Origin of the sequence: Hamadaea flava (assembly GCF_024172085.1) — a bacterium.
In the GTDB taxonomy this organism is placed as follows: domain Bacteria; phylum Actinomycetota; class Actinomycetes; order Mycobacteriales; family Micromonosporaceae; genus Hamadaea; species Hamadaea flava.
On record NZ_JAMZDZ010000001.1, the window covers coordinates 2,737,523 to 2,794,461 of the forward strand.

Here is a 56,939-nt window from a genome sequence, read left to right on the forward strand (position 1 = left end):
CGGCGATCCCGGCGGCCGACCTGAACCCGGCGAGCCGCAGCGTGGCGTTCAACGCGATGGACCGGGTGGTCCACCGCCGTCCCGGGTACGCCTTCGCGCTGGCCCGCAGCTCGGCCCGCATCTCGGCGTACGAGTACATGAGCGGCGAGAACCTGATGCCGTGGTTCCAGGGCGCCGGAGCGCATTACCTGTACCTGGCGGGGCAGGACCACACCCAGGCGTTCGGGGTGGACTACTACACGACGGTGTCGCCGTACCGCCTCGCCGGGATCACCGCGCCGGAGGAGGTCCGGCGGACCGTCCCCGAGCTGTACGGCACGCTCTGGTACGACAAGCCCGAGCTGGGCTTCACCTCGTCCTCCGAGTCGCAGAACACCTACGTCTACTTCCCGGTCTGCACCAACGAGTACTCCGGCGGCGCGGTGCTGGGCGCGTACGGTGCGGCCGGGCTGATGCTCGGCGACGACGCCGCGTACGCCGCGCAGCAGGCCGGTCAGTTGCCCGCCGACTTCGTGGCGTACCGCAACGCCGAGGCGACCAAGTCGTGGTTCCTGCTCGACGACGAGATCGTCGTGCTCGCGGCGGGCGTACGCGACGGGGCCGGGCGCGCCGTGACGACGACGTTCGACAGCCGCATCGCCGGTGCGTCCGATGTGGTCACTCTGACCGAGGGCGACCGCTGGCTCCGGTACGCCAACGAGACGCAGCAGAACGCGGTCGGCTACCGCTTCCTCGCCGGTACGCGGCCGACCGGCGCGACCGCGTCGGTGACCGCCAGCCGGCGCGTGGTGCGTACCACCAACCCTGACACGAAGGTGACCAAGCAGGTGTTCACGCTGGGCGTCACCGAGCCCGCCGGCGCCGTTGCGGCCGCCTACGCGTACGCGATCGTCCCGAACGCGTCGGCCACCGACCTGGCCGCGTACGAGGACTGCCGGCTGACGATCCTGGCGAACACCCCGAAGGCACAGGCGGTCAAGCACACAGGGCTGGGCCTGGTCGCGGTCAACACCTTCACCCCCGGCGACCATCACGCCGAACGGCTGGTCGTCGACGGCCCGGCGTCGGTCCTCGCGCAGACCACCCGCCGGGGTGACGTGACCATCGCAGTCGCCGACCCGACGACCCACCGGGACACGGTGACCGTGACGATCCACGGTCGCACGCTCCGGGCGGTCGAATCCGACGAGGGGGTGCGGATCCGCCCGGTCGCCGGCGGAACTCGGATCGAGGTCGCCACGCGGCACGCGTACGGCCGTAGCTTCACGGCCGTGCTGCGCGCGGACCGGTAGCGACTGTGGCCGATCTGTAGGGCCCCTGTAGACGATTGCCCACACTCTCCATTAAGGCCGCATTCCGGCCGTGACTGATGGAGGTAAGCATGACCCTTACCCGACGCTGGATCCTCTCCCGCGGCGCGGCCACCGCCGTCGCGGCGGTGGCCGGCTCGACCGTCCTGGCCGACCAGGCGTTCGCCCTGCCCGCCGTCGACATGGAGCTGGTGCTCCTGGCGGCCGAACTCGACCCGCCCAAGCCCGACGAGGGCCTGACCCCGAACGCGTACGCGAGCGTGCTAGAGGTGGAGAAGGCGCTGAGCGCCAAGGGGTTCCTGTCGTCCAGCCTGGTCGACGGCCACTACGGCACCTCGACGGTCTCCGCGTACGCCGCCTACCAGCGGTCGCTCGGCTACACCGGAATCGACGCCAACGGCATCCCGGGCCCGACGTCGCTGACGTCGCTCGGCTCGGGCCGGTTCACGGTCAGCCGGTCGGTGTCGACCGGTTCGACCACCGACAGCTACGGCGGCCAGCGGGTGAACACCCGGACGAAGAACATGCTGGCCAAGGCGGACTCGCTGGTCGCCACGTCGATCGTCCTGTCGCAAGGCTCCTACACCTCGTCCAACCCGTCGTCGGCCGGTACGCACGACGGCGGCGGCGTGGTCGACATCTCGGTCAGCGCCCTGACCACGACCCAGCGGTGGCAGACCGTGAAGGCGCTGCGGACGGTCGGCTTCGCGGCCTGGCTGCGCAACCCGTCCCAGGGCGACTGGCCGTACCACATCCACGCGGCCGCGGTGCTCGACCCGGACATGGCCGAGACGGCCCGCGACCAGATCTACGACTACTACATCGGCAAGAACGGGCTCGCCAGCCACGCGGCCGACGACACCCCGACGGCGTACCGCATGCCGTTCACCTGGTGGGAGCAGTACAAGCGGTCGCTGTAAGCCGTCCGCTGCAGCGCTGGATCAGGGTCCGGGTCGAATCTTGGGTCAAGATTCGACCGAGAACCCTGATCCAGCGCCAAACCGGGGTGCGAGCGCCGGGCGGGCGGCGGCCAGGAGGGCGAGGCGGGGCGGGGCGGGGCGAGGCGGGCAAGAAGACGCCAAGGTCGCCCCGGTTAGCGTCCTGGCATGAAGCGCCGGGTACTGACCGCGGCTTTCGCGGTGGCGACGATCGCCGCGATCGTGTGGATGCTGCGGGGGCAGGACTGGTCAGTGCTGCGTACGACGCTCGACGGGCGACCGGCCGGCTTCGTCGTGACGATGGGCGTCCTGGCGGTGCTGGCGAACGCCGTCGCGCTGCTCACCGCGATGGCCTCGTGGCGGCATACGCTGCGCGCCGCCGGGCATGAGCTGACCACGGTGGAGGCGATCCGGCTCTACTTCGCCGGCCAGTTCGCGAAGTACCTGCCCGGCAAGGTCTTCAGCCTCGTGGTGAACGTCCGGATGGGTCGCACTCTCGGCGTGCCCGCCGCGCGGATGGCCTCGGCCTGGGTGCTGACCCTGGTGATCGGGGTGCTCACCGGGGCAACCACCGGCCTGCTGGCCGGACCCGAGTTGCTGGGCGCGTCGGCGGGCTGGCTGATCCTGGCTGCGCTGCCGATCGTGGCCGCGCTGATCCGGCCGAGCCTGCTGTCCAGTGCGGCGACTCTGGCCGCGCGGGTGTTGCGGCGGCCCGCCCCGGAGGTCGACCCCGACGGCGTACGCCCGGCGCTGGTGACCCAGCTAGTGTCGTGGCTCGCTGCCGGGTTGCAGCTCTGGTTGCTGGCCGTGGCGGTCGGCGCCGACCCGGCCGGATCGCTGCTGCTCTGCGTGGGCGCGTTCGGCTTGGCGACCGTCGCCGGAATGTTCGCCGTCTTCGCCCCCGAAGGCATCGGCGTACGCGAGGTGCTGCTGCTGGCCGCGCTGGGGGTGAGCCTGCCGCTGCCGGTGGCCAGCGTGGTGGCCCTGTCGAGCCGGTTGATCGTCATCGTCAGCGAGCTGCTCACGGCGGCCATCGCCCTGGCCGCCGCGACGCTGGCCCGCCGCGCCCGCCTCAGTCATAGCGAGGATCAGAGCCAAGATTCGAGCAAGGCCCTACCGGTACGTTCCTAGGGATGACGACGCCGCTGGTCTCGGTGATCATCCCCAACTACAACTACGGCCGTACGCTCGGCGAGTGCATCGCGGCCACGCAGCGGCAGACGTATCCGAACATCGAGGTCATCGTGGCCGACGACGCCAGCACCGACGACTCGGTGGCGATCGCGAGCCGCCTCGGTGTGACCGTGCTGGAGACGGACGTCAACGCCGGGGTCTCGACCGCCCGCAATCGCGGCGCCGAGCGGGCCCAGGGTGAGGTGCTGTTCTTCGTCGACTCCGACGTGGCTCTCGCACCGGACGCGGTGGCCGAAGCGGTCGAGCAGTTGCTGGCCGACGAGCGGCTGGGCGCGGTCTGCGGCATGTATCAGGCCGAGCCGATGTTCCCCGACAGCCTGGTCAAGCGCTACCGGGCGATCCAGCAGTTCGTCTGGTTCACCGAGATCGACGGGCCGATCCCGGGCCTGCACTCGGCCCTGTTCGCCATCCGCACGGCGGTGTTCCGCGAGATCGGGCCGTTCAACGACCGGCTGCGCTGGACCGAGGAGCAGGACTACGGTTTCCGGCTCAACGCCAAGTACGTCGTGCTCGCAACCTCGACGGTCACCGGCCGGCACGACCATGACGGCACGTTGCGGGTGATGCTGACGAAGGTCTTCCAGCGTACGCGGCTGGGCGCGCCGAACTGGGTGCGGTTGCGCGCGCTGCCCGGCGGAGCGGGTTCGGGGCACCGGGCGTTGGGCAGCGCGTTCCTGCTGGCCGCTGTCGCCGCGCTGCTCCTGCCGATCGTGTTCGGCCCGCCGGCCCTGCTCGCCTGCCCCGTGCTCGCCGGGATCTCGGTCGCGCTCGACGGCCGCACCTACGCGTACGCGTACCGCCACCACGGCGTCCTGTTCGGACTCCAGTTCACCGTCCTGCATATGCTGGTGACATTGACCTCCGCCGTCGCCGCCGGAGTCGGAATTCTGCAGGGCCTGCTCTTCCCGCGCATGACGCGGCGGCTCTACCGCGTCGGAACCCCCGCCTGACGCGGCGGCTCTACCGCGTCGGAACCCCCGCCTGACCGAAAGGTTCGCCATGACGTTCACCATCGACAGCACCGCGACCGACGTTCTCGCCGGCATCGATCTGACCGGGCGGCTCGCCGTGGTCACCGGCGGCTACTCCGGGCTTGGGCTGGCCGCGACCCGGGCGCTCGCCGCGGCCGGGGCCACCGTCGTCGTGCCCGCGAAGCGGCCCGCGGCGGCGGCCGAGGCGCTGGACGGCGTACCCGGGATCGAGGTCGACGAGCTGGATCTGGCCGACCTGGACAGCGTCGAGGCGTTCGCCGACCGGTTCGCCAAGTCCGGTCGCGGCATCGATGTGCTCCTCGCGAACGCCGGGGTCATGGCGCTGGCGGAAACGCGCGTCGGACCCGGCTGGGAGGGCCACTTCGCGATCAACCACCTGGGCCACTACGCCCTGGTCAACCGGCTCTTCCCGGCGCTGACGGCCGACGGCGGCGCACGGGTGGTGGTCACCTCCTCTGGCGTCAGCCCGGACGCCACGCTGAACTGGGACGACGTCCAGTTCACCGAGGGCTACGACCGCTGGGCGGCGTACGCCCAGTCGAAGTTCGCCAACGCCTTGTTCGCCGCGCAGCTCGACGAGCTCGGTCAGGCAGCGGGCGTACGGGCCTTCTCGGTCAACCCCGGCTACATCCTGACGCCGTTGCAGCGACACCTGACCACGCAGGAGATGGTGGACGCGGGCTGGATCGACGCCGACGGCAACGCGCTGCTGCCCGAGTTCCGCTCGACCGAGCAGGGCGCGGCGACGCTGGTGTGGGCGGCCGCCTCACCGGAGCCGGCCGGCGACGGCGGCGCGTACCTCAAGGCCTGCGAGGTGGTCCGGCGCTTCGACACCGAGCAGGACCGCGATCAGGCCGTCCGTCTGTGGGCGCTGTCGGCCGACCTGACCGGCGTCGACGGGCTCGCCTCGTAGCGAGCGGCGATGCGGTCGCCGAGGGCGTACCCCTCGATGATCCGCTCGACCAGCCGGGCGTGCCGCTGCGCGACGGTCGCATCGTCCACAGCGGACAGCGCGGCGGCGGTGCGCCACCAGCGTGCGGCCGGTCCGGGTGGCAGGACGTGCACCGCCTGACGGCCGTCCTCCCGGGCCTCGTCGCAGGCCTTGCTCCACAGGGCCAGCTCCTCCGCGAGGTCGGGCTGGCCCTCGTCGCGCAGCCGGTCCGCGGCGCTGCGCCCGGCCGCCGACAGCCGCGCCGGCCCACCCAGATAGTGGGTCAGGGCCCGGCTGTCGTCGTCCAGGATCATCGCGTAGACGCAGGCCATCATCGTCTCCAGCCGGCCCGCCAGCAGCACGAGCTGCCCCAGGTCGCGCAACTCGGCGTCGTCATAGAAGAGCTGGCGGTACGCCGGGAGCCGTACCGGAGCCGTGACCTCGCCGCGCAGTACCGCCACATGCAGGTCGCGTAGCTCCGCGCCGGGTTCGACGCCGAGCTGCTCGGCGATCTGCGTACGCACGACGGCGTAGCACTGCAACGCCTCGGAGGTCCGGCCGAGCGCGCACAACGCCCACATGTGCTGGGCGACGACGGGCTCGGCCAGCGGATGGGACTCGACGATCGGGGCGAGCCGGTCGGCGACCGTCTCGGCGTTGCCGCGCCGCAGCTCTTCGGCGGCCCAGGCGCTGGCCACCCCGACGAGCTGGGATTCGACGCCGCGGCGTACCTTGGCCGCCCAGAACCCGGTCAGCTGGGCCAGCGGCCGTCCGCGCCACAGGTCCATCGCCTCCCGCAGGTCGGCGACGCGCCCCGGATCACCCCGGTACGCCTCCAGCAGCCGCCCGATCCGGTGGACGTCGACGCGTTCCCGGTCGAGGTTGAGCACATAGCCGTCGACCTGCTTGATCAGGCGTACGCCGTGCCCGGCGAAGAGCCGGCGGAGCCGGGCGATGTGCGCGTAGAGGGCGCTGCGGGGGGCCTCCGGTGGATCGGCGCCCCAGACGCGTTCCACGAGCGCGTCGAGCCCGACCGGGCTGCCGGCGTCCATCGCCAGCGCCGCGAGCACGGCCCGGCGCTGCAACGGCCCGGCGTCCAGGGTGCGGCCGCCCGCCTCCACCTCGATCGAACCCAGCAGCCTGATCCGCATGCGCTCCCCCCAGAGACACCTAGATCCCGGCGGCCCCCGCCGTTGGGAGCGTTCCCATGACCATCCGACTCTATCCGTCTGCCCCATGTGGACGGAAGCCTTGTCACTACATCGATACAGTCCTGTATCGGCGGCGAAAACCCGGATCGACGGCGTACCGGAGAGCGCCGGTCAGACCGCCCAGGCCGACCGCGAAGCCATAGAGGAACGTGAGGCCCGCCGCTGCCGCCGCGGTCGGCCAGCCGGCGGACCGCCGGACGAAGCCGAGCATGCCGCGGACGGTCCACAGGAACGCCCCGAACGCCGCCACCGCCAGTACGCCGAGCGCTGGCGAGACGAGGGCGAGCAGCAGTCCGAACCCGGTCAGCCCGATCGCGGCCAGCTCGGCCGGCCGGTGCAACGCCTCCCGCTCCGGTTTCAGGTCCCGCTGCTTGAGCACAAGCGGGATCAGCGACACCGCCCGGCCGAAGCGCTTGCGTACCACCGACGTGACACGATCGTCGTCGTCGTGGAAGCCGACCACACGTACCGCTCGGCCGACCGGGAAGTTCTCGGCGATCCGCAGCCCGAACTCGTGGTCCTCGTTCGTCCACTGGCCGACCAGGCGCTCGTCGAAGCCGCCGATCCGATCGACGACCACCCGCCGCAGCGCGCCGACCGCGAAGTGCCCGGTGTGCACGACGTCGAGCTCCGACTGTCGATAGTGTCCGGTCAGCACCTGTACGCGCTCGACGATCCCGTCGTCAACCAGCGGCCGGTCGCCGTAGACCCCCCAGACGGCGGCGTACTCGGGATGGTCGTCGAACATCCGCATCGCCTGCTCGACGGCGTCCGGGGCCAGCGCCACGTCGGAGTCGACGAAGAACAGCACCTCGCCGCGCGCGGCTGCCATGCCCCGGTTGCGGGCCAGCCCCGCTCCCCCGTTGACCGGCAGCCGCACCACGGCCGCACCGAGGCTCTCGGCGATCGCGGCCGAGTCGTCGGTGCTCGCGTCGTCCACGACGATCACCTCGATCTCGGCGTACGTCTGGGCCTGGGCGGCTTCGACGCAGAGGGCGAGGGTCTTACGGCTGTTGTGGCAGGGCACGATCACGGAGACCAAAGGCGGCATCGGGTTCACCCGGCCGACAGCACGACGCGCTGAGCCTTGTGGTCGGACAAGCCCTTCGGGTCCAGCAGGTCGTACGCTGACACGTCGACGTCGGGCGTGGTGAACAGCCAGTCCAGCCGCCACTTGGCCGACCCGACCGGCCAGGTCGCCGGATAGAGCGAGGCCAGCGCCGGGGACTGGTCGACCAGCCGGTCCGGCAACAACTGGAGCAGATTCATCGCGGGCGAGGTGTTGAAGTCACCGCCGAGCACGACGCGATTCGGGTTGCCCGAGATGTCGGCCGCCAGCGCCCGGTAGCTCGCCCGGCGGATCTCGAAGTTGAACCGGTCGATCGCGAACATGCTGGAGTCCGGGTCGGACCGCAGCCGGAAGATGCGTTGCGGCGGCTGGTAGATGTGCGAGTTGTAGAACGAGACGACCTGCCCGCCGAGCATGATGTCCGTCCGCAACGTCTGCGACTGGTAGAACAGCGGGCGATCGGCCAGCCCCGGTGGGACGGGCCGCAGATCCGCCGGCATCCAGGGCGTCGAGTCGAGCCAGTGATGGCCGACGACCGGCAGCCGGCTCAGCGTCAGATCCCGCCCGGCCAGGACGATCTCGTAGCCGGGGAACCACTGCCGCAGCAGGTCGGCCTGGTCGATGGCCAGCGCCTGGGAGAACGTGTCGGCTCGGGTCAGGTCGACGTGGGCGTACTCCTGCAGGAGGTAGACGTCGGCGTCCAGGGAGCTGAGGAACTTGTAGAAGTCCTCGGTGGTGTGCGGCCCGCCCGGTTCGAGGTCCTGATCCCAGTACTCCGTGTTCCAGGTGACCAAGGTGATCGCGCCGGGCGCGACGGGCGGCCGCGAATGCCACAGCGTGGCCGCGTTGATGCCGGAGTAGTCGAACCCGAGGATGAGCCCGCACACCGCGTACGCGATCAGCAGCCGTCGCCGGGTCAGCGCCGCGAGCGCGATCAGCAGGATCGGCACCGCCGCGAAGACGAACGGCGGCGCGAGATCGACCGGCCCCCACCAGTACGCCCGGCCGCTCAGCACGCGGTGGGCCACCACGAACACCAGCCAACCGGCGCAGGCCACCCCCGTCAGGCGTATCCGCCAGGAATGTCGTGGGCGCGGCTGGACCGCGGACGCCACCGGTTTCTCGACTGGAGCGACCACAGAGGCTGAGGTTTCGAGGGGCGCCACGAGCCCAGTCTCGCGGGCGCACCTTGCCGGAAGCTTGCCCTCGCGGCCAAGAACGCGGCAAAGATCGATCACTACCGTCGGGAGGGTCGGCGGAGGCTTGGAGTCGCAGGAGGGGCGCGTGCGGATCGTGGTCACCGGGGCGGCCGGAATGCTGGGCACCGCACTGCTTTCCGGGCCGTGGGCCGGCGTCGACTGGACCGGTGTGGACATTCGACCGTTGACCGTGGACGCGGACTTCGTTCAGGCGGACGTGCGCGACACCGACGCGATGGCGCGGGCCTTCCAGCACGCCGACGTCGTGATCCACTCGGCGGCCGCGCTGCCGAGCAACCGATCGGCCGAGATCCGCTCGGTCGACGTCGACGGGACCGCGTCGGTGGTCGCGGCGGCGAAGCGGGCCGGGGTCGGGCGGCTGGTGCACATCTCGTCGACCGCCGTCTACGGCCTGCCCCGGCACTGCCCGACGCCCGAGGACTATCCGTGCGAGCCGGTCGACGCCTACTCCGGCGCCAAGCTCGAAGCCGAACGGATCGTGCTGCGGGCGCGGGCGGAGGGTCTGTGCGCGCCGATTCTGCGGCCGAAGACGTTCCTCGGACCCGAGCGGCTCGGGCTGTTCGCGATGTTGTTCGAGTGGGCCGACGAGGGCCGCAACTTCCCGCTGCTCGGCGGCGGGGACGTCCGCACGCAGATGCTCGACGTCGACGATCTGTGTGTCGCCGTCCGGCTGGTCTGCGAACGCCCGGAGACCGTCGTTAACGACACGTTCAACATCGGCGCGGCGCGCTTCGGCACGCTGCGCGAGGACTTCCAGGCCGTGCTGGACGCCGCCGGCCACGGCCGCCGGATCGTCACCGTGCCGGTCGGCCCGGCCGTGGCGATCCTGCGCGGGCTCGCAGCGCTGCGCTTGTCGCCGGTGTACGCGCGGCTGGTGCACAAGCTTCGCCGGGACTCGTACGTCTCGATCGACAAGGCAGTCGACCGGCTCGGCTTCGTGCCCCGAGTGAGCAACATCGAGGCGCTGCTCAAGACGTACGCGTGGTGGCGCGGGACGGCGGCGGACCGCCGCCGGCCGGCCGGAACCACCCATCGAGACCCCTGGCGGCAGGGCGCCCTCCGGCTCGCGAAGGCGCTGTTCTGAAGGAGCGGCTCATGGTGCAGACCCTGGAAAGCCCGGCGACCACCGCCCTCGACGACATTCCCGTACGCTTCCGTTGGCGAGCACTGCTGTCACTGCTGCGGCCACGGCACTGGATCAAAGGCGCGCCGGTGCTGGTGGCACCTCTGGTCACTGCCCCGGTCGCCGCAGCTGGGCACGCCGCGCCGCTCGGGCTGACCCTGGCCGCCTTCCTGGCCGCGTCGTCCACCGTGTACGTGCTCAACGATCTGCGGGATCGCGACGCCGACCGGCTGCATCCGGTCAAACGCCTGCGGGCGCTGCCCAGTGGACGGGTGACCGTCCGGGCGGCGACCCTCCTGCTGGTCGTGCTGGCCGGGATCACGGCCGCGCTGCTGACCCTGCTGCCGCTCGTGGTCGCCGGCGTCGTCGGGGCGTACGTCGCGGTCAACGTCTGGTACAGCCTGGCGTTGAAGCACCAGCCGCTCGTGGACGTCTCCGTGGTGGCCGCCGGATTCGTGCTGCGGGCGCTCGCCGGGACGGTCGCGGCCGGTCTGCCGGTCCGCCCGTTCCTGCTGATCTGCGTCTACTGCGCCTGTGTCGCGCTGTCGCTCGGCAAGCGCCGTCATGAACTGGCGATGGTCGGCGACGCCCACCGGTCGGCGCTGTCGGCGTACTCGGTGCCGTTCCTGGATCACGTGGTCGTCGTCAACCTCGTCGTGGCGCTCGCCGGCTACGTCGCCTTCCTGTGGGGGCTGGCCTCGCCGTACGGGGCGGTCGCGACGGTCGTGACGTTCCCGTTCGCCACCTTCACGATCTACCGCTACCTGCAGATGGTGATGGTCGACCGGTCGGGCGGCGATCCCGTCGTCGACCTGGTCCGGGACGGGCCGATGCGGGCCGGCGCCGGACTCTGGGCCGCCGCGCTGGCCGCCGTCCTGATCGCGAGCGCCCTGTGACGGCCACCGAATACGACCTGTGCGTCGCGGTGAACTACTACACGCCGTACGTCAGCGGGCTGACCGAGGTGGCCCGGGTCGTCGCCGAAGGTCTGGCCGCTCGCGGCTGGCGGATCGCCGTCGTCGCCGCCCAGCACGACCCCGCCACGCCGCGCCGCGAAACGCTGTCCGGTGTGGACGTCTACCGGACGCCGGTGACCGCGACGATCAACCGTGGCCTGGTCAGCCCGTCCTTTCCGGCGACCGTACGCCGGATCGCCCGCCGGTCGCGGGTGCTGCACCTGCACCTGCCGATGCTGGAGGCCGGACTGATCGCGGCCCGGCTGCCGACGCCGATAGTGTCGACCTACCACATCGATCTGTGGCTGCCGCCGGGGCTCGTGGCGCGGGCCGCCACCGCTGCCGTGGCCGTCTCAGCCCGGTACGCCCTGCGCCGCTCGGCCGCTGTCGTCGTCAACAGCGACGACCAGGCCGCCCATTCGCAGCTGTGGCCGGTGCTGAGCCAGGCTCGGCGGGAGGCGATCTCGGCGCCCTGCCTCGACCGGTCCGGCGGACGACCGTCCTATCGGGAGACGGCCGGGCCGCACATCGGCTTCCTCGGCCGGATCGTCGCCGACAAAGGCCTGGAATACCTCGTCGAAGCCTTCGACGGGATCGACGACCCGCAGGCCCGGCTGCTCATCGGCGGTGACTACCTGACCGTCGCCGGAACCTCGGTCATCGACCGGATCCGGGCGGCCGCCGATCGCGACCCCCGCATCCGCATCCTGGGCCTGCTCCGGGGACAGCAGATCGCCGACTTCTACGCCTCGATCGACGCGTTCGCGCTGCCGTCGGTCGCGGAATCGTTCGGGATCGCGCAGGCCGAGGCCATGATGTGCGGCGTACCGTCGGTCACCACGGATCTGCCGGGCGGCCGGTATCCGGTCGTGGCCACCGGCATGGGAATGGTGGTGGCGCCCCGATCGCCTGTACAACTGCGGGCCGCGCTGTTTGACGTGCTCTCGTGGGACGCCGCCCGCCGGGCCGACGGGGCGGAACGGGCGCGGGACCTGTTCGGTCTCACCGCCTGCCTCGACCGCTACGCCGCCCTCTTCGACTCGCTCGCCGCCCCTCCGGTGGTCGCCGCCGCCTCGGCCGCTGCTGTGACCGCGTCAGGCCGCAGTCGATCATGCCCTCCGGGAGTTGATCAGGGTGCCACGGACGCGACACGCCGCGCGATCACGACCGAAGGTTCATGATCGCGCGGCAGAATCGCGCGGCAGAAACCAGGTCAGCCGGCGAGGTGGCCCCAGGTGCGTTCGAGGCGCGCCCACGGCCCCCGGGCCTGGACCGCACCGTCGATGATCACGACGACCTTGTCCGCCTGGGCCAGCGCCGCCCGCTTGGACGTCGACCCGATCACGGTGATGCCGCGATCGCGCAGCGCCCGCCACAACGCGAGTTCGGTGGTCACGTCCAGCGCCGAGGAGACGTCGTCGGCGACGAGCAGCTCCGTACGCGGGGCGAGCGCGCGCGCCAGCGCCAGGCGCTGCAACTGTCCACCGGACAGGCGGGTGCCCTTGTGCCCGATGATCAGCCCGAGCCCGGCCGACGCCAGATCGTGGTCGAGCTGCGCGGTGGTGACCGCCGCCTGCGCTTCCAGGTCGTGACCGAGCTTGATGTTGTCGGCGACCGACCCGGACAGCACACGCGGCAGCTGCGCCACGTAGCCGACCTGGTTCGGCCGCAGGAACAGCTCCGGCCGCGTGATCGGCTCGCCGTTCCAGCGCAGGTCGCCGGTGTGGTGCACGATGCCGGCCAACGCCCGCAGCAGCGACGACTTGCCGGAGCCGACCGGTCCGACGACGAGGACGAGTTCGCCCCGGTCGACGGTCAGGTCGACGTTCTGCACCGCGATGGTGCCGTCCTCGTGCACCGCCGTGAACCGCGCCAGCTCCAGGCGTTGCAGCGGCGTACGGGGGGCCGGTTCCGGGGCGGGCGCGGTGCCTTCGGACAGGTCGACGCCGTTGACGGCCTTGGTGTAGTCGCCGATCCCAGCCATCGACACCGTTCGCTTGGTCCACACCCGGGCCGACGGCAGCGACGAGATGAGCGAGGCCGTGGTCCACGCGAACCAGCGCGCGGAGCCCAGCGTGGACACCGCGACGAGGGTCGCGCCGGACGACAGCGAGCCGCCCAGGTACATCGCCCACGCGCCGATCGGCAACAGTCCACTCAGGATCGCCGGGGTCGAGCGGGCCCAGACCTGCACTGCGATCTCACGCCGCTGACGATCGCTGCGCGTCGTGTCCAGCCTCGCGAGATGGTCCAGCACCGGCCGGGTCGCGCCCGCCAACTTGACGGTACGCGCAGCGGTGAGCGACGACACGAGCGCGGTGGCGAAGGCCGCCCGCGCCGCGACCGTGTTCTTGGCCGAGCTGGCCAGCTTCGGGCCGAACAGCGTCGCCGCGAGTCCGCTGAAGACCATCGTGCCGAGGAAGAACGCGCCTGGGACCAGCGATCCGGAGATGAGCGTCATCGCGGCGATCGTCGTCAGGGAGATCCACTGGTCGACGACGTTGTCGGCGAGGAAAACGACCCGTTCGGTGTCGCCGGACTGGGCCACGACCTCGGCCGGGGTGTGGTTGCTGACCCGGCGCGGGCCGGTCTGCCCGTACACCAGCCGCTGGCTGATCCGCAGCATCTGCCGGACCCACCACTCGGGATACCAGCGGTTGACGGCGTACGGCATCGGGGCGGTCAGCAGCAGCGCCGAGACGATCCCGACGGCCGGCCAGAGCAGGCCGCCGTCGCCGTCCACCAGGTCGCTCCACAGCCACGGCAGGGCCGCGCCGTCGAGGCCGAACACGATCATCGCCATGAAGATGGCCAGCGAGGTCAGGCCGAACTTGGGATCGTTGAACGTCAGCCGGACGATCTGGCCCAGCGCACGCGCCTTGGGCTGCTTGGGCAGCGGCGGTGGATCGGTCTTGCCCTCGCGCTTGGCCGGTTGGGCCGGGATGACCGGCTCCGGCACCGGCTCCGGCCGTTCGGCGAGCGCCACGCCGCCCGTGCTCGCAGTGCTGTGCGCAGCCGCCGCGACCGGTTCGGCGGCGGCTTCGATGCTGGTGGCGAGCAGTTGCGCGAACCGCTCCGACTCCTGCAGCGGGCCGGCTTCGACCACGACGCCGTCGGAGAGGATGACGACTTCGTCGCAATGCTGCACGGACGACAGCCGGTGGGCGATGACGATGCCGATCCGGTCGCGCAGCAGGCGTTCGGTCGCCCGCTGCACGCGGCCCTCGGTCACCGGGTCGAGGCGGGCGGTCGCCTCGTCGAGGATGACCACCTGCGGATCGCGTACCAGGATCCGGGCGAACGCGACGAGCTGCTCCTGCCCGGCCGACAGCACGTGGCCGCCGTCGCCGAGCCGCGTCTGCAGACCGTCCGGCAGGTCGGCCACCCAGTCCTGCAGTTCCAGCTGCTGGATGGCGTCGGCGGCGTTGGGCAGCAGGGCGGGATCGAACAGCGCGATGTTCTCCGCCAGCGTGCCGGCGAGGATGTCCGTACGCTGCGGCACGACCGCGATCCAGCGGCGCAGCTGTTCGACGTCGAGGTCGAGCAGATCCGTCCCGGACAGCAGGACCGTTCCCCGCGGCAGGGCCACCGCCCGGGTGAGCACCTTGGCCAGCGTCGACTTGCCCGACCCGGTACGCCCGATGAGCGCGTACGACCGGCCCGGGGCGAACGTCAGGTTCACGTCGTGCAACGCCGGCGGGCGGTCGTCACCATGCGCGTACCGGAAGGTCAGGTCGCGTACGCGCAGCTCGCCGGCGGCCGGTGGCTGTCCGCCGACCGGCTCCTGGGCCGATTCGCGGAGCAGCACGACCCGGTTCCAGGCGCCGAGGGCGTACTGAAGCTCGGGGACCATCCGGCTGACATGCTCGACGGTGCCGCCGAAGGCCAGCGCCAGCAGCCAGATCGCGGTCAGCCGCGCGCTGTCGACCCGGTCGCCGGCCAGCGCCCACACTCCGCCGAGGACGACGAGCGCGATGCAGATGCGGGTGGTGATCGCGGCGATGGCGGTCATCACGGCCGTCCCCCGCCACACCCGGCGGCCGCGTTCGAGGACGACCTTGGCCCGCCGCGCGAACAGCCGCATCACGTACGGCCGGGCGAGGGTGGTCCGCACGTCGTCCTGCCCGTGGATGGACTCCTCCATCACGGCGGCCAGATCGGACCAGGCCTCCTCCTCCGCCATCCGGGCCGGGGTGATCAGCTGGGCCGGTTTGCGCAGCTTCCAGACGAGGAACGCCGAGACGAGCACCATCGCGATCCCGGCCGGCCACCACACGAACACCGAGATCACGACCGAGAGCACCGCGACGGCCACGCCCTGAGCGATGCGTACGCCCTGCGCCCGGACCGACGACGCGACCTGGTTGACGTCGCTGTCGATCCGGTCGAGCAGCTCGCCGACCGGGGTGCCTTCGAGTGTGGGCAGGTCCTGCCCGAACGCGACCTGGCACAGCTGCCGGCGTACGCGCGCCGACCAGTCCGCTGTCAGGCGGGCCATCACGAGGCTGATCACCAGGTCGCTGAGGACCGCGAGGACGAGCGCGACGGCGAGCAGAGCGAACAGGACACCCGACCGGTACATCAGCACCGGACCGGCGATGGCGGCACCCACGGCCTGGCCCGCCGCGCCCAGCGCGACCAGGATCACCACGACCAGGGCCCGACGGGGTGAGGCAGACCACAGGTCCCGGAAGAGGCGCATCCTCCCAGCTTGCCGACCCGTGGCCGGGTGCTCAACCGGATTTATCCAAGATCACGCCCGGAGCTGCGCCGCCACTGCGGTGACCATGTATTGGAACTGCGGGGCGACTGTCTGGTGGCGACCGGGCACTCCGAGCGCGCCCGCCGGGAGGAACGCCAGATTGCACCGGTTGCAGAAGAATGCGGCGTTCCACACCGCCGACTGCGACGGATAGATCGCCGAATAGGCGTCATACGCCCGCTGCGCCCGCTGCCGGGACGTGATCCGGTGGACGATGAGCGCCACCGCGACGAGGAGGAACGGGCCGCCGATCGCAGCCCAGAAGATCACGGCGTTGCGTGCGGCGTCGTCGGCTCCGCTCGCGAGCAGCGGGACGGTGAGGCAGCCGGCCGCGACCGGAGCGGCCAGCGCCAGCCCGATGAGGAACCCGCCGCGCCGGGGTGGCATCGCCGGGACGGGCGGCGGGGCCAGGGTATCGGCCAGCAGCGTGCTCGTGCGGCCCGACGTACGCGTCACGGTTCGGCCGGCGACCGGGACGGCCCGGCCGCCGGCGAACCCCACTCCGCTGGTCACCCCGGTCGACACCGCGCTGTACGTGCCGGACTGGGACTCGTAGAGGGAGCGGACGCTGTGCACCTGATCATGCTGTGCACATTGTGGACAGTCGAGCGCGGTCATGCGTGATCATGGCATACCCGCGCTCGTCGCGATCACGAGGTCGCGACGGTTGGGCGTACCGGAATGGCGCGGGCGAGGCGGCGGCCCGGCAGGGCCGCCGTGCCGAGCAGCACGAGCGCTGCGACGGCGTACAACAGCTGGGCGGGAACATGATCGGCCAAGGCTCCGGCGAGCGCCGTTCCCGTGGTGATGCCCGCGTTGCCGGCCGTGTTGACCCACACCGACGCCCGAGTCCGGGCACCGGCCGGGGCCAGCTCGTCGGCGAGGGCGTACGCCATGATCAGGCTGGGCGACAGCAGCAGACCGGTCACGATCAGCCCGGCCGCGAGCATCCACAGCGGACTGAGCAGGATCAGCCCGGCGACCAGCGCCGCCAGCAGCAACGCCACCTTCGGCAGCAGCCGGGCGAACGGCGTCGCCCAGGTACGCCGCCCAAACAGCAGCCCGCCGACGGCGCTGCCGGCCGACATCCCGGCCAGCAGCCAGCCCGCCGTCGCCGGGGTGCCCGCGTGCGCGGCCGTCACCGGGACCGCCACGTCGACCAGGCCCATCGCGGCGAACAGCCCGGCCAGGGTGAACAGCATCGGCAGGAAGCCCGGCGAGCGCAGCAGTCCGACGCCTGCCTCCGTCGCAGCGTCCGCAGCGTCGGCCGTGGCCGGCGTACGGGAGGTGGGGGGGCCGAAGCCGAACACGGCCGAACCGGTGATCATCAGCGCCAGGGCCAGCGCCAGCGCGACCCGGGGATCGGCGATCGCGATCGCCACGCCGGTGATCAGTGGACCGGCGGTGAACAGGACTTCCTCGACGACCGCGTCGAGGCTGAGCGCCCGCAGCCGCAGCGGGCCCTCCGGCATCAGATCGGCCCACACGGTACGCATCGTCGGCCCCAGCGGCGGCGGGCACGCCCCGACCAGGGCAGCCGCCAGCAGCAGGAGCGGCGTCGGCGCGTGCGCCTGGGCGGCCCAGACGAGCAGGGTGGTGCTCACGGCGTACAAGCTGGCGAAAGCCGGCAGGACGCGGCGGCCGAACCGGTCGATGAGCCGGGCCCGCCCCGGACCGCAGAGCACGACGGTCAGGTTGAGGGCCGCGGCCGTGAGCCCGGCGGTCCCGAGCGAGCCGGTCGCCTGGGCGACGGTGAAGAAGAGCGCGAGCGGCAGGATGCCATACGCGAGACGGCCCACGGTGGCGGGCAGGAACAGCCGCAGCACTCGCGGCCTGGACAAGACGGCACGATAAGACGTGCCCGCACGAACGGCGGACATGAGAAAGACTCCCGGAAAATCGACACGAATGAGGGCGGCGTCAGGTGCGCGCCGTCATTAGTGCGGTCCGGAAGTCACGTCAGGCACACTAACAGCGTGACCTTCGATCTTGGTAGCCCTACGTTGGAGGGCCGGCTCGTCCGGCTGGAGCCGCTGGAGCAGCGGCACGCCGACGACCTCGCCGCCGCGGCGTCGGTGGATCGCTCGTCCTACGCGTTCACCTGGGTCCCGACCACATCCGAGGTTCCGGACTACATCGCGGCGCAACTGGCCCGCCGCGACGCCGGGAAGCTCGCGCCGTTCGCGCAGATCTCGGTCGCGACCGGGCGGGCGGTCGGCTGCACCGGGTACTGGGATCCGCGGCTGTGGCCGGACGGCGACCGGCTGTGCGCCATCGAGGTCGGCTTCACCTGGCTCGGCGCGGCCGCCCAGGGCACCGGTATCAACGTCGAGGCCAAGCTGCTGTTGTTCACGTACGCCTTCGAGACCTGGGACGTCGCCCGCGTCGACCTCAAGACCGATGCCCGTAACGCCCGATCCCGGGCAGCGCTGGAGAAGCTCGGGCTGCGGTTCGAGGGCGTGCTGCGGAATTGGTCGCAGTCCTGGGCTCCGGGCGAGCAGGGGCGGCTGCGCGACTCCGCGATGTTCTCCGTCGTCCCGACGGAATGGCCGGCTGTCCGGTCCACCATGGAAGCGCGCCTCGCCCGCTTCCTGTGACGCGTGACGCGCGGCTTCGTCATCAGCGGAGTTTTCGTGGGATTAGCGCACCGCCTTCGTTGATCTAGGCGAGAAGTGGTTGCCCAGGCCGCCACTTCTCGCCTAGATCACTTTCGTGGTCTTGATCTTGAACAGAAAACGCCGTCGGAGCGACGCCTTCTGTTCAAGATCACCCAGAGCGGCTCGGACAGCGGGCCGTCACGGGAGATCCAACCGGGCGAGCTCTTCGCGGACGCGTACGGTGTCGGGCGCGTCCGGGCCGAGCAGCCGCGTGCGGGCGTCGAGCACCACCCCGTAGACGTCGGCGGCGTCGGCGATGCGGTCCTGCATGGCCAGCAGGTCGCCGAGTCCTTCCCAGGTCACGTAGACGGCGAGGTCTTCGTCGCCGAGCGTGTCGCGTTGGATCGCGAGGATCGTGCGCAGTTCGGTTTCGGCTTCGGCGTACCGGTCGAGGGCGGCCAGGCAGCCCGCGAGCTGGTAGCGGGCGCCGAGGGTCGCCGGGTGCTCCTCGCCGAGCAGCCGGGCCCGGTTGACCGTCACGGTCCGGTACGCCTGCTCCGCTTCCGGCCAGCGGTCGAGTTCGAGGTAGACCGCGCCGAGGCTGGCGAGGGTGATGTAGTAGCTGGGGTCGTCCAGCCCGATCGCCTCCTGCTCGCCTGCGAGGACCTGCTGGAACTCGGCTTCGGCTTCGGCGTACCGGCCGGCGGCGGCCAGGCATTCGGCGACGTTGTAGCGGGCGGCCAGGGTGTTCGGCGTGTCCGGCCCGGCCGTCGCGCCCGAGGCGGTCGCGAGCACCGTCAGCTCGGCGAGTGCCGCGTCGAAGTCGCCGAGCGCCCGGTAGAGGGAGGCCAGCGTACGCCGGGTGTCGAGGGTCTCCGGGCTGGTCGCGCCCAGCGCCGAGATCTCGGCCTGGAGCAGCTTGCGGCGTTCGTCGACGGCTTCGGCGTACCGGTCGGCGTCGGTGAGCATGGCGGCCAGTTCGTCGCGGGCGTACCGGGTCTCCTGGTCGTCGGGTCCGAGCGCCTCGTCGCGGAAGGTCAGGATGTCGCGGAGTTCGTCGATGGCGCCGTCGCGGTCGCCGGCCCGGCCGCGGAGCACGGCGGCGTTCAGGCGGCTGGCCAGGGTCGCGGCGTGCCGCTCCCCCAGGGCTGTCGCCTCGTCGGCGGCCAGGGCCCGGTAGGCCGCCTCGGCTCCGGCGTAGTCGTCGACCTGGTAGTGCGCCCAGGCTGCTTTGCGCCGGGCGACCAGCACGGTGTTGTCGGCCGATCCGAGAGTGCGGGCGTACGCGTCGGCGAGGTGGTCGAGTTCGGGGACGGCCTGCGCCCAGCGTTCGGCCTCGGTGAGCATGGTGGCGTACGCCGCCCAGGTGGTGAGCACGGCCGGGTCGGCGTCGCCGAGCGCGGCACGCTGGGCTGTCAGGGCGGCTTGGTATTGGGTGACCGCGTCGTCCGCGCGATCGGCTTCGACGAGGGCGTCGGCCAGGTCGAGGCGGGCGGCCACCACGTCCGGGTCGGCCGGTTCGTGTTCGGTCAGCAGTCCGTCGACGCTTTCGGTGAGCAGGGCCAGACCCCGGTCCGCCGACACCGAGGCGACCAGGAGCCAGGCCAGCGTCGACCGGGCCGTGACGACCTCGGGAGAGTTCGGGGCGTAGACGTCGAGCAGTTCGGTCAGCACCGCCTGGAGTTCGGCCTCGGCGGCGGCGAGGTCACCGGCGTCGCGCCGGATCACCGCGTACGCGGTCCGGGCCGACACCGTGTTCGGATGGGTCGCGCCGAGCAGGGCGGTACGCCGGTCGATCACGATGCGGTACTGCTCGGCCGCCTCGTCGAGCCGCTGGAGTTTGTACAGCGACCAGCCCCATTCGTCTCGGCAGACGAGCGTGCGTTCGTGGTCTTCACCACGCGACCGGAGGTGGATCTGCAGCACTTCGCCGAAGATCTGTTCGGCCTCGGCGAAGCGGCCCGCCGACGACAGCAGCATCGCCAGGTTGTCCCAGGTGATGAGGGTGCTGGGGTCGTCGTCGCCGAGCACTCGCCGCTTGGCCGCCAGCACGTCGCGATATTCGGCCTCGGCGGCGGCGAGGTCGCCGATCTCGGAGCGCAGCCGGGCGATCTCGTGCCGGGTGGCCAGCGTGTGCGGGTGCTCCAGCCCGAGGGTGCGCGTACGCGCTTCGGCGACTCCGCGGAACTCCTGCTCAGCGTCGGCCCACCGGGCCTGCCGGGCGATCGCCCCGGCCAGGTTGTGCCAGGTGACCAGGGTCGTCTGATCGTCTGGGCCGAGACTTTCCCGTTCGATCGCCAGCACGTCGCGGTAGATCTCTTCGGCTCCGGCCGGATCGCCGGACTCGTAGAGCAGGGTGGCGATCTCGTACCGGACGTTGATGGTGCTGACGTCGGCGTCGCCGAGCGTACGGCGGCGGGCCTCGGCGACCGCCCGGAACTCGGTGAGCGCGCGGGCGGTGTCGCCGGAGGCGCGCAACAGTTCGCCGAGTTCGTAGCGCGGCACCAGGGTCGCCGGATCGTCCGGTCCGAACAGGACGGTCCGGTGGTCGATCACCCGCTGGTACTCGGCTTCGGATGCGGCGTACCGGCCGAGCTTGTAGAGCACCCAGGCCACCTCGAAGCGCGACGAGGTGGTGACCGGGTCGTCGGGACCGAAGACGCGTTCGCGGACTTCGACGACCTGCTCGTACTCGTCGAGCGCGGACTGCCAGCGCTCCTGGCTCGCCAGCACGCCGGCCAGGTTGTGCCAGGTGACCAGAGTGGACGGATCGGCCGGGCCGAGCGCTTCGCGTTTCTGAGCCAGGACGTCGCGGTAGACCTCTTCGGCCTCGTCCGGCCGGCTCTGATTGCTCAGCACCCAGCCCAGCTCGTGCCCGGAGCTGAGGGTGGACGGATCGGCCCTGCCGAGCACCCGCTGCCGGGTCGCGACGACCTCGCGGAACAGCTCCTCCGCCTCCGCCCAGCGGCCCAGCGCGGCGAGCGTACCGGCCAGGACATGCCCCGTCGTCTGGACGTCGGGCGCGTCGGGGCCGTAGATCCGGCTCTCGTCGGCCAGCACGTCCCGCAGGATCGGCTCGGCCGCCGCGGGCTGATCCGTGTTCTTCAGCATCAACCCGTACGAGTATCGGCCGACCAGGTGCAGCCGGAAGCGCTCGCCGTCGTCCGCCCCGTCGGGGGGTGCCCAAGCGGACAGCAGTCGCTCCCACGTCTGCGCTGTGCGTACCAGTGGATTGAGGTTGTTGGAGACCAGCGCGAAGCTGAGGCCGCCGACAGGCCGGAACTCGTCGAGGGCCTGGGTGAGCAGGTCCTCGGCCTCCGGGCGGCCGTCCTCGACCGCGAGCAGGTGCAGCCGGGACAGCACCGATCCGCGTTGCTCGCCGTCGATGGGCCGGGTGAGCTGGGAGCGGTAGTAGGACTCGGCCCGGTCGGGCCGGCCGGCGGCCAGGTGCAGGTCGCCGAGGTCCATCTCGGGCAGGAAGGCACCGGCCCGCCGCGACGGCCGGGCGGTGATCTCGGCGACCGCCGCGCCGACCTGCTCGAGCAGCTCGTCGGAGGGGGTGCTGTTGCGCAGCTCGGTGGTGATCCAGGCGAAACCGGACTCGACCTCGGGGAACCGGTCGAGGTGCGGGATGAGCGCGGTGAAGGCGTCGGTCGCCGCGGCCCAGTCGGCGCGGCTGATCGCGACCCGGGCGCGCAGCGAGTGCGCCGCGACCTCGGCCCAGTCCGGCACCGGGAGCGCGGCGAGGTAGGCCGTGTCGGTCTCGGCCGTCAGCGGCCAGAAGGACTGCTCGCGCTCGGCGGCGGCCGCGGCGATCCGGGCGAACACCGGCGCGGCGGCCGGATACCGCAGCCCGAGGATGCCCGCCAGCGCCGGCAGGTTGTGGACATCCTCAAAGGATCGGCTGGTCCGGGCGTATCGGACGGCGATCTGTTCGTCCTCGCCCGCACCGGGAGTGCCGAGCGCGATCCGGCACAGCGCGCGTTCGAAGCCGACGTCGGAACTCCAGCTGCGCTCGTCGTCCAAGCCCTCGACGATCTGCGCCGCCCGCTGCGGGTCGCCACCGAGCAGATGCAGCCAGACGCTGATGCCTTCCCAAGCCTCGGGCATCGGCGGCGTGGCCAGCGTCCGGTCCAGCGCCGCGACGTCACCGGCCTGCCATTCCGCCATGGCGCGCAGCCACAGGTGGAAGGCCGTCTGCCGCTGCTCGGCCGTCGCGCTGTCCAGCGCGGCGAGCGCGGCCACGTGGTCACCGCGCAGCACCTCCAGCCGCGCCCGGCTCTCCGGCTCGGTCACGGCCACGGTGGCCATCAGCTCTAGGTCGCCGCTGTTCGCGGCGGTGGTGCTCAAGGTGTTGCCGTCGGGGATATACCGGTCGGTCAGCGGCGGTCGCGCGGCGGCAAAGCTCAGCTCAGCTCGTACGCCGTAAGCGCCGAGCAGGGAGCAGGCGGTGCCGAAGGTCTCGAAGTACGCCTCCGTCCCGGCGAACAGCGTGTCGTAGCACTGCAACCACACGACGGCTTCGAGTACGCGCGGGAGCTGCTCGGCCTCGATCCGCGACTGCATCATGCTCATCCGCGCCCGGGAGATGTACGCCCAGGCGTAGTCCAACGTCGGCAGCCCGCTGCGGTACGCCTCGCCCCACACGTCGAGGGCGTGCGCCAACCGGTCGGGGTCGACCTGGCCGCGCCGCTCCGGGGCGTACGCCAACACCTGCAACGCGTCGGCGAAAGTCCACCGGGCGCCGGGGGTCAGCGCGTGCAGCCCGTCGGCGGTCGTCATCAGCTCGGCCGCGGCCTCGGAGTCGCCGGAGTCGAACGCCAACAACGCGGCCCGTTCGTACTCCGCACCGGCTTCGGTGGGCAGCAGGTCGCGCAGCATCAGGGCACGCAGCCGCCGGGCGGGCAGTTCGAGCGGCTCCGGCGCCTCGCCCGGGAGCGTGGTCAGCAGGTCGATCGCGGTGTCGACGGCGTGCAAACCGTCGGCCGGCCGCTCCAATGCCTGGTAGAGGACGCCGAGGAAGTAGTGGACGGCCGGATCGTCGGGACGGCGTACGCGGGCGGCCCGCTCGATGTTCTCGGCGAGGTCGGCCGGGGCCATCCGCTGGGCGAACCGGGCGATGCGGCGCTCGATGTCACTGTGGTCGCCGGCCTCCACGATGGACTGGAAGCGCAGGAACGACAGGCTCGCGTCGTCGGGGTGGCGGGCCAGCCCGGCGTCGGTGGCCGCCCGGGCGTTGCCGTATTCGTTGGCAGCCAAGAACAGGCACGCCCCGGCGCGGGCCGTCGCCACCGAATCGGGGGTACGGCGTACGGCTTCGGCGTAGTCGAGTGCGGCGGCGTCGAGGTCGTGCTGATGCAGGCGTACCAGGGTGCGCAAGGCGTACGGCTCTTCGGTGTCGACTCCCCCGGCGATGCCGGCCGCGATGTGCTCCAGCGCCAACTCGGCCTGCCCGAGCTGTTCGTAGACGTGCGCCAGCCGAAGATCGATCGCCGCATCCTGCTGCGTCTCGCTTGCTTGTGGTGCGCCCGTCTGGGTCGCGGCCGTCTGGGTCGCGGCCGCTTGCATCGCGCGTGCGGCCAGGAAGGCGGTCAGCGCGGCGTCCAGGTTCCGTTGGCGCAGCCGGGTTTCGCCGAGCAGGGTCAGCAGCTCGGCGTCGTCCCGCACGAGATCGCCCGCCCGATCGAGCAAGGCGCTCGCCTGGTCGACGGTTTGGAGGGTCAGCCGGGCGCGGACGACGAAGGCGAGCAACCGGCACCGGTCGCCTGCCGGCACCGAGCCGTCGGTCTCCACGGAGTAGTCGGCGGTGACCGCGTCGGCCAGCGGGCGCAGCAGGGTCGGCCGCAGCAGCGGAACCAGCGCCGGCAGTACGCGGATCACCGCACGCGGCGCGGTGGCGAGCCGGTCGAACGCGAGCCGCAGCGCCTCGGACCGTTCCCCGTGGGCCAGCAGCGCCTCGATGAGCGCGGCGAACACCTCGTCGGGCTTGTCCTCGGGTTCGGCGATGGCGCGGCGCAACGCGTCGACCGCCTCGTCGCGGCGGCCGTGTTCGGTCAGCGCGCGGCCCAGGGTCAGCAGGATCGGCACGATCGCCGGGGGCAGGCTGCCGGCGGGGCGGGCCGGCGCCTCAGGCGAGGGGTTGCTCACCGGTGCTCCACCTTCCGCTTCCGGGGAAGTTGTCGATGACGGGCCGGCCGGACTGCTCCCACGGCGGGGCGGTGGCCTGCTGCGAGCCGGGCGACTCGCCCGGCGGGCCGGACGGCTCGGCGACCCGGGGACCGCTGCCACCGGCGGAAGCGGAGACGGGCAGGAGAGCCGGGGTGAGCAGCGGGCCGGACTCGCGCAGATACAGCACGGGCAGGCCGAATCCCGCGCGCTGCTGCGACTCGCCCATCATGCCGCTGAGATACAGCTCCCGGCGGGCGTGGTGCATCGCGACCTCGATCGGCCGCCGGTCGACCAGCGCCTGATAGAACGCCCGCGCGAATTGGTTGGCCAGCCGCAGCTGGACTTGGTAGTGCATCGCGATCACTGCCGGGATGTTCTTCTGGGCCAGCGACTGGGCCAGGCCGGAGATGACGTGATAGCCGCTGGCCGAGGTCGCCGCCGATTCGCAGGCCTGCAGGAAGACCAGGCGCAGCCCGGAGGCGCTGAGGCTGAGCTGGTTGGCCAGGTCGCGGTCGTCGATCCAGAGCGCCTTGTTGTTCTCGTCCGGGAAGGCCATCTGCCCACGGGGCCGCCCGTCCGCGCCGTCGACGTACCGGCCGTGCGAGATGACGTGCACGACCTGGGGATCGAACTGCTCGACGGTGTTGAGGAAGGACCGCCAGGTCGTCTGGACCGGCAGCTCCTCGTTCGCCGGGAAGCTGCGCCCGTCGTGCGCATGGTTCTGCGTCAGCACCCGCAGATCGATCCGCGCCTCGCCGCCCAGGTCACGCAGCTCCATCAGCGTTTCCAGGACGGCCTCGTACTCGATGTCGGTCTCGGTCACGTCGTTCGGGGCGAGTACCACGAACAGGACGCGCAGCGGTGGGCGTACCTGGATCATGCGGGCGGAGACCGCCAGCGGAAGTTTGCGGGTGAGCATGAAGTTCGTGCTCTCGCCGAGGAAGAAGCCCGTGTCGGGGTCCTCGCGATCCAGTGGGACGTAGAGGTACTCCCAGGGCCACGACGCGAGGCGTTCGGCCCCGGAACCCATCTCCAGCACGACGCGGAGCAGACGCCGCTGGCCGTTGTCGGCGTACGGGTCGCCCTTGATCGCGCGGCGCAACAGCGCACCGGGCCCGTTGTCGTCGCGGCGCGAACCGAACAGCGTCACGAACAGGTGCTCGCCGAGCAGCTTCAGCTCGTGCACGTTGATCAACCGGTTGCTGCGCAACAGGTCCACGAAGACCTCGACGGTACGCCACCGCAGATCGTCGATCTCCAGCTCGCCGACGACGGACTGGCTGTAGCCGCCGCGCCGCCATTCGGCCTGGACCCGGCGGTTGCCGACCTGGATCGCGAACTCCTCCACCGCCAGATCCGTCATGACGCCCTCACGACGGGGCTGAGGTCATAGCTGCGGGTGTCGCCGACGGGCGCGCCCTGAGTGAAGAACGCGCGCAACGCCGACGGCAGTTCCCGGATCATCGCCTGGAGCCCTGCCGGGAAGAACGTGAACCGCCGGTACGCCCGCATGACCGCCCGCATCCGCACCGACTCCACGTCCCGGGGAACCTGGAGGATGATCACGAGTTGCGGCGGGTCCTCGGCGAAGAACTCCGCGCCGTCCAGCCGCCAGAACACCTTCTCCAGCCCTTCAGCGGTGTGATCGACCCTGGCAGCCGTCATCCGGAAGCGCACCGGGGCGAGCGCGACATCGACCGACGCTCCCACCTCGGCCTTCGCTTTCCCACCGGCTGACAGCGGCAGCGGCACCCCGGCGAGCGCGCCGATCGCGTCCAGCGGAATCGTCGGGACCTTCACCGCGAGCTTCGCGTCCGCGCCCACCCCGACGTGGAACTCGCCGCCGGCCGACACGATCGTGTCGAACCTGCGGTTGGGCAGGATGTCGAAAGCACGCGGCCGGCGGCGCGGATCGGGTTCGTCCGGGTTGAAGTCGACCCGCAGCTCCAGCCGGGTGAACCCCCAGCCGCGACGGGGGAACAGCAGGATCGGCAGCCGGATCCACCAGAAGGTGTACCCCTCCTCCAGCGCCGCGCGCCAGGCGGCCGAGGTCCGGTCGGCGTTGGGCAGGTCCAGAATGGGCACCGGCAGCACGTCGGGGAACGAGCCGAACTCGACGGAGTCCTCGTTCAACGCCCGGAGCAGATCACCGAACTCGTTGTCGGCCTCGCCGGTGGCGCCCAGGTGACCGGACAGCGCGTCGACCCGCCGGGCGGCGTCGAGAAGAACCGCGGCTCTGTCCTCAGTGAGATCGGCGCTGAAGTCGAGATCGTCACTCGTCATGATCACCATTCTCGATCGGATCGGCGAGTGTCCAGTATCGACGCAGCCCTCCCCCGCCCACTAGCACCTTTCCGACCGATCACCCCCGGGCGCGATGGCGCGACGCTCGGCCCATCCGTCCCCGCTCGAACGTCCCCCGGCGGTGGTGGCGGCTTCGGCGGCGGTTTACGAAGCGGCGGCGGCTTTGCGTGCCCGGTACGCGCTGACGGCCGCCCGGTTCCCGCAGCCGCCGTCGCAGAATCGCTTGGACCGGTTCTTCGACAGGTCGACGTAGACGTCGCCGCAGTTCTGGTATTCGCAGATGCGCAGCCGGCTGAGTTCACCCGTACGCACGACGTCGATGAAGGCCATCGCCGCCTCGACGGCCATCCGGTCGGCCAGCGGGGCATCGGACGGAGTGGCGTGCAGGTGGTAGTCCCAGTTGTCGTGTTTGACCAGCTGGGGCAGGGCGTTGGTCTCGCGGAGCAGCGCGTTGATGATGTCGACGAAGTCTTCGGTGCGCTCGGCGATCGCCAGTTCCCACATGTGGCGCAGCCGGGGCCGCAGCTCCCGAACGGCCTGCAGCTCCGCCCGGGTGTGCGTACGCCCGCCGCTCCATCGGTAGGCCACGAAGAACTCGTCGAGGGCGGCCTCGTCGGGCAGTTTCTCGTCACTGATGCCGTCGGCGTCGACCGTGTTCACCAGGGCGGCGGCCCCGGCCAGGGACACTTCCGTGTCATGAGTAAACAGCATCTTGACTCATTTCCGTGGGAAGCCTACTGTCATCAGTGTAACCCACATTGACTTATTACCGAGGTGATCGACATGGCGCAGCGCGCTACCACAGCCGGCCTCGGGCTGGCCCTGCTCTCCGCCGCGACGTTCGGGACCTCCGGCACGTTCGCCCGGTCGCTGATCGAGGCCGGCTGGTCGGCCGAGGCCGCCGTGGCCGCCCGAGTCGGCATCGCCGCGCTGGTGCTGGCCATCCCGACCGCCGTCGCGCTGCGCGGCAAGGGCCACGTCCTGCTGCGTAACCTGCGGGCCATCGGCCTGTTCGGCATCCTGGCGGTCGGCGGCGCGCAGGTCTGCTTCTTCAACGCCGTTCAATACGTGCCGATCGGCGTCGCGCTGCTGCTGGAGTACCTCGGCATCATCTTGGTCGTCTTCTGGATGTGGGTGGCGCACGGCCAGCGGCCGACCCGGCTCACCGTCGGCGGGGCGGTCGCCGCGCTGGCCGGTCTGGTGCTCGTGCTGAACCTGACCAGCGGCGATGGCATCAGCGGCGTCGGCGTCCTGTGGGGGCTGGGCGCGGCGGTCGGGCTGGCGGCGTACTTCGTGCTCTCGGCACGGGTGGACGAGGAACTGTCGTCGGTCGCCCTGGCCGCCGGCGGGATGGGCCTCGGCTCAGCCGTCCTGCTGGTGCTCGGCGGGGTCGGCGTCCTACCGCTGCACGCGACCTTCGGCGACGTCACCTTCGCCGGGCGCGTGGTCAGCTGGGTCGTGCCGATCCTGGGGCTGTCGCTGATCGCCGCCGCGTTCGCGTACGTGACGGGCATCGGGGCCGCCCGGGTCCTGGGAGCTCGACTGTCCTCGTTCGTCGGGCTCACCGAGGTCCTGTTCGCGGTCCTGTTCGCCTGGCTGATCCTGGACGAACTGCCCACCGTCGTTCAGCTGCTCGGTGGCGTACTGATCGTGGCGGGTGTCGCGCTGGTCCGGCTCGGCGAGCGGACCGCGCCCGCCACCGACCCCACCCCGGCCTCCACCGCCTCCCCCGCCGACACGCCCGACCTCGTCGACGCGCTTCCTCGTTGATCATGGAGTTTCCGGTCGCGGCACACCGCCGAGACCACGGCTAACTCCATGATCAACGGGAATTGGGCGGGGCGCGAGGGGTTCCCCGGTGTCAGACCCAGCCGGTAGGTTCGGCTGATCGGGCCGGCTGGGGGAGGGGGCGCGGATGCCACAGGGCGGGATCTTCTGCGTCGAGGGACAGTGGCATCGCGACCTCCGGGACCGCAGTTCGGTCCGCTCGACGTTGGAGCTGCTCGAACGGCATCGCGGGATCAGGTTCATCCATAAGGACGTCGCCGCCCCCGACGAGCTGACCTATTTCCTCGACCGCTGGACCCTCAAGCAATACGCCGACTACACGGTGGGCTTCTTCGCGATGCACGGCGAGCCCAGCCGGCTGTGCCTGACCGACTGGCACAGCGTCGAGCTGGACGAGATCGCCGACCAGCTCGCCGGCAAGTGCGGGGGCAAGCGCCTCTACTTCGGCAGCTGCTCGGTGATGCAGGGCTCGGAGGCCAAGCTGCACGCCTTCCTGCGGGCGACCGGGGCCGCGCTCATGTGCGGCTTCTCCCGCCAGGTCGACTGGGTCGAGTCGGCCGCGTTCGAGACGGTGCTGCTCGACGTGCTCGCCTCCGGCCAGCGGCACAACGCCACCGAGCTGCGCATCGGGTCACGGCAGTGGGCGCCGCTGGCGGCGTACCTGGGGTTTCGGATCGTCTATGCCAACGGGCGGGTGTGGCGGCCCGGCGTGGCCAAGGTTCGCGTGCCTCGGCAGGTCATGCACTCGCCGTCATAGCGTCTGCTCCAGGCGGACGCTGATGGTCCGGGTCGCGTACCCGAGGTACTCGTTGAGCCGGCGCATGTCCGCGTTGCCACGCTGGGTCCAGGTGTAGACCTCGCGCAGCCCTTTGTTTGCGGCCCAGTGCAGAGTCGCGCGCTTGACGGCCGAGGCCACGCCCCGCCCACGCCAGTCACGGCGGACGGTCGTGAAGGCATTCTCCGCGCGGTCGGTCTGGTCGGTGTCGAGGATCAGGCCGGCGGTTCCGATCAGGTCGCCGGTCGCGTCATCGATCGCGAGGAACGTCGCGCTGGGCTCGCCCAGCCACTCGTCCTCCCACTCCGCCAGCGACACCTTCATCGGCGCGCTCACCGCCATGTCCGCCACCCCGGGCAGGCCCAGCGGCTCATACGCTTCGCGCCACAGTTCCGGCCGCTCGGCCACAGTCACCAGGGATACGCCCAGCGGTGCGACCGCCGCTGGTTCGTCGCCGATGGCGCGGACCTGTTCCACCTGGCGATCTACTTCGACGAATCCGTAGCGCTCGGCGAACGCGGCCGACCCGGCGTCGTCGGCGTTGCCGGAGGCGGCCGGGAAGCCCCGGCGGCGTGCCTCGCCGACCAGGTACGCCAGCAGCTCTGCGCCGATCCCCTGCCGCCGGAAGTCGGGCAGCACCCAGGGCGCGACCGAGCCGGTGCCGCCGATGCTCGACGGGATCAAGCCGCCCGCCGCGACCAGTACGCCGTCGCGCTCGACCACGAACAGCTGCCGATCGGCGGAGGCACGCGACTTCAGCTCTGCCAGCGTCGCCGTACGCTCATAGGGGTAGACCGCTAGGCGGACCGAGCGCCAGGCCTCGTAGTCGGCGTCGGTGGACACTGCGCGGATCGTCAAGCTGCTCACGCGACGCACCGTAGCGGTCGCCGCGGTGACCTGTGAAGCCGATTTCGGCGGGCCCGGTAAGCGTCAGCCGCGATATCCCGGATGGACGCCCGGGGTCAACATCTGCTGCGCGGCGATCCGGCTGAGCATCTCATGCAGCGCCTTGCGTTCGTCGTCGTCGAGGGCCGCGCAGAGATCGTCCTCGTGAGCCCGCCCGACCGCGCCGACTCGCCGGAACAGCTGAGTGCCCGCCTCGGTGAGGTGCAACGCGTAGGAGCGGCGGTCGGGTTCACCGCGTCGCCGCTCGACCAGCCCTCGCTCTTCCAGGGTGTCGACCATCGTGACGAATCGGCTCGGCGGCGTTCCGAGCCGCCTGGCGTACGCCTGCTGGCTCAGTCCCGGGTCGGCGGCGAGCATCCGCAGGAGTCCGGCTTGGGCCGGGGTCAAGTCGAGCGTCGCCACCCGTTCGCGGAACGCGGCTGCGGCATGCGCGCCGATCTGGGCGAGCAGGAAGGCGTTGCCGCCCATCTGAGACCTGTGCTCCACGGCCCGATCGTAGCAGTTGATAAATGATATACAGCTGTATACGATATCCGCCTGTCCATTATTTTGGAGGCAGTAATGGCTCGACCCCAGTCCGGACCACCGCTGATCGCCCCAGCCGCCGCGTTCGCCGCGCTCACCGTCGCGGGCATCGCCTTGGCCGCCCGCACCCCACGACCCGACGCGCCCGCCGCCGAGGTCCTCGGCTATCTGCACGAGCACGCCGGATCGGTCCGGCTTTCCGCGTTCCTGCTGTTCGGGGCGTCCGTCCCGCTGGCGATCTGGGCCGCGGCGGCGTACCGGCGGCTCCGGGCGCTGGGCATCACCGCACCCGGATCGGCGATCGCCCTGGCTGGAGGCGTGCTGGCGGCCGGGTTCGCCGCCATCTCCGCCCTGATCACCTGGACCGCCAGCCGCCTCGGCGACGCGCCCGATCTCGCGGCCGCGTTGCGGGACCTCGCGTTCATCACCGGCGGTCCCGGGTTCACGGCGTTCCTGGGCCTGCTGCTTGCCGGGGTGGCCGTGCCCATGGCGCTGTTGCGCATCCGTCGCCCGTTCGCGCTGGCCGGTCTCGGCCTCGCCCTGGTCGGCGAACTCTCCACACTCGCCGTGCTCACGCTGGATCTGGCAGTCCTGCTACCGGTCGCCCGCTTCGGCGGAATCCTTTGGCTGCTGACGGTCAGCCTCCTGCTGCCCGCCAGCAGGCCGCGGACGAACGGCGTACCGGAATGACCGCGCTGGTAACCGGCGGCACCGGCGGCATCGGCTTCCACATCGCCGCCAAGCTCCGCGCGGCCGGGCAGACGGTGCTCATCACCGGCCGCGACGCCGATCGGGGTCAAGCGGCCGCTGACCGGCTCGGTGCCACCTTCCTGCCCGCGGACCACGCGATGCCGGCGGGCCGACATCGGCTGGCCCAACTGGTACGCGATCAGGCAGCGCAGCTGTCCGTGCTGGTCAACAACGTCGGCGGGGCGGCGTACGCGACGCGGACGGTGACGGCCGAGGGGCACGAGGCGATCCTGGCGCTCAACTACCTCGGCCCGGTCGCGTTGACGCAGTCCCTGCTGCCCCTCCTCACGCCGGACGCGGCGGTGGTTCAGGTCGTGTCGAGCGCCTTCACGATGCATACCGCCGATCCGTTCACCGAGCCGGCCGCCTACACCGCCATCGGGGCGTACGCGCGAGCGAAGCAGCTGAGCGTGCTGGCGACGCTCCACCTGGCGCGGCTGCTGCCGCAGGCCAAGGTCAACGCGGTGAACCCGGGGATGGCGTGGACGGCCGGGGTGGCCGCGCTCACTCCGGAGGCCGTCCCGGCCTGGCGATACGTCTGGCCGATCGTCCGGTTCTTCCAACGCCGGGCGGCCCCGGAGAAGGCCGCCCGAGGTCCGGCGGCGCTGGCGATCGCGCCGGACCTCAGCGGCCGGTACTACGAGGGAGGCAGACCTCGTCCGCTGCCGTCCCGGCTGCTCGATCCGCAGTGGCAGCGGCGCGCCTGGGACGAGGTAGCTGCCGCCGTGGGATGACCGAGTCCGGCTGGTGCTGTGCGCGTACCACTGGTTAATGAATGACGTGGGGCACGAACCTGGCGCCGGTGTCGGTGATCAGGCCGGACGTCTCGCGGATCCCGAGGCCCGCGGGCTCGCCGTCGACCACCCACGCGCCCAGCACCGGCCGCACCCCGTCGAACTCGGGCAGCGCGTAGAAGGCCTGGTAGCACTGGGGGCCTTCGGCCGCCTCGCCGATGGTGAAGCCCGGCGTGATGATCTGGACCCCGGCGCCTTCTCGGCCGAGCAGCGGCTTGGCGACGTAGCCATGGATGATCAGGTCACGCGGCCCGTCGAGGTACGCGGGCAGCAGGTTCGGATGGCCCGGGTGGCGTTCCCAGAGCACCGCGAGCAGCGCCTTGTTCGACAGCAGCATCTTCCACGCGGGCTCGATCCAGCGCGGGCCGCGATCGGACAGCGCCAGGTCGAGCAGGTGGCCGCCGAACTGGTCGCCGACCATCCACTCCCACGGGTAGAGCTTGAAGATCGTCTTGATCTCGCGGTCTTGCTCGTCGACGAACCGGCTGCCGCGGCCGAGCCGACCCGGGTCCCAGCCGATCTCCTCCATCGGCAGGCAGACCGTGTGGTGGCCGGCCAGCTCGGCGCATTCCTGGAGGTAGCTGACGGTGACGTAGTCTTCGCCGATCTCGTCGGCGGTGGTGAACGCGAGGTGCAGCGGGCCGCTGATCGAATGCTTCCGCCAGGCGTCGACCAGCCGCTCGTGCAGCGAGTTCCACTGGTCGGCGTCGGGGAACCGGTCCTCCAGCCAGAACCACTGCGGGCCGGCCGCCTCCAGCAGCGATGTGGGGGTGTCCGCGTTGTACTCCAGCAGCCGGGCCGGGCCGGAGCCGTCGTAGCGCAGATCGAACCGGCCGTAGAGGCTGATCTCGCGGTCGCGGTCGCGCCAGGACTGCTCGATCAGCTGGATGACGCGGGAGTCGGAGATGCCGTAGTCGGCGTACCGGCGGGTGGTGACGACGTGCTCGACCGCGTCCAGGCACAGTTCGTGCAGCTCGGCGACGACCTCCTCCAGTCGCTCGACCTCGGCCAGGCTGAACTCGTAGTACGCCGACTCGTCCCAGTACGTCGTCGGCCGCCCGGACTCGTCTGGCAGCACCGCGTAGTGCAGTCCCTGCTCCTCGACGATGCGCTGCCAGTCCGGCCGGGGTTGGGTCGTGATCCTTCGCATCAGCTTCCGCCGCCGAAGTGGCTGCCGAATCCGCCGCGGGTGAACGACCCACCGGTGACCTTTCCGGTGCCGCCGCCTCCGTGGCCGCCGTAATACCAGCGTCCGTGCCCGCCCGAGCGGCAGTAGCTGGAGTCGATGCGCTGCATGGTGTTGGGATCGACACAGTCACGCCGGTTGTCGCGGTAGACGGCGAAGCCGCAGCAGCCCAGCACGATGACGCCGATCACCCCGTACGCGACGTGCTTGGACTTGAACTTCCGTTGCGGCTGGGCGGCTTTCACCGGCGTGGGCGTTGTCATCTGCACCCCTCCGCGTCGCCGTTTGCGACGACGCTTCCTCCCCGCGCTGTTGGTCATGAGCGGCGAGGATACCCGGACCCCACAACCCTTGCGCAGGTCAGCTAATCTTCCGCGCCATGAGTGATGTGCTCGACGGCCTGGTCGGCTCCGTTGCGTTCACCGGGGTCGGCGTACTGCTGCTGCTCGGCGGGTTTCTGCTGGTCGACTGGCTGACGCCGGGGACGCTGCGGCACCAGATCTGGAGCGAGCGCAACCGCAACGCGTCGCTCTTCCTCGCCTCGGCGTTGGTCGGCGTGGGGGCGATCGCGTTCACCTCGATCATGACCACGTACGCCGAGTTCTGGGTCGGCCTGGTGTCGACCGCGATCTACGGAACCCTCGGTCTGCTGCTCATGGCGGGCGCGTTCTGGCTGCTCGATCTCCTGACGCCGGGCAAGCTGGGCGAGATCATCGTCGATCCCGAACCGCACCCGGCGGTGTGGGTGAGCGCGGCCTCGAACGGGGCGATCGCGGCGATCGTCTGCGCTGCGATCTCCTAGCGCCGCGATCTTCCGAGGTTGGCCGCCTAAGCTGGCGGCGTGGGGGATGTCTACGTCATAGAGACCGGGGTCGTCGAACTCGTCGAGGACCCCGACGAGCCGGACGCCTGGACGCTGGTCGTCAACGGCATGCCGCAGTCGCACGTGAACCTCGCCGACCCGGTGATGATCGCGTTCGACTACGTTCGCCGGTCGCTCAAGATGATCGAGCTGACGCTGCCCGCCGGGCCGTTGCGCGTACTGCATCTGGGCGGCGGCGGGCTGAGCCTGCCGCGCTGCCTGTCGCTGCTGCGGCCGGGCAGCGAGCAGACCGTCGTCGAGATCGATCCGCTGCTGGCCGACCTGGTCGCCGAGAAGTTGCCGCTGCACCCCGACTCCGGGGTCACAGTCACCATCGGCGACGCCCGGGACGCGCTGGCCGCCGCTCCGGCGCAGGAATACGACCTGATCATCGCCGACATCTTCACCGGCTCGGCGGTCCCCCGGCACGTGACGAACGCCCAGTTCGTGAAACTGGCGGCGGCTGCCCTAGCTCCCGGCGGCATGTATCTGGCCAACGTGATCGACGGCCGGCCGCTGATCTTCCTGCGGGGCCTGATCCAAGCCGTCCGGGACGCGTTCGGCGACCTCGTAGTCGCCGCGGAGGAAGACGTCTTCGCCGAGCAACTGCGCGGCAACTTCCTGATCGCGGGCTCGGACCGGGATCTGCGCGTACTCAGCGAGCTGCCCGAGGACGACCCCTATGATCTCGTCGTCAAGCGGGGCAAGGAGCTGAGCAGATTCTTGGCCGGGGAGCTGCCTAACCGCTGATCTCGTTGCCGGGATGGGTGCGGTCGTAATCGTCCCGGGCTTGCGCGATGACCTCCTTGTGCGCCGCCGACCAGTCGGTGAGCTGCCGGACCAGGTGGGTCAGGCTCGCGCCGAGCTCGGTCAGCCGGTAGTCGACCTGCGCGGGGACGGTCGGGTAGACCGTGCGCACCACCAGGCCGTCGCGCTCCAATCGGCGTACCGACAGGGTGAGCATGCGCTGGGAGATGCCGTGGATGGCGCGCTGCAGTTCCCGGAAGCGCCGCGGCCCGCTCGCGAGTTCGACGATCACCAGCACCGACCACTTGTCGCCGAGGCGCGCCAGCACGTCGCGGATGCCGCAGTCCGGGTGGTCCTCGTGCCCGCAGGGTTCGAGGTCTGCCACCAGGGTGGTTACCGCGGTGTGCGTGACTGACATCGAACTGCCTCCTTGTGGCTGGTCGGTGGGCGTCTCAGGATCAGGCCATGACTGACACGATCTTGGTGACCGGGGCGAGTGGCAATCTCGGCCGGGCCACCCTTGCAGCGTTGCACGCCCGTGGCGTCGCGGCGACGGGCGGCAGCCGTACGCCGGGTGCTGGGATGCGCCGCGTCGACTTCGATGATCGTTCCACGCTGGAGCTGACCGGGGTGGCGACGCTGGTGCTGGTCTCGGCCGGATACGCCGAGGACGACGAGGTCGTCGAGCGGCATGCGAACGTCGTGGCGGCGGCGGCCCGGGGCGGTGTGCAGCACCTCGTCTACACCAGCCTGACCAGTGCCGGGGACCACCTCGCCTTCGCCTCGGCCCATCGGGCGACCGAGCGGCTGGTCCGGGCGAGCGGCGTACCGTGGACGATCCTGCGCAACGGGTTGTACGCCGAACTGTTCGGGGCGCTGCTGATGTGGGCCGGCGACGGGGTGGAGTCGGCGTACGGGGACGGCGCGCTCGCGGCGGTCACCCGGGCGGATCTGGCGGAGGCCGCCGCGATCGTCGCCGCCGATCCGGCTCGCCACGCCGGGCGCACCTACGATCTCGTCGGTACGCCCATCACTGCCGCGCAGGTGGCCGATCGGCTCGGGGTGCCGCATCGGACGATCGGCCTGGGCGAGCTGCGCCGTCGGCTGCTCGGGCTGCCGGAGCTGTTGCCGTTCCAGCCGCCGATGATCGCGTCGATCGCGACCGGCGTACGCCACGGCTTCCTGGCCGAGCCGGGCCCGGACCTGGCCGACCTGCTCGGCCGGCCGGTCCAGGATCCGGTGACGATGGCGGTGGCCGCCGCGTCGGCTACCCGGCCCGCGGTCGCCGGGCAGCCGCAGGCGGTCCTACGCCCCTAGCCGTCGGCCATCGCTCCGCTATGCAAAGCACGAAGCCAGCCTCAGGCGGGTGGCACCAGTCGGTAGCCGACGCCGCGGATGGTCAGGATCAGCTTCGGGTCGTGCTGATCGTCGCCGAGCCGCTGGCGCAGCCGCTGCACGTGCACGGTGACGGTGTTGGAGTTCTGGACTCCGCCCCACACCGCGTCGTGGATCTGTTCGCGCGTCACCACCTTGTCGGCGTTGGACATCAGCAGTTGCAGCAGCCGCAGCTCCCGCATCGGGATGCGGACCGGCTGGCCGCGGAGCTGCACGGTGAGGCTGCCGGGGTCGAGTTGCAGTTCCCCGACCTGCAGCAGCGGCCCTTCCGCAGGCATCGCCCGCAGGGCGAGCAGCATCGGCAGCAGTTCGCCGATGCGGTAGGGCCGGGCGACGCAGGCGGCGGCGCCGGCCGCGAGGGCTTCGGCCGCGGCCGGGCCGTCGCCGTCGGACACGCCGAGCACGACCGGGATGCCCGTCCGCGACGCGAGCGTACGCACGAAGGCGGCGCCGCCGATGGTGGGCAGCGCGGTCGCGGCGAGGACCGCGTCCGGATGCTCGGCACCGGCGATGAGCAGGGCCTCAGCCCCGTCCGAGCAGGTGATCGCGCGAATGGCGTGATCACCTAGCTCGTCTGCGACCCGGGACGCCACCTCCGGATCGGGATCAGCGACCAGCAGCACGACCACAGGTCACCCGAAGCGACCGGTGATGTAGTCCTCGGTCCGCTTCTCTCCCGGGTTCGTGAAGATCTTGGAGGTCACGTCGTACTCGATGAGGCGGCCCGGGTCACCGGTCTGCGAGATCGAGAAGAACGCGGTGCGGTCGCTGACTCGGGCGGCCTGCTGCATGTTGTGGGTCACGATGATGATCGTGTAGTCGTTCTTCAGCTCGAAGATGAGGTCCTCGATCGCGCCGGTGGAGATCGGGTCGAGCGCGGAGCAGGGCTCGTCCATGAGGACGACCTGCGGCTCGACGGCGATCGTGCGGGCGATGCAGAGTCGCTGCTGCTGACCGCCGGACAGGCCGGCGCCCGGCTTGGTGAGCCGGTTCTTGACCTCGTCCCACAGGTTGGCGTGCTTGAGCGCCTTCTCGCAGGCGTCGTCGAGGGCGTTCTTCTTGCGCAGGCCGTTCAGGCGCAGCCCGGCGACCACGTTGTCGTAGATCGACATCGTGGGGAACGGGTTGGGGCGCTGGAAGACCATGCCGATCGAGCGGCGTACCGCGGTGACGTCGACGGCCCGGTCGTAGATGTCCTGACCGTCCATGGTCAGCCGGCCTTCGACCCGGGCGCCGGGCAGCACCTCGTGCATGCGGTTGATCGACCGCAGGAACGTCGACTTGCCGCAGCCCGACGGCCCGATGAGGGCGGTGACCGACCGGGGCTCGATGGTCATCGTGATGTCCTCGATGGCCTTGAACTGTCCGTAGTACGCGGTCACCCCGACCGCTTCGATGCGCTTCGCCATTGTCCTTTTCCTTCGAGTCCTCGTCGGCGCGCTCAGCGCTCGAGCTTGCTACGGCGGGCCAGCAGCTTCGCCGCGATGGTCAGAATGAGCACGAGCAGAACCAGCGTCAGTGCCGCGGCCCAGGCCCGAGCCGGGGCGTACTTGCTCGCCGAGCCGGCCTGGTCCCAGATGTAGATCGCCAGCGACGACTGCTGACCGATGACCGGGTTCGTGTTGATCGAGTTGAAACCGCCGGCGACGAGCAGGACCGGGGCCGTCTCGCCGCAGGCTCGGGCGACCGCCAGCATGACGCCGGTGACGATGCCGGGCAGCGCGGTCGGCAGGACGACCCGCATGATCGTCTTCCACTTCGGGATGCCCAGGGCGTACGAGCCTTCGCGCAGGGCGTCGGGCACCAGGCGCAGCATCTCCTCGGTGGAGCGGGTGATCGTCGGCAGCATCAGTACGCTCAGCGCCAGTGACGCGGCGAAGCCCGAGTAGCCGGGCTTGCCGTCCGGGCTGTACAGCGGGTACACCACGTACACCCAGAAGGCCAGGATGAACAGACCGGCCACGATGGACGGGATGCCCGTCATGACGTCGACGAAGAACCGGATGATGTTGGCCAGCCGGCCCCGGCCGTACTCCACGATGTAGATCGCGGCGCCGACGCCGAGCGGCACGGTGATGAGCGTGGCGATGCCCGCCTGCTCCAGGGTTCCGATGATCGCGTGGTACGCCCCGCCGTTGGCGTCGAAGGCGGTGATGCCGTTCATCGAGTGGCTGAAGAAGTCGCCGTCCATCCGCTCGATGCCCTTGCTGACCAGCGTCCAGGCCACCGACAGCAGGGGCAGCAAGGCCAGGATGAACGCCGAGTAGATCAGCGAGCTGGCGATGCGGTTACGCGCCGCCCGGCTGCCCTCGATCTGCCGGGCCGCCAGCCACAGCAGGAACAGGTAGAGCACGACGGACGCGATGGCGGTCAGCACGATGCCGCCGCCGAGCAGGCCCCCGGCGTACACGATGAGATAGCTGAGCAGCACGGAGCCGGCGGCGACCGCCCAGGGCGCCCACTTCGGAAGCCGGCGGGCTCGAAGGCCCGTGACCGGCGCGGACAGGGTGGTCATAGCGCGCTCCGGAACTCACGACGGCGGTAGATGATCGCGCGGGCGATCATGTTGACGACGAGGGTGATCGCGAACAGCACCAGACCGGAGGCGATCAGCGCGCCCCGGCCGGTCTCGCCCGCCTCGCCGAAGCGGTTGGCGATGTTGGCCGCGATCGAGTTGCCGCCGACGCCGATGATGTCGAACGACACGTTGAAGGCCGCGCTCAAGGTCATCGCCAGCGCGATGGTCTCGCCGAGCGCGCGGCCCAGGCCGAGCATGACCGAGGCGATGATGCCGGGGCGCCCGTAGGGCAGCACCGCGACGCGGATCATCTCCCACTTGGTCGCACCCAGGGCCAACGCCGCCTCTTCGTTCATCTTCGGCGTCTGCATGAAGACCTCGCGCGACAGCGAGGTGACGATCGGCAGCACCATGATGGCCAGCACGATCGAGCCGAGCAGCGGCGATTTGCCGTAGGGACCCTCGCTGGCGAAGAACGGCAGGAAGCCCAGGTACTGATGCAGCCACGCGGACAGGTCGCCGACCGGGCCGACCAGGTACTCCCGGCCCCACAGGCCGAAGACGATGCTGGGCACCGCGGCGAGCAGGTCGATGAGGAAGCCCAGTGCGGTGGCGACGCGGCGCGGCGCGTAGTGCGACAGGCACAGCGCGATGCCGAGCGCGATGGGCACGGCGATCAGCAGCGCGATCGCGGCCGTCACGATGGTGCCCCAGGCCAGCGCGGCGATGCCGAACACCGACGGCGTGCTGTCGGGGAACCAGGTCTTCTCGGTGAGGAAGTTGACGGTGTCCGTCTTGATCGCCGGGATCGCCTTGGCGACCAGGAAGGTGGCGATCGCGATGATGATGACGAGCACCATGAGGCCGGAGCCGGTGGACAGCGAGCGGAAGACGCCCTCACCGCCCCCGAACCGGCGACGGCGCCCGAGGTTCACCGCGGCGGTGTCACGCCCACCGGACACGCGGTGGTTCGTGACCGAGGCCTTCTCGGTCGAAGCCGGCTTCGGATCCTGCTGATCCTGCCGGTTCGAGCCCAGGGTTGGAGGGTTCATAGTCGTTCGTCTCATCACTCTCGGGTGGCGCCTGACGAGGACGTCGGTTCGTGGGCGGTCGTGCTACGCGGTGTGCCCGGCGGGAGGTGTGAGGAGACCTCCCGCCGGGCGGCGGTGCGGTGGTGCGTCAGCTCAGTGCGGCGATCGAGGCCTGAACCTTGGTCTGGACCTCGGTCGGCAGGGCCGCGTAGCCCAGCTGGGTGAGCTTGGTCTGGCCGTCGCCGGCGGCGTACTTGAGGAAGGACTTCAGCAGCGCGACCTTGTCGGCGGCGGTGCCCTTCTCGCAGACGATCTCGTAGGTCACCAGGACGATCGGGTACGCGCCCGCGGCCTTGGTGTTGTAGTCGATCGACAGCTTGAGGTCGTTGCCGGTGCCCTTGACCTCGGCTCCGGCGATGGTCTTACCGGCCGACTCGCTGGTCAGCGCGGTGTACTCACCGGCGGCGTTCTTGATCTTCGCCTTGTTCAGGCCGTTGGCCTCGGCGAACGACCACTCGACGTAGCCGATGGCGCCGTCGGTCTTCTTCACGGCGGCGCTGACGCCGTCGCTGCCCTTCTCGCCCTGGCCGCCCGGGGCCTTCCACTCCTTGGCGTTGGAGTAGGTCCACGCGTCGGCGGCGGACTTCGAGAGGTACTTGGTGAAGTTGTCGGTGGTGCCCGACGACTCGTTGCGGTGGATCGCCAGGATCTTGGTGGCCGGCAGGGTCGCCGACGGGTTGTCCGCCTTGATCTCCGCCGCGTTCCAGGTGGTGATCTTGCCGGCGAAGATGCCCGCCAGGGTGGCCGGGCTCAGCTGGAGGTCGCTCACGCCCTGGACGTTGGTGACGATCGCGATCGGGCCGATCACCAGCGGCAGGTGGATCGCCTTGCCGGTCGCGCAGCGCGCGTCGGCCTTGGGCTGCTCGTCGTCCTTGAGCGCCGAGTCGCTGCCCGCGAAGTCGGCCAGGCCACCGGTGAAGGCGGTGACGCCCGCGCCGGAGCTGGTGCCCTGGTAGTCGACGGTCGCGCCGGAGCACTTGGCCTGGAAGTCCTTGACCCACTGCTCCATGGCGTTCTTCTGCGCGGAGGAACCCTGGGCGGTGAGCTTGCCCGTGGCGCAGTCGCCGGAGGCGGCCGAAGAAGAAGAGTTGCTCGGCGTACCCGAGTTGTTGTCAGTGCCACACGCCGCAAGCGCGAGCGTCGCGGTCAGCATGACACCGGCGAGGATGCCGTGCCGCTTGAGCTTCACGTCTGTCCCTTTCGAGGGGGTTGCCGGCCGCACGCCCGCCGAGGTGTGGCGGGGACCGGCCGGATCGCTTGATTTCCGACTGCGGTCAACGTAAGCGCGGCAGGTAGCCGCTCACCCCGAGCTGAGTGAACGAAGGGTGAACAGGTGAACGGCCGAAGGTGACATGACCAGCGGAAATTAGTCCGTTTTGTTCATCGCTGGGGCTAGAAGTGCCGCGGTGTCACGCATCGCCAGGACGGCGGTCGCAGCGGCGAAGCCGAGGTCTGCACGGTGACCTGACGGCACGGCGTACGCACGTAAAGCCGTCCCGGCAGCGGCCCGGTCAGCACGATGCCCCCGAGGGCGGGGTCGAAGCGCAGGTCGTCGACCAGCATCGCCCGTACGCCGTCAGGGTCGTCGACCTCCCAGTCGCTGACCTGATGAAAGAGGAAGCGGACCGGAAAACGCAGCCGCCGAGAACCCAGGTAACCGGCTCGATTACCGGTCACCGCCAACTCCGTACCCAGGTCACAAAGGGTGGTCAGATCCAGAAAGGCGTCGTCGAGCCAGGGCTCGATCCGATCGATCTTGACCACCACGGCGAGCGTGCGATCCCCCACACCGGTCATCTTCTCGCGACAAGGCCGTCGTTTTGGCGTTTTCCGGATGCGTACCCCGTTCGGCTGGGGCAAGCTGGCGGCATGACCGCCCGCACGCTCGTGCTCCTGCGCCATGCCAAGGCCGATCGCCCCAGCGGGATCGCCGACACCGACCGGCCCCTGACCGATCGAGGTCACGCCGACGCCGCCGCGGCCGGAGCCTGGCTGCTGGCCAGCGGACACGTTCCTGACCTGGTGCTCTGCTCACCAGCCCGGCGGACGAGGCAGACCTGGCACTCCGTGGCGATCGCGCTCGGCGGCGCGGGCTCGCCGAAGGTGCAGTACGAGCGGGAACTGTACGACGGTGAACTCGCCGAAGCACTCGACCTGATCGCGGCGGCCGCCAAGGAATCGGCGGCCGAAGCGTCGGCCGGCAAGTCGCACACCATTCTTCTCATCGGGCACAACCCGACGATCTCCCAGCTGTCGGCCGCGCTGGACCAGGCCGGGCAGGCGGACTCCGACGGGCTGCGGACCAGCGGGATCGCGGTGCACGAACTGCCCGACGAGTGGCACGCCGGAACGGTGGCTCCCCTGCGAGCCACCCACACCGCTCGCGCCGACTAGCCCGAGCGTCGCAGCGAGCCGCGCCGAGCGAGCGGGGCAGCGAACGCACGCGAGGGACCGAGCGCCCCGCTCGCGCACTAGCGAGGGCGCCCGGTCCGGATACGCGGCGTACCCCAGGAATGTTCACCGCGTACCCCCCAACCTCGGGGAGGGGGTGGGGTCAGGAGACGAAGAGCAGACGGTTCGGGGAGTTGGTGCCAGCGCTGGTCACGACGCCGGTCGTGGCATTGGCGATGAGGGCCGCGGCCACCTGGGCCGGGGTGTACGCCGTGTTGTCGGCCAGGATCAGGGCGGCCGCTCCGGCGACGTGCGGGGTCGCCATCGAGGTGCCGCTGATCGTGTTCGTGGCGGTGGTGCTGGAGTACCACGACGAGGTGATGCTCACGCCGGGGGCGAAGATGTCCAGGCAGGAGCCGTAGTTGGACCAGGACGCCTTGGCGTCGGTGCTGCTCGTCGCGCCGACCGTGATCGCCGTGCCGACCCGGGCCGGGCTGTAGTTGCAGGCGTTGAGGCCGTTGTTGCCCGCCGCGATGGCGTACGTGACGCCGGAGGTGATCGAGGCGGCGACCGCGTTGTCCAGCGTGGTGCTGGCGCCGCCGCCGAGGCTCATGTTGGCCACGGCCGGCTTGATCGCGTTGGACGTCACCCAGTTGATGCCGGAGACGACGCCCGCGGTGGTGCCGCTGCCGGAACAGTTGAGCACGCGTACGCCGACCAGCAGGACGCCCTTGGCGACGCCGTAGGTGCTGCCGCCGATGGTGCCGGCGACGTGCGTACCGTGGCCGTTGCAGTCGGTGGCGTTGCTGTCGTTGTCGACGAAGTCGTAGCCGCTGCTGGCCCGGCCGCCGAACTGCGAGTGGGTGGTGAGGATGCCGGTGTCGATCACGTACGCGTGCACATTGGATGCCGTGGTCGAGTAGGTGTAGGTGGTGCTCAACGGCAGCGCCCGCTGGTCGATGCGGTCGATGCCCCAGGTCGCGCCGGTCTGGGTGGCGCTCGCGGTGAAGTACTGGTTCTGCTCAACATAGGCGACCGCGGGATCGGCCGCGATGCGGGCGGCGGCGGTGGCCGACCCGGCGAACTCGTAGCCGCGCACGGCCGAGTTCCAGGTACGCACGGATGAGCCGCCGAACCGGCCGGTCAACCGGGAGGCGTTGGCCGAGACGGCCGTGGTGGAGACCGAGCCGTCCTTGAAGACGACCAGGTAGCTGCCGGGGACGGCGGTGGGGCTGCCGGCGTACCGGATCTGGCCGCTGGGCGCGGCGGCGGCGTTGGTGGTTCCGGCGAACGTCACCACGGCCGTGACGGCGACCGCGGCCAGCGGCACTACGCCGCGGCGGAGTTGTGCGAGGACCTTGTTCACGGACTGTCTCCTCCTCCGGATGGCGCGCGGAACCGGCCGGGTGGTGACCCGGTACCGTCCGAACGCCTTAGGTGATTGCGGGAGATTAATCCCTCACGCGAGTCGCTGTCTATATCTAAAAAGTTATATGTCTCAAAGGAATTATCCACATTGTGACCAGGGCGAAAGGAGGCGATTCCGAGTTCGGATTCATCTACTGGAAAGGCATGCGTCGACTGCTCCCCACTGGACTCACGGCCCGTACGCCCTTAAATTCTGGGAGTAACCCCCGCGTCCACTGGAGGACCCCACGTGCGCACAAGACGCGCCCTGATCAGCCGCGCCGCGGCCGGACTCGCCGTGGCCGTGAGCCTGGCCATGATCCCGGCCCCGGCTCAGGCGGCGACCCCCACCGACCTGTTCATCTCGGAGTACGTCGAGGGCAGTTCGAACAACAAGGCCCTGGAGTTCTTCAACGGCACCGGCTCGGCCATCGACCTGGCCGCCGGCGCGTACAGCGTGCAGATCTTCTTCAACGGCGCGACCACCGCCGGCGCGACGATCAACCTGACCGGCACGGTGGCCGACGGCGACGTGTTCGTGCTGGCCGCCGCCTCCGCGTCGGCGACGATCCTCGCGGTCGCCGATCAGACCACCACGGCGTCGCTCTACAACGGCGACGACGCCATCGTGCTGCGCAAGGGCACGACCGTGCTGGACTCGATCGGCCAGACCGGGGTCGACCCCGGCACCGAGTGGGGCAGCGGCCTGACCAGCACCGCCGACAACACGCTGCGGCGCAACGCGACCGTGATCGCCGGGGACCTCGACCCCACCGACGCGTTCGACCCGGCCGCCCAGTGGACCGGCTACGCCACGGACACCTTCGACGGGCTCGGCGCGCACGCCGTGGACGGCAGCGGAGACCAGCCCGCGGCGCTGTCCTGCGGCGGGACGCTGACCGTCAGCCAGGGCCAGGGCGGCGAACGTGTCGTCACCGCCGTGGACGCCGACGACCAGATCACCGACCTCGCGGTCGCGGTGAACCCCACGCCGTCCGCCGGCAGCGTCTCGCGTACCAGTCTGACCGCGGCCAGTGAGGTCGGCGGGACCGCCAGCGCCACGATCACCGTGACCAGCGACGTGCCTGCGGGCTCTTACGCAGTGACCGTGACCTCGACCGACGCGAGCGGGTCCGCCGCGACCTGCACGTTCACCGTCACGGTGACCAAGGTGTACACCGTGGGCGAGATCCAGGGCTCGACCGGCGACGCGGATAACCCGCGCACCGACCGCTCGCCCTTCGCCCCGGCCAGCGGAAACGGCACGAGCTCGACGCTCTACGACATCCGCGGCGTGATCACCCAGCGCACCCTCGCGCGGACCTCGGCCGGCGCCGACCAGAACGGCTTCTTCCTCCAGTCCCGCAAGACCGACACCGACGGCGACCCGACCAGCTCGGACGGCGTCTTCGTGTTCATGGGCTCGTTCACCTCGCTCATCGGCGGCTACGTGCCGGTCGTGGGCGACGAGGTCGTGATCCGCGCGCGCGTCTCGGAATACTTCTTCATGACCCAGCTCACCTCGGCCTCGCTGGTCAGCAAGCTCGTCTCCGGGGTCGACGTCCGCGACCAGGTCGCGGTCACCGACGCCAAGCCCCCCGCCGACTCGGCCGCCGCGGACCGCTTCTGGGAGCGGCACGAGAGCGAGCAGATGAGGGTACGCGCGGGGAGCGCCGTCACCGGGGCACGCGACGTCTTCCGGTCCACCTTGGACTCCGAGGTCTGGCTGATCGACCGGGACGATCCGCTGATGTCGCGGGCCGACCCGTACACCCGCCGGGTCTACCGTGACCCGCACCCGATGGACAACGACCCGCTGCACTTCTTCGACGACGGCAACGGCAACCGGATCCTCGTCGGCAGCCTCGGCGTGAAGGCCAGCGCCCACGACAACACCACGCTGGTGCCCCCGGCCAGCGACTTCGACCTCGTCGAGTCCGACGCGGTCGGCGGGCTGATGTACAACTTCGAGAAGTACTCCATCCAGCCCGACGCCATCGCGTTCACCGACGGTCCCGACCCGGCGGGCCTGGCCGCGCCGCGGGCGGCCGACCGGAACGAGGAGTTCGCGGTCGCCACCTTCAACGTCGAGAACCTCTACGACTACCGGGACGACCCGTTCGACGGCTGTGACTTCACCGGCAACTCCGGCTGCCCCGGGGTCAGCCCGCCGTTCGACTACGTCCCCGCGTCGGAGTCGGAGTACCGGGCGCATCTGAGCGGGCTGGCCACGCAGATCACCGCCAACCTGCACTCTCCCGATCTGCTGCTCGTGCAGGAGGCCGAGGACCAGGACATCTGCACGGTCGCCAATGGCGCGCTGGTGTGCGGCGACACGAACAACGCCGACGGCAAGCCGGACACGCTGCAGGACCTCGCCCTGGCGATCGCCACAGCCGGTGGCCCGGTCTACGACACGGCTTTCGACCGGGACGGGGCCGACGCTCGCGGGATCACCTCCGCGTTCCTCTACCGGACCGACCGGCTGTCGCTGGCCGCTCCGGCGTCGGTGCTCACCGCCACGCCGGGTGTGGTGTACCGCAGCGCCGACCTGTCGTACAACACGGATGTCTCGAACCCGAAGGCGCTCAACGCTCAACTGCCCTCGGACGTGGACACGTCGACCGGGGTGGACGGCTCGAACGTCTACACCCGGGCGCCGCAGGTGGCCCGGTTCACCGTCGCCGCCCGGCCGGGGTCTGCTGAGGGTCTGACGTTGTGGGCGGTCAGCAACCACTTCTCGTCCACCCCGGACGCCCGGGTCGGGCAGCGGTCCGAGCAGGCGGCGTACGGGGCGGCGATCGTCAAGGCCATCCAGGCGACCGACCCGGCCGCCCGGGTCGTCTACGGCGGCGACCTGAACGTCTTCCCACGCCCGGACGACCCGATCGCGACCTCGGACTCCGACACCCCGTCGGACCAGCTCAAGGCGCTCTACGACGGCGGGCTCTACAACCTGTGGGAGGTGCTGGCGGCGGACGTACCCGCGTCGGCGTACTCCTACGAGTACGAAGGCCAGGCGCAGACGCTGGACCACCTCTGGGTCACCGGCCCGCTCTACGACGACCTGATCCAGATGCGGGCCGCCCACGTCAACGCCGGCTACCCGGCCGACTACGACGGCGACGGCGCGCACGGCGTCAGCGACCACGACCCGCAGGTGGCGCTGTTCGCGTCGCGGGCGCGGCTCACCGTCGCCGACGTCACGGTCACCGAAGGCACCGGAACCGGGTCGACGCGTACGCCGCTGACGTTCACCGTCAAGCTCAGCCGGCCGCTGTCGCAGCCGCTGCCGCTGTGCGCCGTCGCGTACGGGATCACGGCGTCCCCGTCGAACGACTTCGACCCGGTGCTGACCTGCGCCGTCGTGGCCGCCGGCCAGACGACGTGGACGGTGACCGTGCCGGTCGTGGCGGACAAGCGCAAGGAAGGCACCGAAAAACTCGGGCTGTTCGTGACCGGGCTGCCCTCGGTCGTCTACACCGACTCGGTCGCCGTCGGCACCATCCTCGACGACGACTGATTCGCCTTCGCACCACCGGGCGGCGCTTCGCTTTCGCGGAGCGCCGCCCGCTTCGTTAGGTGCAGATCACGGTTATGCATGCTTCCGCGGCCGGATTTGGCCTGCGTAACCGTGATCTGCAGCTAACGGGCAGCGCCGGCGCGGGCGCGGGCGGCGCAGCCGGGCGGGCGGCGCGGGCGCGGGCGGCGTCAGCTGGCCGTGCGGGCGGGCGTCGCGCCAGCGGGCCGCGGCCGTCAGCGGGCGGCGCGGGTGTAGCGGGTGAACAAGAGTTCGCCGTCGGTCAGCAGGTGCGCCAGCTCCATCCGTTGCGGGGGCGACGGCGGCCCGGCGGTGATGCGCGTACCGCCGGGTCCGGCCAGGACCGGGCTGATCGTCAGGCACAGTTCGTCCACCGCACCGGCCGCCTCCAGCGTCCCGACCAGCGACGGGCCGCCTTCGCACAGCACCCTGGTCAAACCGCGTTCGGTCAGCCCGGCGAGCATCGTCGGCACGTCGACCTCGGTGTCTCCGGCGAGGATCACGTCGCGGAATCGCTCCCGGCCGGGTGCGGCGGCGACCGTCACGATGATCGCGTCGCCGAACGTGTCCGGGTCGAGGTCGAGCCGCCGTGTCACGATCGCCATCCGCGGCTGGACCAGGTCGTATCCCTCTGTGCGTACGGTGCCTGCCCCGACGAGCACGACATCGGACGCCTTGCGCAGGACGCCCATCAGGGCTTGATCGTTGGCGTTGCCCAGCCCGCCGGAGCGCCCGTCGAGGACGGCGGACCCGTCGGCGGACGCGATGAAGTTCACCCGTACGCCTGGTGATTGTGCGTACAGAGAGGAGAGATCAGCAGGGCCACGAACAGGGAAGAGTTGTTCCACCCCAGCAGGTTCTCACGAAACCGAACTCGTTCGGGCGATCTCCGTAGCATGATCATGTATCGACATCTGTCACATTGGTTCCTTACCATAGTGAACATGGCACGCACGAGAACCGTCGCCGGCGCCGGAACGATCGGCACCGCTCTGCTCGTCCTGCTGTTCGGTAGCCAGCCGATCGTCGAATGGGTGAACAAACACACCCAGCCCGACGAGGCTTTCGGTTGGTTCATGCGGGTCCTGACCTGGCCACGTTGGGCTTTCGGCCCGGTCGACGGATCCGCCGGTTCGATGCGGCGGCTGCTCGCGGACGACCTGCGAGCACTCCTCCTCATCCTGTTCGTCGCGGTCATCCTGGCGGTCGGTGCGAAAACGGCCAGTGGGGTGTCCGCCTTCATCCTGGGTTGGGCGGCCGTGATCTTCGCAGCCGCGCTCGCCGCGTTCATCACCGCGTTCATCCTGGCCGACCCATCGCTGCTCACCGCGTTGCAGCTGGCGGCGGCCGGATCTGCGTACGGGCTGTTCGCGGGGTGGATAGTCGGGGCGATCACCGTCACCGGCAAGGCCGCCGGATAATGACGGGGTGGCTCATGATCATGCCGAAATCGACCTCCGGGAGCTGACCGAGACCGACGCCGAGGCTGCCTGGCGACTTGGCAGCCTCGCCTTCGGCTATCACGACCGGCCCATGCCGACCGAATTCGCCGACCAACCCGGCCGCGTCACCTGGGGCGCGTTCGACCACTCCGGCCGGCTGCTGGCCAAGGCCGTCGACCGTGACCAGGGACAATGGTTCGGCGGAAAGATCGTGCCGACCTCCGGAGTCGCCGGGGTGGCCGTCGCCGCCGAGGCGCGCCGGACCGGGCTGAGCCGGGCGGTCCTGACCCGATTGCTCGCCGGAGCCCGCGATCGCGGCGCGGCGATCAGCACCCTCTTCCCCACGACGCCATTCCCCTACCGCCGCCTCGGCTGGGAAGAGGTCGGCGCGCTCACGTCGTACTCGCTGCCCACCGCGTCGCTCGCGACCGTGCGCGACTCCGGGCTCACGCTACGACCCGCGACCGTCGCCGACGTCCCCGGCATCTACTCGGCCTACGACCGCGTCGCCCGCACCGGCACCGGCCTCATGAACCGGTACGGCCCGCTGTTCGACACCACCCCCGAAGAACTCATCCAGGACTTCGACGGCCTCACAGTCGCCGTCGGCCCTTCTGGTTCGATCGACGGGTACGCGAGCTGGGAACGTGGTTCGGGCTACGACGAACGTGGCCGGATCACCGCGTACGACGTGATCGCCGCGACCGCGGAGGCGACCAGCGCCCTGCTGGCGATGTTCGGCGGGTGGTCCAGTGTCGCGCCGACGACGGTCTTGCGGCTGGCGTACCCGGATCCCTTGTGGTTCTTCCTCGCGAGCCCGCTGGCGAAAGTCGAGAAGCGACAGCCGTGGATGTTGAGGGTGGTCGACGCGGCGCGCGCGGTCGAGGCGCGCGGCTGGCCGGAGTTCGTGAGCGGCAGCGTGGACCTGGAGCTGATCGACGCTGAGTGCCCGTGGAACGCCGGACGGTACCGGCTGGTCCTCGACGGCGGCCAGGCGCGGCTGGAGCCCGGCGGCACCGGGGCGGTCCGCGTCGGGCCGCGTGCCCTCGGCGTCTGGTACGCCGGTGCCGCCGCGCCCGACGCGCTGCGCCGAGCCGGCCTGCTGAGCGGCGGAGACGCTCGGACGGACGCGTTCTTGCAGGCGGCGACGGCGGGACCGGCGCCGACCCTGCTCGACTACTTCTGAGCGCGGCTGTGTATAGTGAGCGACGTCGGCGTGAGCCGGCAGGCGGACGTAGCGCAGCTGGTAGCGCATCACCTTGCCAAGGTGAGGGTCGCGAGTTCGAATCTCGTCGTCCGCTCTCGCTCTTCTCCTGAAGCCCACCCTGGGGGTGGGCTTCAGTACTTTCCGCGCTGGTAACGTCGCTTGTCGTGACGATCTTTCTGCCGGAGCTCATTGAACCCCGCCGGGTCATCGCCGGGCGTACCTTCGACTTCGACCGGCAGGTCGCCGTCATGGCGGTGGTGAACCGCACCCCCGACTCGTTCTACGACAAGGGCGCGACGTTCGCCCTGGAACGCGCGGTCGAGGCGGTCGACCAGGCGATCCTGGAAGGAGCCGACTGGGTCGACATCGGCGGGGTGAAGTTCTCCCCCGACGGCCCCGAGGTCACCGCGGCCGAGGAAGCCGAGCGGGTGCTGCCGGTCGTGCTCTCCGCCGCGCGTACGCACCCGGGAACGGTCATCTCGGTCGACACGTTCCGGGTGGAAGTCGCCGCCGCCGCCCTGGCCGCCGGCGCGCACGTCGTGAACGACACGACCGGACTACACGATCCGGCACTGGCCGACCTGGTCGCGGCCAACCCGCAAGCGCAACTGATCATCACGCACAGCCTGGCCAAACCGCGTACGCACTTCCCCCGGCCGTCCTACGCCGACGTCGCCCGGGACATCGCGGCGTTCCTGCGGGACCGCGTCGACATCGCCCTGTCCCGGGGCGTACGCCCGGAGCAGATCATCATCGACCCCGGCCACGACCTGAACAAGAACACCCGGCACACCCTGGAACTGACCCGGCGGCTCGACGAGATCGCCGCGGTCGGCTACCCGATGCTGGCCGCCGTGTCCAACAAGGACTTCGTCGGGGAGACGCTGGACCGGCCGCAAGGAGCCCGGCTGGAAGGGTCACTGGCCGCCGAAGTCGTCAGCATCCTGCTCGGCGCCCGGATCGTGCGTATGCACAACGTCCGCGCCGCCGTGGACGCCGCCCGGATGACGGAAGCGATCCTGGGGTGGCGCGAACCCGCCTACCTCAAACACAACGTCTGACCCTCGCTGTGCGCTGCACGTACAGTTCGGTGCGCGCCAAACTCCGCGGATCCGTTGGGTTCACAACCGAGATGACCTTCGGCAGGCTGGGACGACCGTCCACCACGAAGGGAAGCTGACATGAAACTCGACGCGCGCAAGAAGATTCGAGCCGGCGTACTAGGAGCAGCGATCGCCCTCGGAACGCTCGTCGCGATCAGCCCAGCGAGCCCGGCCGCCGCCGCCACCTATTGCACCCTGAAGGTCGAGACGCGGGCAGCGGACTGGACCGCGCAGTCCGGGTGGGCCTGGTACACGAACTGCAGCAGCATCACCAGGAAGGTCCGGACCAAGAACAGCGGTGGGACGTACTCGTCGTGCCAGCTTCTGACTCCGTACGCCACGTACCGCTGGGATTGGATCGCCATTTTGGGCATCGGATACCCGCAGAGCATGGTGACCTGCTGACGGGATAAGCCGCTCAGCGGAACGGGTTCACGGCCGCGAGCTACCTCCACCGCGGCCGTGAACGCCAATGCCCCGCCGCCACTCTCCCCGTTGATCATGGCGTTGACTGTGGTCTCGGCGGTGTGTCATGACCGGAACTCCATGATCAACGGAACCGGCGAGCTGGGCGGCGTAGCGGGCGCGGCACGCAGCGCGGGCGCGGCACAGCGCGGGGCAGCGCGTCAGGGGCGCATGCCGGCAAGGGCGAAGCCGAGCATCCGATCAGCCTCCGCCGCCGATCCAGCCTCCCGCAGCCAAGCCGCCGCGTTCATCAGGGCGAACACGTCCTGCCCGGCCACGTCGGCCCGGATCTCCCCAGCTTTCCGGGCCCGAGCGGCCAGCCCTTCCCCGATCTCCATCATGCGTACGCAGCTCGCATGCAACTCGGACGCCGAGTCGTCGGCCCCGCCGACGAGTTCGGCCGCCAATCCCTGGTACGCCGCGGCATGCTCGGTGACGGCCCGAATCCACTGCTCCAACGCGTCGGCGGCGGGTGAGGTCAGCAACCGATCACCCAGCTCGAACAGTGTCTCGTTGCGTTCCCGGAGCAGCGCGCCGAGCAGCGCTCGACGGTTCGGAAAGTGACCGTAGAGCGTCCCGATGGCGACGCCTGCCGAGCGTGCGATGCGCTCCAACGGCGCGTCGACGCCGTGGTCACGGAACGCCGTCTCGGCGGCCGTCAGCAACCGTTCGTAGTTGCGTTGGGCATCAGCGCGCGGCACCGGGGTCCTCCTCACAGCGGGGGTTGCTTAGTCGAGGGTACCTCAGGTTATATTCCGAGGGACCCTCGACTTAACTCCAGCGAAGGAGACCCCGTGATCCTCGTGACCGGCGCGACCGGCTCGATCGGCCGCCACCTCGTGCGCCGCCTCACCAACCTGAACGTGGAGTTCACCGCACTCGTACGCGATCCCCAAGCCGCCAGCCTGGACTGCGACGTCGTGGCGGGCGACTACGACGATCCCGCCTCGATCGCCCGCGCGCTGGAGGGAGTGGACCGGCTGTTCCTCAACGGTGGTGGCGCGATCCCAACCGACGGGCCCCAACCGATGGTGCGCCAGCAGATCAACGCGATCGACGCCGCGATCGACGCTGGAGTGTCCACGGTCGTCAAGGTCTCGGTGTGGGGCGCCAAGCCGGGCGGGAAGCTGGCCGAGGGCGCGCACTGGGAGATCGAACAACACCTGAAGACATCCTCTCTGTCGTGGTCGCTGCTCCAACCCAGCGGCTTCATGCAGAACTTCCGTACGGGAGCCGGAACGTTCACCGATGACGGCGCACTGATCGGGCTGGCCGGCGACTGGCGGGTCTCCTACATCGACGCCTTCGACATCGCCGCGTGCGCCGCCGAACTCCTGATCAGCCCGCATCGCGGCAACGAGACCTACGTGCTGACCGGACCGGAGGCGCTGACCCAGGCAGAGATCGCGAAGAAGCTCGGCGTCAACACGCTCGACCTGACCGAACCGGAGATGACTGCGCGGCTGACCGGGCTCGGCCTGCCCGCCCCATTCGCTGCTGACGTCGTGGACCTGTGGCGCGAAGTTGCGGCCGGATCCCTCAGCGCGACGACTGACCGCGTACAACATCTGACTGGCGGGCGGCCGCGGACCTTCGACGAATTCCTCGCCGCCTAGGTCTCCGCCGCCCGATCACGAAGGTCACATCGGGCGGCGATGAGCGCGGGGCCGACGCCCCATCCGTCAGCTCGGCCGGCCGACCGCAGCGAGCTGCGGGGCAGGCGTTCCCGATACGGCCGCGCGGGTCTCGCGCATGAGCGACAGGCCGGTGACCACCATCAGTGTCGCGGTCAGGCAGTGGACGCCGAGCGCGGTGGCCAGGGAGCCGTGGTGGGCCAGCACGTTGACCATGTCGCCGTACGCGGCGAGCGCCTCCACCAGCAGCACCCAGGCCAGCGCGCGGCGGTGGCCGGTCAGCAGCAGGACGCCCAGGACCAGGGCCAGGACGACGTCGCGGATTCCCTTGGTGATCAGGAACCCGCCGCCGTCGCCGGACGGCCAGTTCGGCAGGCCGTAGCCCGGCGCCGGCGTCTGCGGGTTCAGGATGTACTCCGTCCCGAACCAGAGGATGAAGAGGATGAACGCGGCGGCCAGGATGGTGTTGATCTTCTTCAGTGACATTGCGCTTCTCCTTGTGGGATCTTCGTCGGGCTGCGGTGGTCTCAGGCGAGGGCGACGACCAGCAGGGTGAAGGCGGCGATGAGGACCGCGACGCGGACGTAGTGGTAGCGGTCCCACTGGCGCAGCTGCTGCTTCCAGTCGGCGGGCCGGTTTTCGGGGGTCCACGTCTTATTCCGGTTGTTGATCGGGACGAGCAGCAGGATCGACATGACCACGCTGACCACCAGCAGGCATGCGGCGGTGATGACGAGTCCGGCGCCGTGGTGCTGCCATCCGGCGACCGCCCAGATGGTGCTGAGGACGACGGAGCCGATGTACCAGAACGGCATCACGGCGCCGAGCATCCGGCCGCCATGGGCGTGGCCGAGCTGACCACTGTCCTCGGGAAGTGCGTTCAGGATCCGGTTCATGATGACGGCGACGGAGAACTCCACCCCCACCAGCAGTCCGACGATCACGACGGTGACGACCTCAAGTGCGTTGAGCACGACTGTTCCTCCAGAAGATCTAGCATTGCTAGCAGGCGAGGCAACGCTAGCAGTGTCGTTGCTTGCTTGTCTAGCAGTGCTAGGATTCCGTCATGTCGGTAAAGGAACGCAAGCAGCGAGAGCAGGCGGATCGCGAGCGCCTCATCGTGGCGACCGCTCGCGAACTCGCTGAGCAGCAGGGTTGGGACGCGGTCACCACCCGCCGGCTCGCCGAGCGCATCGAGTACAGCCAGCCCGTCCTCTACAGCCACTTCCGCGGCAAGCGGGAGATCATCGGCGCCGTCGCCCTGGAGGGGGCTACGGAGATGGCCGCAGCGGTGCGGGCCGCGACCTCCGCCGAGGACGACCCCCGCGCCCGGGTCGCCGCCCTGGCCCGCGCCTACCTCGACTTCGCCGCGCGCAATCCGGCGGTCTACGACGCCCTTTTCCAGCTCGACGGCGGTCTGGCGTACGCGCAGGAGGACACCCCTGCGCCGCTCAAGGACGCCTTCGCGGCGCTGATGGAGAGCCTGGGCGAAGTCGCCGGGGACGGCGTCGACCCGGGGTTGTTCACCGAGGTGTTCTGGGCGTCCTTGCACGGCCTGGCGACCCTGACCCGCGCGGGCCGGCTGCTACCCGAGTACGCCGAGCGCAGGGTGCAGTTGCTCGTGGACCGGCTCCCCGTCACCTGACGCACCGGCCCGGCGGGTACGCGACCGTCAGGCGGCCGCCTCTTCGACCTCCAGCAGGCTGGTCTCGTGCCGCTCAGCCTCGTACGCCGCCTTGCCCCCACGAAGCCCGAACAGCCGCTTGGAGACGAGGATGTAGACGACGGCCGCGATGTTGATGACGAGCGCCCCGATCCGCACCCAGGTCACGCGTTCGGTCAGTTCGTAGATCTCGATCGGGATGAACAGCGACGTCGCGACGACCGCGAAGTATTCGCCCCATCGCTTGAGCAGCCACAGTCCGGTGCCTTCGATCAGTTGCAGGGCACCGTAGAGGATCAGACCGAGGGCGATCCAGAGCAGCCAGTTCGACTGCGCCTCGATGACCGTCCGCAAAGTGTGCACAATGGACGAATCTTCGAGGTTGTAGTTGATTTTCTGGGCGATCGGTTCCAGCAGCGGCAGATCCTCGTGGAAGGCGCGCTGCACCGCGTCCTGATGGCTACGGAACCGGAACACCCCGTACGCAGCCAGCAAAACCGCCAATCCCTTGGCGAACCGTTCAACGGCGAGTAGTCGCAGGATTACGGTGTCGCGCAGTGCCCGGCCCCGCAGCACGATGGGAGCGTCGCTCGCCGGGCCTTCGGCCTTCGGCTCGCCGACCACGAAATCGCCGCAGCGCAGACACCGCCAGGCACGCCCGATCGGGGTCTCGGCGTGCAGCCGTTCACGCAGCTCAGGCTCGGTCGGGGCGTACGTCTCGTGCCCCCGGCGACCACACGATCGCAGGTTCCAGTCCACGGGCCGAAAGGTATCGCACCGGCACCACCGAGGTGCGCTCGCTCGTTGAAACCGGCAGAATGCCTGACGTTGTGTCGGCCCCCGCCGACGTAACGGCAAGTGTCGGTGCCCCTTGGGAGGATCATCCCGTGACCGAGACCCCCGACCGCTACTCGGATCGGAACGCCCCGCAACCCGCGGGTGGCGTCTCCGCCATCCGGGCCGCTCGTCAATGGCCCGTGTTCAAACCCGACAAGCGCAGCAACTTCTGGATCAACACGCTGCTGACGGTGGTGGCCATCGCCGCCTCCTACGGCGCCGCCCTCGGCCAGGCCGGTTTCGCCGAGCTGTATCTCGGCATGCACGGCCCCGAGCGGTACGTGGTCTTCCTCATCATCGAGGCGACCGCGGTGGCGTTGATGCTGTTGGCGAACCAGACCGCGCTGGCCGGTGACTCCGCAGGCGGCCTTTGGACGCTCGTGTGGATCGTCACCGCGGGTGCGGTCACGATGCAGGTCGTCCACGCCAACGCGATCGGCCAACCCGAGGCCGCGATGGTCTACGCGACCGCCTCCGTGCTGACGGTGGTGCTGTGGCGTGCCAAGACCCGCCGTTCGCTGCGGGACCGGCTACGCGCCGCGGGCATGATCGAGGACCCGTTGCCGCGCTACCGGCCGGTTCGCTGGGTGTTGCGCCCGCGCGAAACCTTCCGCGCCTGGTACCTCGCCCTCGGCGAAGGCGTCTCCGACCCGGCCACCGCCATGGACATGGCCCGCGCCGACCGGCTCTACCACCGTTCGGCCAAGACGGCCCGCGAGGCGCTCACCCGCGCCCGCCGCGCCCGCCAGCCGCTGCCCGACCTCACCGACCAGCAGCACGTGGTGCCGCCGTGGCGGGTCACTCACCCCGACGCGCGGCGCTTCGGCGTACTGCCCTGGCACCAGCACACCCCGGCCCAGCTCGCCGCGGCCAAGGAAACCGCGCCCGTCCAGGCCACGCCGCTTCCGCCAGCCCAAGTTGTACGCCCACAGCCGCCCGTGCAACGCCCGGCCCAGCCGATCGAGCAGCGCCCGCCGTCGGACCGCGACGAGCCGCTGCTGCCCGCGCCGATGCCGTCGTTCTCCGCGCCGGACGTGTTCGAACCACCGATCTCCGTCCCGCCGCCCTTCTCGGCTCCACCGCAGCCGGAGCGACCGGTGTCGGCGGTGCCGGCCGAACTGTTCCGCGAACTTCGCG

At 70.5% G+C, this 56,939-nt stretch carries 52 protein-coding genes and 1 tRNA gene (2 of these 53 running past the window's edge); 26 read left to right on the forward strand and 27 right to left on the reverse strand.

Annotated elements, in window-relative coordinates; translation table 11 throughout:
* The 5 genes from HDA40_RS12785 to HDA40_RS12805 all read left to right on the forward strand — a co-directional run.
* Positions 1-1,292: the 3' portion of a polysaccharide lyase family 8 super-sandwich domain-containing protein gene (locus HDA40_RS12785; RefSeq protein ID WP_253755309.1), read on the forward strand. Its footprint begins 1,189 nt before the window's first position; 1,292 of the gene's 2,481 nt are visible here — the last part of the coding sequence; the start codon falls outside the window, past its left edge; it ends in the stop codon at positions 1,290-1,292.
* 89 nt (positions 1,293-1,381) lie between these two features.
* Positions 1,382-2,230: a peptidoglycan-binding domain-containing protein gene (locus HDA40_RS12790; protein WP_253755310.1), complete on the forward strand. Its 849-nt coding sequence runs from the start codon at positions 1,382-1,384 to the stop codon at positions 2,228-2,230.
* Between the two features lie 186 nt (positions 2,231-2,416).
* The gene (locus tag HDA40_RS12795) at positions 2,417-3,379 is read left to right on the forward strand and encodes a lysylphosphatidylglycerol synthase domain-containing protein (RefSeq protein ID WP_253755311.1); all 963 of its coding nucleotides are present in this window, start codon (positions 2,417-2,419) and stop codon (positions 3,377-3,379) included.
* 2 nt (positions 3,380-3,381) lie between these two features.
* Complete coding sequence (locus tag HDA40_RS12800; protein ID WP_253755312.1) at positions 3,382-4,392, forward strand: glycosyltransferase family 2 protein; 1,011 nt, start codon at positions 3,382-3,384, stop codon at positions 4,390-4,392.
* Positions 4,393-4,441: 49 nt separating this feature from the next.
* Positions 4,442-5,347, forward strand: a complete 906-nt coding sequence (locus HDA40_RS12805) for an SDR family NAD(P)-dependent oxidoreductase (protein ID WP_253755313.1) — start codon at positions 4,442-4,444, stop codon at positions 5,345-5,347.
* Here the strand turns inward: HDA40_RS12805 and HDA40_RS12810 are convergent.
* The 3 genes from HDA40_RS12810 to HDA40_RS12820 all read right to left on the reverse strand — a co-directional run bounded on the left by HDA40_RS12810 (position 5,284) and on the right by HDA40_RS12820 (position 8,676).
* A complete protein-coding gene (locus HDA40_RS12810) occupies positions 5,284-6,516 on the reverse strand; it encodes an AfsR/SARP family transcriptional regulator (protein ID WP_253755314.1) in 1,233 nt (410 codons plus the stop codon). The genes HDA40_RS12805 and HDA40_RS12810 overlap by 64 nt on opposite strands.
* Positions 6,517-6,622: 106 nt before the next feature.
* Positions 6,623-7,627: a glycosyltransferase family 2 protein gene (locus HDA40_RS12815; protein ID WP_253755315.1), complete on the reverse strand. Its 1,005-nt coding sequence runs from the start codon at positions 7,625-7,627 to the stop codon at positions 6,623-6,625.
* A gap of 5 nt (positions 7,628-7,632) precedes the next feature.
* A complete protein-coding gene (locus HDA40_RS12820; RefSeq protein WP_253755316.1) occupies positions 7,633-8,676 on the reverse strand; it encodes an endonuclease/exonuclease/phosphatase family protein in 1,044 nt (347 codons plus the stop codon).
* Between the two features lie 253 nt (positions 8,677-8,929).
* Between HDA40_RS12820 and HDA40_RS12825 the strand changes: the two genes are divergently transcribed.
* From HDA40_RS12825 to HDA40_RS12835, 3 genes are read left to right on the forward strand one after another with little or no spacing between them, the layout of a single operon-like run.
* Entirely contained in the window at positions 8,930-9,949 is a 1,020-nt protein-coding gene (locus tag HDA40_RS12825) for an NAD-dependent epimerase/dehydratase family protein (RefSeq protein ID WP_253755317.1), read from the forward strand.
* A gap of 11 nt (positions 9,950-9,960) precedes the next feature.
* Positions 9,961-10,884 (forward strand): UbiA prenyltransferase family protein, encoded by a 924-nt coding sequence (locus HDA40_RS12830; protein ID WP_253755318.1) that lies wholly within the window; start codon positions 9,961-9,963, stop codon positions 10,882-10,884.
* A complete protein-coding gene (locus tag HDA40_RS12835; protein ID WP_253755319.1) occupies positions 10,881-12,125 on the forward strand; it encodes a glycosyltransferase family 4 protein in 1,245 nt (414 codons plus the stop codon). The genes HDA40_RS12830 and HDA40_RS12835 overlap by 4 nt, the downstream gene beginning before the upstream one ends.
* Positions 12,126-12,157: 32 nt before the next feature.
* Here the strand turns inward: HDA40_RS12835 and HDA40_RS12840 are convergent, their stop codons facing one another.
* From HDA40_RS12840 to HDA40_RS12850, 3 genes are all read right to left on the reverse strand, one after another.
* A complete protein-coding gene (locus HDA40_RS12840; protein WP_253755320.1) occupies positions 12,158-15,646 on the reverse strand; it encodes an ATP-binding cassette domain-containing protein in 3,489 nt (1,162 codons plus the stop codon).
* Positions 15,647-15,697: 51 nt separating this feature from the next.
* Positions 15,698-16,282: a hypothetical protein gene (locus tag HDA40_RS12845; protein WP_253755321.1), complete on the reverse strand. Its 585-nt coding sequence runs from the start codon at positions 16,280-16,282 to the stop codon at positions 15,698-15,700.
* A gap of 74 nt (positions 16,283-16,356) precedes the next feature.
* On the reverse strand, positions 16,357-17,547 hold the full coding sequence (locus HDA40_RS12850; protein ID WP_253755322.1) for an MFS transporter: 1,191 nt from the start codon (positions 17,545-17,547) through the stop codon (positions 16,357-16,359).
* Positions 17,548-17,682: 135 nt separating this feature from the next.
* Between HDA40_RS12850 and HDA40_RS12855 the strand changes: the two genes are divergently transcribed.
* A complete protein-coding gene (locus HDA40_RS12855) occupies positions 17,683-18,303 on the forward strand; it encodes a GNAT family N-acetyltransferase (protein WP_253755323.1) in 621 nt (206 codons plus the stop codon).
* A gap of 198 nt (positions 18,304-18,501) precedes the next feature.
* Here the strand turns inward: HDA40_RS12855 and HDA40_RS12860 are convergent, their stop codons facing one another.
* The 4 genes from HDA40_RS12860 to HDA40_RS12875 form a co-directional block, all read right to left on the reverse strand.
* A complete protein-coding gene (locus tag HDA40_RS12860) occupies positions 18,502-24,450 on the reverse strand; it encodes a tetratricopeptide repeat protein (RefSeq protein WP_253755325.1) in 5,949 nt (1,982 codons plus the stop codon).
* Positions 24,431-25,834 carry a CHAT domain-containing protein gene (locus HDA40_RS12865; RefSeq protein WP_253755327.1) on the reverse strand — a complete coding sequence of 468 codons (1,404 nt, stop codon included), beginning with the start codon at positions 25,832-25,834 and terminating at the stop codon, positions 24,431-24,433. Before HDA40_RS12865 ends, HDA40_RS12860 begins: the two co-directional genes overlap by 20 nt.
* Positions 25,831-26,754, reverse strand: coding sequence for a hypothetical protein (locus HDA40_RS12870; RefSeq protein WP_253755329.1), 924 nt, complete (start codon positions 26,752-26,754; stop codon positions 25,831-25,833). The genes HDA40_RS12865 and HDA40_RS12870 overlap by 4 nt, the downstream gene beginning before the upstream one ends.
* Positions 26,755-26,919: 165 nt before the next feature.
* Positions 26,920-27,486, reverse strand: coding sequence for a CGNR zinc finger domain-containing protein (locus tag HDA40_RS12875; protein WP_253755331.1), 567 nt, complete (start codon positions 27,484-27,486; stop codon positions 26,920-26,922).
* 72 nt (positions 27,487-27,558) lie between these two features.
* Between HDA40_RS12875 and HDA40_RS12880 the strand changes: the two genes are divergently transcribed.
* Complete coding sequence (locus tag HDA40_RS12880) at positions 27,559-28,545, forward strand: EamA family transporter (RefSeq protein WP_253755333.1); 987 nt, start codon at positions 27,559-27,561, stop codon at positions 28,543-28,545.
* 145 nt (positions 28,546-28,690) lie between these two features.
* Positions 28,691-29,320, forward strand: a complete 630-nt coding sequence (locus HDA40_RS12885) for a DUF6642 family protein (protein ID WP_253755335.1) — start codon at positions 28,691-28,693, stop codon at positions 29,318-29,320.
* Here HDA40_RS12885 and HDA40_RS12890 read toward each other — a convergent pair.
* Positions 29,315-30,205, reverse strand: coding sequence for a GNAT family N-acetyltransferase (locus HDA40_RS12890; protein WP_253755337.1), 891 nt, complete (start codon positions 30,203-30,205; stop codon positions 29,315-29,317). The two genes, HDA40_RS12885 and HDA40_RS12890, sit on opposite strands and share 6 nt — an antisense overlap.
* A gap of 63 nt (positions 30,206-30,268) precedes the next feature.
* Entirely contained in the window at positions 30,269-30,730 is a 462-nt protein-coding gene (locus HDA40_RS12895) for a MarR family winged helix-turn-helix transcriptional regulator (protein ID WP_253755339.1), read from the reverse strand.
* A 75-nt stretch (positions 30,731-30,805) separates the two neighbouring features.
* Between HDA40_RS12895 and HDA40_RS12900 the strand changes: the two genes are divergently transcribed.
* Positions 30,806-31,459, forward strand: a complete 654-nt coding sequence (locus HDA40_RS12900; RefSeq protein WP_253755341.1) for a hypothetical protein — start codon at positions 30,806-30,808, stop codon at positions 31,457-31,459.
* Positions 31,456-32,253 carry an SDR family NAD(P)-dependent oxidoreductase gene (locus HDA40_RS12905; protein ID WP_253755343.1) on the forward strand — a complete coding sequence of 266 codons (798 nt, stop codon included), beginning with the start codon at positions 31,456-31,458 and terminating at the stop codon, positions 32,251-32,253. The genes HDA40_RS12900 and HDA40_RS12905 overlap by 4 nt, the downstream gene beginning before the upstream one ends.
* A 34-nt stretch (positions 32,254-32,287) precedes the next feature.
* Here HDA40_RS12905 and HDA40_RS12910 read toward each other — a convergent pair whose 3' ends face one another.
* Positions 32,288-33,463 (reverse strand): glutathionylspermidine synthase family protein, encoded by a 1,176-nt coding sequence (locus HDA40_RS12910; protein WP_253755345.1) that lies wholly within the window; start codon positions 33,461-33,463, stop codon positions 32,288-32,290.
* The gene (locus tag HDA40_RS12915; RefSeq protein WP_253755347.1) at positions 33,463-33,762 is read right to left on the reverse strand and encodes a hypothetical protein; all 300 of its coding nucleotides are present in this window, start codon (positions 33,760-33,762) and stop codon (positions 33,463-33,465) included. The genes HDA40_RS12910 and HDA40_RS12915 overlap by 1 nt, the downstream gene beginning before the upstream one ends.
* Before the next feature lie 116 nt (positions 33,763-33,878).
* Between HDA40_RS12915 and HDA40_RS12920 the strand changes: the two genes are divergently transcribed.
* Positions 33,879-34,301 carry a DUF350 domain-containing protein gene (locus HDA40_RS12920; protein WP_253755349.1) on the forward strand — a complete coding sequence of 141 codons (423 nt, stop codon included), beginning with the start codon at positions 33,879-33,881 and terminating at the stop codon, positions 34,299-34,301.
* Positions 34,302-34,340: 39 nt separating this feature from the next.
* On the forward strand, positions 34,341-35,111 hold the full coding sequence (locus HDA40_RS12925; RefSeq protein WP_253755351.1) for a fused MFS/spermidine synthase: 771 nt from the start codon (positions 34,341-34,343) through the stop codon (positions 35,109-35,111).
* Here the strand turns inward: HDA40_RS12925 and HDA40_RS12930 are convergent.
* A complete protein-coding gene (locus tag HDA40_RS12930; RefSeq protein ID WP_253755353.1) occupies positions 35,101-35,526 on the reverse strand; it encodes a winged helix-turn-helix transcriptional regulator in 426 nt (141 codons plus the stop codon). The genes HDA40_RS12925 and HDA40_RS12930 overlap by 11 nt on opposite strands.
* 47 nt (positions 35,527-35,573) lie before the next feature.
* Between HDA40_RS12930 and HDA40_RS12935 the strand changes: the two genes are divergently transcribed.
* Complete coding sequence (locus HDA40_RS12935) at positions 35,574-36,425, forward strand: NAD(P)H-binding protein (protein WP_253755355.1); 852 nt, start codon at positions 35,574-35,576, stop codon at positions 36,423-36,425.
* Between the two features lie 41 nt (positions 36,426-36,466).
* Here the strand turns inward: HDA40_RS12935 and HDA40_RS12940 are convergent, their stop codons facing one another.
* The 6 genes from HDA40_RS12940 to HDA40_RS12965 form a co-directional block, all read right to left on the reverse strand.
* Positions 36,467-37,126 (reverse strand): winged helix-turn-helix transcriptional regulator, encoded by a 660-nt coding sequence (locus HDA40_RS12940; protein ID WP_253755357.1) that lies wholly within the window; start codon positions 37,124-37,126, stop codon positions 36,467-36,469.
* Between the two features lie 9 nt (positions 37,127-37,135).
* Positions 37,136-37,912 (reverse strand): phosphate ABC transporter ATP-binding protein PstB, encoded by a 777-nt coding sequence (gene pstB, locus HDA40_RS12945; protein ID WP_253755359.1) that lies wholly within the window; start codon positions 37,910-37,912, stop codon positions 37,136-37,138.
* A gap of 32 nt (positions 37,913-37,944) precedes the next feature.
* Positions 37,945-39,018, reverse strand: coding sequence for a phosphate ABC transporter permease PstA (pstA, locus tag HDA40_RS12950; protein WP_253755361.1), 1,074 nt, complete (start codon positions 39,016-39,018; stop codon positions 37,945-37,947).
* Positions 39,015-40,073 carry a phosphate ABC transporter permease subunit PstC gene (gene pstC, locus HDA40_RS12955; protein WP_275978235.1) on the reverse strand — a complete coding sequence of 353 codons (1,059 nt, stop codon included), beginning with the start codon at positions 40,071-40,073 and terminating at the stop codon, positions 39,015-39,017. The genes pstA and pstC overlap by 4 nt, the downstream gene beginning before the upstream one ends.
* Before the next feature lie 127 nt (positions 40,074-40,200).
* On the reverse strand, positions 40,201-41,301 hold the full coding sequence (gene pstS / locus HDA40_RS12960; protein ID WP_253755363.1) for a phosphate ABC transporter substrate-binding protein PstS: 1,101 nt from the start codon (positions 41,299-41,301) through the stop codon (positions 40,201-40,203).
* A gap of 203 nt (positions 41,302-41,504) precedes the next feature.
* Positions 41,505-41,900, reverse strand: coding sequence for a hypothetical protein (locus HDA40_RS12965; RefSeq protein WP_253755365.1), 396 nt, complete (start codon positions 41,898-41,900; stop codon positions 41,505-41,507).
* Positions 41,901-41,981: 81 nt separating this feature from the next.
* Between HDA40_RS12965 and HDA40_RS12970 the strand changes: the two genes are divergently transcribed.
* The gene (locus HDA40_RS12970) at positions 41,982-42,506 is read left to right on the forward strand and encodes a SixA phosphatase family protein (RefSeq protein ID WP_253755367.1); all 525 of its coding nucleotides are present in this window, start codon (positions 41,982-41,984) and stop codon (positions 42,504-42,506) included.
* A gap of 160 nt (positions 42,507-42,666) precedes the next feature.
* Here HDA40_RS12970 and HDA40_RS12975 read toward each other — a convergent pair whose 3' ends face one another.
* Complete coding sequence (locus HDA40_RS12975; RefSeq protein ID WP_372502859.1) at positions 42,667-43,869, reverse strand: S8 family peptidase; 1,203 nt, start codon at positions 43,867-43,869, stop codon at positions 42,667-42,669.
* Positions 43,870-44,160: 291 nt separating this feature from the next.
* Here HDA40_RS12975 and HDA40_RS12980 point away from each other — a divergent pair, with 291 nt between their 5' ends.
* Complete coding sequence (locus tag HDA40_RS12980; RefSeq protein WP_372502860.1) at positions 44,161-47,433, forward strand: lamin tail domain-containing protein; 3,273 nt, start codon at positions 44,161-44,163, stop codon at positions 47,431-47,433.
* Between the two features lie 233 nt (positions 47,434-47,666).
* Here the strand turns inward: HDA40_RS12980 and HDA40_RS12985 are convergent, their stop codons facing one another.
* Positions 47,667-48,227: a dihydrofolate reductase family protein gene (locus HDA40_RS12985; protein ID WP_253755369.1), complete on the reverse strand. Its 561-nt coding sequence runs from the start codon at positions 48,225-48,227 to the stop codon at positions 47,667-47,669.
* A 168-nt stretch (positions 48,228-48,395) separates the two neighbouring features.
* Between HDA40_RS12985 and HDA40_RS12990 the strand changes: the two genes are divergently transcribed.
* From HDA40_RS12990 to HDA40_RS13010, 5 genes are all read left to right on the forward strand, one after another.
* Positions 48,396-48,872: a hypothetical protein gene (locus HDA40_RS12990; RefSeq protein WP_253755371.1), complete on the forward strand. Its 477-nt coding sequence runs from the start codon at positions 48,396-48,398 to the stop codon at positions 48,870-48,872.
* Between the two features lie 7 nt (positions 48,873-48,879).
* On the forward strand, positions 48,880-50,079 hold the full coding sequence (locus HDA40_RS12995; RefSeq protein WP_253755373.1) for a GNAT family N-acetyltransferase: 1,200 nt from the start codon (positions 48,880-48,882) through the stop codon (positions 50,077-50,079).
* A gap of 42 nt (positions 50,080-50,121) precedes the next feature.
* Positions 50,122-50,194 (forward strand) — tRNA-Gly (locus HDA40_RS13000).
* Between the two features lie 154 nt (positions 50,195-50,348).
* A complete protein-coding gene (gene folP / locus HDA40_RS13005) occupies positions 50,349-51,161 on the forward strand; it encodes a dihydropteroate synthase (RefSeq protein ID WP_275978876.1) in 813 nt (270 codons plus the stop codon).
* Between the two features lie 120 nt (positions 51,162-51,281).
* Positions 51,282-51,608 carry a hypothetical protein gene (locus tag HDA40_RS13010; RefSeq protein WP_253755377.1) on the forward strand — a complete coding sequence of 109 codons (327 nt, stop codon included), beginning with the start codon at positions 51,282-51,284 and terminating at the stop codon, positions 51,606-51,608.
* A gap of 221 nt (positions 51,609-51,829) precedes the next feature.
* Here the strand turns inward: HDA40_RS13010 and HDA40_RS13015 are convergent, their stop codons facing one another.
* Positions 51,830-52,369, reverse strand: a complete 540-nt coding sequence (locus tag HDA40_RS13015) for a TetR/AcrR family transcriptional regulator (RefSeq protein ID WP_253755379.1) — start codon at positions 52,367-52,369, stop codon at positions 51,830-51,832.
* 93 nt (positions 52,370-52,462) lie between these two features.
* On the opposite strand from HDA40_RS13015, the gene HDA40_RS13020 reads away from it, so the two are divergent.
* Entirely contained in the window at positions 52,463-53,284 is an 822-nt protein-coding gene (locus HDA40_RS13020; protein WP_253755381.1) for an NAD(P)H-binding protein, read from the forward strand.
* Between the two features lie 66 nt (positions 53,285-53,350).
* Here the strand turns inward: HDA40_RS13020 and HDA40_RS13025 are convergent, their stop codons facing one another.
* Together HDA40_RS13025 and HDA40_RS13030 are read right to left on the reverse strand one after the other, a co-directional pair.
* The gene (locus tag HDA40_RS13025) at positions 53,351-53,788 is read right to left on the reverse strand and encodes a DUF4267 domain-containing protein (RefSeq protein WP_253755383.1); all 438 of its coding nucleotides are present in this window, start codon (positions 53,786-53,788) and stop codon (positions 53,351-53,353) included.
* A 41-nt stretch (positions 53,789-53,829) separates the two neighbouring features.
* Complete coding sequence (locus tag HDA40_RS13030) at positions 53,830-54,276, reverse strand: anthrone oxygenase family protein (protein ID WP_253755385.1); 447 nt, start codon at positions 54,274-54,276, stop codon at positions 53,830-53,832.
* A 92-nt stretch (positions 54,277-54,368) separates the two neighbouring features.
* Here HDA40_RS13030 and HDA40_RS13035 point away from each other — a divergent pair, with 92 nt between their 5' ends.
* Positions 54,369-54,947 (forward strand): TetR/AcrR family transcriptional regulator, encoded by a 579-nt coding sequence (locus tag HDA40_RS13035; RefSeq protein WP_253755387.1) that lies wholly within the window; start codon positions 54,369-54,371, stop codon positions 54,945-54,947.
* Positions 54,948-54,974: 27 nt separating this feature from the next.
* Here the strand turns inward: HDA40_RS13035 and HDA40_RS13040 are convergent, their stop codons facing one another.
* Positions 54,975-55,724, reverse strand: a complete 750-nt coding sequence (locus HDA40_RS13040; RefSeq protein ID WP_253755389.1) for a DUF2127 domain-containing protein — start codon at positions 55,722-55,724, stop codon at positions 54,975-54,977.
* Positions 55,725-55,852: 128 nt separating this feature from the next.
* Between HDA40_RS13040 and HDA40_RS13045 the strand changes: the two genes are divergently transcribed.
* Positions 55,853-56,939, forward strand: partial view of a DUF2637 domain-containing protein gene (locus tag HDA40_RS13045; RefSeq protein WP_253755391.1) — the 5' portion only. 305 nt of this gene lie beyond the right edge of the window; the window shows 1,087 of its 1,392 coding nt (coding positions 1-1,087); the start codon lies at positions 55,853-55,855; its stop codon lies off the right edge, out of view.

Excerpts from the sequence above, each read along its gene's own strand:
- HDA40_RS12915 (WP_253755347.1), bottom strand. The coding sequence starts at position 33,762 with ATGACAACGCCCACGCCGGTGAAAGCCGCCCAGCCGCAACGGAAGTTC.
- folP (WP_275978876.1), top strand. The coding sequence starts at position 50,349 with ATGGCGGTGGTGAACCGCACCCCCGACTCGTTCTACGACAAGGGCGCG.
- HDA40_RS12840 (WP_253755320.1), bottom strand. The coding sequence starts at position 15,646 with ATGCGCCTCTTCCGGGACCTGTGGTCTGCCTCACCCCGTCGGGCCCTG.
- HDA40_RS12865 (WP_253755327.1), bottom strand. The coding sequence starts at position 25,834 with ATGACGGATCTGGCGGTGGAGGAGTTCGCGATCCAGGTCGGCAACCGC.
- pstA (WP_253755361.1), bottom strand. The coding sequence starts at position 39,018 with ATGACCACCCTGTCCGCGCCGGTCACGGGCCTTCGAGCCCGCCGGCTT.
- HDA40_RS12970 (WP_253755367.1), top strand. The coding sequence starts at position 41,982 with ATGACCGCCCGCACGCTCGTGCTCCTGCGCCATGCCAAGGCCGATCGC.
- HDA40_RS12875 (WP_253755331.1), bottom strand. The coding sequence starts at position 27,486 with ATGCTGTTTACTCATGACACGGAAGTGTCCCTGGCCGGGGCCGCCGCC.
- HDA40_RS12870 (WP_253755329.1), bottom strand. The coding sequence starts at position 26,754 with ATGACGAGTGACGATCTCGACTTCAGCGCCGATCTCACTGAGGACAGA.
- pstB (WP_253755359.1), bottom strand. The coding sequence starts at position 37,912 with ATGGCGAAGCGCATCGAAGCGGTCGGGGTGACCGCGTACTACGGACAG.
- HDA40_RS12830 (WP_253755318.1), top strand. The coding sequence starts at position 9,961 with ATGGTGCAGACCCTGGAAAGCCCGGCGACCACCGCCCTCGACGACATT.
- HDA40_RS12815 (WP_253755315.1), bottom strand. The coding sequence starts at position 7,627 with ATGCCGCCTTTGGTCTCCGTGATCGTGCCCTGCCACAACAGCCGTAAG.
- pstC (WP_275978235.1), bottom strand. The coding sequence starts at position 40,073 with ATGAACCCTCCAACCCTGGGCTCGAACCGGCAGGATCAGCAGGATCCG.
- HDA40_RS13035 (WP_253755387.1), top strand. The coding sequence starts at position 54,369 with ATGTCGGTAAAGGAACGCAAGCAGCGAGAGCAGGCGGATCGCGAGCGC.
- HDA40_RS12795 (WP_253755311.1), top strand. The coding sequence starts at position 2,417 with ATGAAGCGCCGGGTACTGACCGCGGCTTTCGCGGTGGCGACGATCGCC.
- HDA40_RS12905 (WP_253755343.1), top strand. The coding sequence starts at position 31,456 with ATGACCGCGCTGGTAACCGGCGGCACCGGCGGCATCGGCTTCCACATC.
- HDA40_RS12810 (WP_253755314.1), bottom strand. The coding sequence starts at position 6,516 with ATGCGGATCAGGCTGCTGGGTTCGATCGAGGTGGAGGCGGGCGGCCGC.
- HDA40_RS12900 (WP_253755341.1), top strand. The coding sequence starts at position 30,806 with ATGGCTCGACCCCAGTCCGGACCACCGCTGATCGCCCCAGCCGCCGCG.
- HDA40_RS12805 (WP_253755313.1), top strand. The coding sequence starts at position 4,442 with ATGACGTTCACCATCGACAGCACCGCGACCGACGTTCTCGCCGGCATC.
- HDA40_RS12880 (WP_253755333.1), top strand. The coding sequence starts at position 27,559 with ATGGCGCAGCGCGCTACCACAGCCGGCCTCGGGCTGGCCCTGCTCTCC.
- HDA40_RS12910 (WP_253755345.1), bottom strand. The coding sequence starts at position 33,463 with ATGCGAAGGATCACGACCCAACCCCGGCCGGACTGGCAGCGCATCGTC.
- HDA40_RS12790 (WP_253755310.1), top strand. The coding sequence starts at position 1,382 with ATGACCCTTACCCGACGCTGGATCCTCTCCCGCGGCGCGGCCACCGCC.
- HDA40_RS12885 (WP_253755335.1), top strand. The coding sequence starts at position 28,691 with ATGCCACAGGGCGGGATCTTCTGCGTCGAGGGACAGTGGCATCGCGAC.
- HDA40_RS12990 (WP_253755371.1), top strand. The coding sequence starts at position 48,396 with ATGGCACGCACGAGAACCGTCGCCGGCGCCGGAACGATCGGCACCGCT.
- HDA40_RS12930 (WP_253755353.1), bottom strand. The coding sequence starts at position 35,526 with ATGTCAGTCACGCACACCGCGGTAACCACCCTGGTGGCAGACCTCGAA.
- HDA40_RS13025 (WP_253755383.1), bottom strand. The coding sequence starts at position 53,788 with ATGTCACTGAAGAAGATCAACACCATCCTGGCCGCCGCGTTCATCCTC.
- HDA40_RS12920 (WP_253755349.1), top strand. The coding sequence starts at position 33,879 with ATGAGTGATGTGCTCGACGGCCTGGTCGGCTCCGTTGCGTTCACCGGG.
- HDA40_RS12935 (WP_253755355.1), top strand. The coding sequence starts at position 35,574 with ATGACTGACACGATCTTGGTGACCGGGGCGAGTGGCAATCTCGGCCGG.
- HDA40_RS13010 (WP_253755377.1), top strand. The coding sequence starts at position 51,282 with ATGAAACTCGACGCGCGCAAGAAGATTCGAGCCGGCGTACTAGGAGCA.
- HDA40_RS12800 (WP_253755312.1), top strand. The coding sequence starts at position 3,382 with ATGACGACGCCGCTGGTCTCGGTGATCATCCCCAACTACAACTACGGC.